This window comes from Streptomyces spongiae (assembly GCF_009377185.1).
GTDB classification, from domain to species: Bacteria; Actinomycetota; Actinomycetes; order Streptomycetales; family Streptomycetaceae; genus Streptomyces; species Streptomyces spongiae.
This window is the reverse complement of record NZ_VJZC01000019.1, coordinates 1-49,032: the sequence shown is the minus strand read 5'-3', so window position 1 is coordinate 49,032 and position 49,032 is coordinate 1. Positions and strand designations below refer to the sequence as shown.

Annotated in this window: 40 protein-coding genes; 19 read left to right on the top strand and 21 right to left on the bottom strand. The window is 71.5% G+C overall.

All coding sequences use genetic code 11. The annotated features are described in order from the left end of the window. Nucleotides 1–47: 47 nt before the first annotated feature. Nucleotides 48–248: a hypothetical protein gene (locus FNH08_RS05315; RefSeq protein WP_152770064.1), complete on the bottom strand. Its 201-nt coding sequence runs from the start codon at nucleotides 246–248 to the stop codon at nucleotides 48–50. An 867-nt stretch (nucleotides 249–1,115) separates the two neighbouring features. Between FNH08_RS05315 and FNH08_RS05310 the strand changes: the two genes are divergently transcribed. From FNH08_RS05310 to FNH08_RS05280, 7 genes are all read left to right on the top strand, one after another. Beyond that, complete coding sequence (locus tag FNH08_RS05310; protein ID WP_152770063.1) at nucleotides 1,116–2,459, top strand: ABC transporter substrate-binding protein; 1,344 nt, start codon at nucleotides 1,116–1,118, stop codon at nucleotides 2,457–2,459. Between the two features lie 82 nt (nucleotides 2,460–2,541). Then, nucleotides 2,542–3,501, top strand: coding sequence for a carbohydrate ABC transporter permease (locus FNH08_RS05305; RefSeq protein WP_152770062.1), 960 nt, complete (start codon nucleotides 2,542–2,544; stop codon nucleotides 3,499–3,501). Beyond that, complete coding sequence (locus FNH08_RS05300) at nucleotides 3,498–4,379, top strand: carbohydrate ABC transporter permease (protein WP_152770061.1); 882 nt, start codon at nucleotides 3,498–3,500, stop codon at nucleotides 4,377–4,379. Before FNH08_RS05305 ends, FNH08_RS05300 begins: the two co-directional genes overlap by 4 nt. A gap of 79 nt (nucleotides 4,380–4,458) precedes the next feature. Continuing rightward, nucleotides 4,459–5,493 carry a zinc-dependent alcohol dehydrogenase gene (locus tag FNH08_RS05295; protein WP_152770060.1) on the top strand — a complete coding sequence of 345 codons (1,035 nt, stop codon included), beginning with the start codon at nucleotides 4,459–4,461 and terminating at the stop codon, nucleotides 5,491–5,493. Between the two features lie 164 nt (nucleotides 5,494–5,657). Then, nucleotides 5,658–6,464, top strand: coding sequence for a DeoR/GlpR family DNA-binding transcription regulator (locus tag FNH08_RS05290; RefSeq protein WP_322723746.1), 807 nt, complete (start codon nucleotides 5,658–5,660; stop codon nucleotides 6,462–6,464). Continuing rightward, nucleotides 6,461–7,198 (top strand): HAD family hydrolase, encoded by a 738-nt coding sequence (locus tag FNH08_RS05285; protein ID WP_322723745.1) that lies wholly within the window; start codon nucleotides 6,461–6,463, stop codon nucleotides 7,196–7,198. The genes FNH08_RS05290 and FNH08_RS05285 overlap by 4 nt, the downstream gene beginning before the upstream one ends. Nucleotides 7,199–7,285: 87 nt before the next feature. Then, complete coding sequence (locus FNH08_RS05280; protein WP_152770059.1) at nucleotides 7,286–7,672, top strand: luciferase domain-containing protein; 387 nt, start codon at nucleotides 7,286–7,288, stop codon at nucleotides 7,670–7,672. 3 nt (nucleotides 7,673–7,675) lie between these two features. Here FNH08_RS05280 and FNH08_RS52990 read toward each other — a convergent pair whose 3' ends face one another. The 3 genes from FNH08_RS52990 to FNH08_RS05270 form a co-directional block, all read right to left on the bottom strand. Beyond that, on the bottom strand, nucleotides 7,676–7,807 hold the full coding sequence (locus tag FNH08_RS52990; protein ID WP_265579746.1) for a hypothetical protein: 132 nt from the start codon (nucleotides 7,805–7,807) through the stop codon (nucleotides 7,676–7,678). A 98-nt stretch (nucleotides 7,808–7,905) separates the two neighbouring features. Then, complete coding sequence (locus FNH08_RS05275) at nucleotides 7,906–12,387, bottom strand: HAD-IC family P-type ATPase (protein ID WP_322723743.1); 4,482 nt, start codon at nucleotides 12,385–12,387, stop codon at nucleotides 7,906–7,908. A 165-nt stretch (nucleotides 12,388–12,552) separates the two neighbouring features. Then, on the bottom strand, nucleotides 12,553–13,170 hold the full coding sequence (locus FNH08_RS05270) for a TOPRIM nucleotidyl transferase/hydrolase domain-containing protein (RefSeq protein ID WP_152770057.1): 618 nt from the start codon (nucleotides 13,168–13,170) through the stop codon (nucleotides 12,553–12,555). A gap of 184 nt (nucleotides 13,171–13,354) precedes the next feature. Between FNH08_RS05270 and FNH08_RS50605 the strand changes: the two genes are divergently transcribed. Further along, nucleotides 13,355–13,906 (top strand): hypothetical protein, encoded by a 552-nt coding sequence (locus FNH08_RS50605; RefSeq protein WP_194238385.1) that lies wholly within the window; start codon nucleotides 13,355–13,357, stop codon nucleotides 13,904–13,906. Between the two features lie 44 nt (nucleotides 13,907–13,950). Here FNH08_RS50605 and FNH08_RS05260 read toward each other — a convergent pair whose 3' ends face one another. The 3 genes from FNH08_RS05260 to FNH08_RS05250 form a co-directional block, all read right to left on the bottom strand. Next, on the bottom strand, nucleotides 13,951–15,081 hold the full coding sequence (locus FNH08_RS05260; RefSeq protein WP_407704335.1) for an acyltransferase family protein: 1,131 nt from the start codon (nucleotides 15,079–15,081) through the stop codon (nucleotides 13,951–13,953). A 205-nt stretch (nucleotides 15,082–15,286) separates the two neighbouring features. Next, on the bottom strand, nucleotides 15,287–16,309 hold the full coding sequence (locus FNH08_RS05255; RefSeq protein ID WP_152770056.1) for a hemolysin family protein: 1,023 nt from the start codon (nucleotides 16,307–16,309) through the stop codon (nucleotides 15,287–15,289). After that, nucleotides 16,306–17,643, bottom strand: a complete 1,338-nt coding sequence (locus FNH08_RS05250) for a hemolysin family protein (RefSeq protein WP_322723740.1) — start codon at nucleotides 17,641–17,643, stop codon at nucleotides 16,306–16,308. Before FNH08_RS05250 ends, FNH08_RS05255 begins: the two co-directional genes overlap by 4 nt. A gap of 362 nt (nucleotides 17,644–18,005) precedes the next feature. Between FNH08_RS05250 and FNH08_RS05245 the strand changes: the two genes are divergently transcribed. Further along, a complete protein-coding gene (locus tag FNH08_RS05245) occupies nucleotides 18,006–18,998 on the top strand; it encodes a sporulation protein (RefSeq protein ID WP_152770055.1) in 993 nt (330 codons plus the stop codon). A gap of 90 nt (nucleotides 18,999–19,088) precedes the next feature. Continuing rightward, a complete protein-coding gene (locus FNH08_RS05240; protein WP_152770054.1) occupies nucleotides 19,089–19,286 on the top strand; it encodes a twin-arginine translocase TatA/TatE family subunit in 198 nt (65 codons plus the stop codon). Between the two features lie 25 nt (nucleotides 19,287–19,311). Here the strand turns inward: FNH08_RS05240 and FNH08_RS05235 are convergent, their stop codons facing one another. From FNH08_RS05235 to FNH08_RS05220, 4 genes are all read right to left on the bottom strand, one after another. Then, nucleotides 19,312–20,127: a nucleotidyltransferase domain-containing protein gene (locus FNH08_RS05235; protein ID WP_322723737.1), complete on the bottom strand. Its 816-nt coding sequence runs from the start codon at nucleotides 20,125–20,127 to the stop codon at nucleotides 19,312–19,314. A gap of 83 nt (nucleotides 20,128–20,210) precedes the next feature. Then, a complete protein-coding gene (locus FNH08_RS05230; RefSeq protein ID WP_152770052.1) occupies nucleotides 20,211–20,609 on the bottom strand; it encodes a nuclear transport factor 2 family protein in 399 nt (132 codons plus the stop codon). Between the two features lie 73 nt (nucleotides 20,610–20,682). Then, nucleotides 20,683–23,499: an FAD-binding and (Fe-S)-binding domain-containing protein gene (locus FNH08_RS05225; protein WP_322723735.1), complete on the bottom strand. Its 2,817-nt coding sequence runs from the start codon at nucleotides 23,497–23,499 to the stop codon at nucleotides 20,683–20,685. Continuing rightward, on the bottom strand, nucleotides 23,486–25,198 hold the full coding sequence (locus tag FNH08_RS05220; protein WP_322723733.1) for an IlvD/Edd family dehydratase: 1,713 nt from the start codon (nucleotides 25,196–25,198) through the stop codon (nucleotides 23,486–23,488). The genes FNH08_RS05225 and FNH08_RS05220 overlap by 14 nt, the downstream gene beginning before the upstream one ends. 50 nt (nucleotides 25,199–25,248) lie before the next feature. On the opposite strand from FNH08_RS05220, the gene FNH08_RS05215 reads away from it, so the two are divergent. Genes FNH08_RS05215 through FNH08_RS05205 form a run of 3 tightly spaced genes read left to right on the top strand, consistent with a single transcriptional unit; the run spans nucleotide 25,249 to nucleotide 28,008 of the window. Then, nucleotides 25,249–26,073, top strand: a complete 825-nt coding sequence (locus FNH08_RS05215) for an IclR family transcriptional regulator (RefSeq protein WP_152770051.1) — start codon at nucleotides 25,249–25,251, stop codon at nucleotides 26,071–26,073. 44 nt (nucleotides 26,074–26,117) lie between these two features. Then, on the top strand, nucleotides 26,118–26,978 hold the full coding sequence (locus FNH08_RS05210; RefSeq protein WP_322723731.1) for a fumarylacetoacetate hydrolase family protein: 861 nt from the start codon (nucleotides 26,118–26,120) through the stop codon (nucleotides 26,976–26,978). 10 nt (nucleotides 26,979–26,988) lie between these two features. Further along, nucleotides 26,989–28,008, top strand: coding sequence for a zinc-dependent alcohol dehydrogenase (locus tag FNH08_RS05205; protein WP_152770050.1), 1,020 nt, complete (start codon nucleotides 26,989–26,991; stop codon nucleotides 28,006–28,008). Here the strand turns inward: FNH08_RS05205 and FNH08_RS05200 are convergent. Then, on the bottom strand, nucleotides 28,002–29,291 hold the full coding sequence (locus tag FNH08_RS05200; RefSeq protein ID WP_152770049.1) for an MFS transporter: 1,290 nt from the start codon (nucleotides 29,289–29,291) through the stop codon (nucleotides 28,002–28,004). The two genes, FNH08_RS05205 and FNH08_RS05200, sit on opposite strands and share 7 nt — an antisense overlap. Nucleotides 29,292–29,732: 441 nt before the next feature. Between FNH08_RS05200 and FNH08_RS05195 the strand changes: the two genes are divergently transcribed. Continuing rightward, complete coding sequence (locus FNH08_RS05195) at nucleotides 29,733–30,518, top strand: VOC family protein (RefSeq protein WP_322723729.1); 786 nt, start codon at nucleotides 29,733–29,735, stop codon at nucleotides 30,516–30,518. A 4-nt stretch (nucleotides 30,519–30,522) separates the two neighbouring features. Here the strand turns inward: FNH08_RS05195 and FNH08_RS05190 are convergent, their stop codons facing one another. From FNH08_RS05190 to FNH08_RS05180, 3 genes are all read right to left on the bottom strand, one after another. Then, nucleotides 30,523–31,026 (bottom strand): metallophosphoesterase family protein, encoded by a 504-nt coding sequence (locus tag FNH08_RS05190; RefSeq protein WP_322723728.1) that lies wholly within the window; start codon nucleotides 31,024–31,026, stop codon nucleotides 30,523–30,525. 12 nt (nucleotides 31,027–31,038) lie between these two features. After that, nucleotides 31,039–33,474 carry a SpoIIE family protein phosphatase gene (locus tag FNH08_RS05185; protein ID WP_322723727.1) on the bottom strand — a complete coding sequence of 812 codons (2,436 nt, stop codon included), beginning with the start codon at nucleotides 33,472–33,474 and terminating at the stop codon, nucleotides 31,039–31,041. 196 nt (nucleotides 33,475–33,670) lie between these two features. After that, a complete protein-coding gene (locus FNH08_RS05180) occupies nucleotides 33,671–35,074 on the bottom strand; it encodes a S1 family peptidase (protein ID WP_194238384.1) in 1,404 nt (467 codons plus the stop codon). A gap of 918 nt (nucleotides 35,075–35,992) precedes the next feature. Here FNH08_RS05180 and FNH08_RS05175 point away from each other — a divergent pair. The 4 genes from FNH08_RS05175 (at nucleotide 35,993) to FNH08_RS05160 (ending at nucleotide 42,240) form a co-directional block, all read left to right on the top strand. Next, on the top strand, nucleotides 35,993–36,208 hold the full coding sequence (locus FNH08_RS05175; protein ID WP_152770047.1) for a type A2 lantipeptide: 216 nt from the start codon (nucleotides 35,993–35,995) through the stop codon (nucleotides 36,206–36,208). 152 nt (nucleotides 36,209–36,360) lie between these two features. Then, on the top strand, nucleotides 36,361–37,167 hold the full coding sequence (locus FNH08_RS05170) for an HlyD family efflux transporter periplasmic adaptor subunit (RefSeq protein ID WP_322723725.1): 807 nt from the start codon (nucleotides 36,361–36,363) through the stop codon (nucleotides 37,165–37,167). 38 nt (nucleotides 37,168–37,205) lie between these two features. Next, a complete protein-coding gene (locus FNH08_RS05165) occupies nucleotides 37,206–39,413 on the top strand; it encodes an NHLP family bacteriocin export ABC transporter peptidase/permease/ATPase subunit (protein ID WP_322723748.1) in 2,208 nt (735 codons plus the stop codon). 1 nt (nucleotide 39,414) lies between these two features. Next, nucleotides 39,415–42,240: an NHLP bacteriocin export ABC transporter permease/ATPase subunit gene (locus FNH08_RS05160; RefSeq protein WP_152770045.1), complete on the top strand. Its 2,826-nt coding sequence runs from the start codon at nucleotides 39,415–39,417 to the stop codon at nucleotides 42,238–42,240. A 21-nt stretch (nucleotides 42,241–42,261) separates the two neighbouring features. Here the strand turns inward: FNH08_RS05160 and FNH08_RS05155 are convergent, their stop codons facing one another. The 6 genes from FNH08_RS05155 to FNH08_RS05130 form a co-directional block, all read right to left on the bottom strand. Next, the gene (locus FNH08_RS05155; RefSeq protein WP_152770044.1) at nucleotides 42,262–42,789 is read right to left on the bottom strand and encodes an SRPBCC family protein; all 528 of its coding nucleotides are present in this window, start codon (nucleotides 42,787–42,789) and stop codon (nucleotides 42,262–42,264) included. A 6-nt stretch (nucleotides 42,790–42,795) separates the two neighbouring features. After that, nucleotides 42,796–43,137, bottom strand: a complete 342-nt coding sequence (locus tag FNH08_RS05150) for an ArsR/SmtB family transcription factor (protein ID WP_152770043.1) — start codon at nucleotides 43,135–43,137, stop codon at nucleotides 42,796–42,798. Between the two features lie 216 nt (nucleotides 43,138–43,353). Next, nucleotides 43,354–44,586 carry an MDR family MFS transporter gene (locus tag FNH08_RS05145; protein WP_152770042.1) on the bottom strand — a complete coding sequence of 411 codons (1,233 nt, stop codon included), beginning with the start codon at nucleotides 44,584–44,586 and terminating at the stop codon, nucleotides 43,354–43,356. Next, a complete protein-coding gene (locus FNH08_RS05140) occupies nucleotides 44,583–46,058 on the bottom strand; it encodes an ABC transporter permease subunit (protein WP_228033914.1) in 1,476 nt (491 codons plus the stop codon). The genes FNH08_RS05145 and FNH08_RS05140 overlap by 4 nt, the downstream gene beginning before the upstream one ends. A gap of 299 nt (nucleotides 46,059–46,357) precedes the next feature. Further along, nucleotides 46,358–47,857, bottom strand: coding sequence for an ABC transporter substrate-binding protein (locus FNH08_RS05135; protein WP_152770066.1), 1,500 nt, complete (start codon nucleotides 47,855–47,857; stop codon nucleotides 46,358–46,360). A 35-nt stretch (nucleotides 47,858–47,892) separates the two neighbouring features. Further along, nucleotides 47,893–48,486: a GNAT family N-acetyltransferase gene (locus FNH08_RS05130; protein WP_322723724.1), complete on the bottom strand. Its 594-nt coding sequence runs from the start codon at nucleotides 48,484–48,486 to the stop codon at nucleotides 47,893–47,895. A gap of 168 nt (nucleotides 48,487–48,654) precedes the next feature. On the opposite strand from FNH08_RS05130, the gene FNH08_RS05125 reads away from it, so the two are divergent. Next, on the top strand, nucleotides 48,655–49,032 hold a 378-nt coding region (locus tag FNH08_RS05125), incomplete at its 3' end, for a Ppx/GppA phosphatase family protein (protein WP_456114945.1).

Here is a 49,032-nt window from a genome sequence, read left to right as displayed (position 1 = left end):
CCCCTGGATCATCCGATCCAGGGGCCCGCGGGTGGGCAGCCTGTCGCTCAGTGAGCGGCGGTGGCCTGGACGCTCCCGCCCGCCCCAAGACCCTCGGGCGAGGCGACAGCCAGGAGATCGGCGCAGACGTCCGCGAGCGGCGTCTCAAGGAAGAGGCCGCCGGACACGCCGCCCGCGAGTCCGCCGGAGACGGTGTCCAGATCGGCGTCGGACATCTCGGCCGTTGCAACCTGGGGGGTAACGATCATGACGCGCTGTTCCCTTCGAATAAGCACTTTTGGATGACGGAGTTCGCCCGGCCCCACCATCGGGAACCATTCCCGGCGAATTTCGCCATGCGCAGGATCCAAGCACGTCGGCGGTGAGAACGGCCAGCCGCCCGAGGTTCAAACGGGACCCGTGCGCAAGCCGACTTCACCGGTGTGACCGTGCAATGACCGGCGATACCGACTCCTTCACAGGGCCTGCCGTCACGCTGCACCCACGACTGTTGCCACCGATTCCCAAGGGCGGACACTTCCACGCCAAGGCCATGGGACACCGACACGATGGTGAGGGCTGTTCAGGTTCGGTCCGACGGCCGGTGGACAGTGTGCAGGTTCACGGGATTTTCGGCCGACAGCCACGTGCGCGCGCACCCGCGCCCTGACGAGGAGCCACGGTCGGCTTCGGGCTGCTCCTCGAAGAGGAAGTGTCCGGACCCAGCCTGCGGAGCTACGCGAAGATCCGGAGCCGGGTGTCAGGCGCCGAGGCCTCGAGGAGTGCCGCCCGCAGCTCACCGCAGGGCCGCCACCTGGTCATCAGCCACCTCGACGGTGGCCCGATGCGGAGGAGCGAAGCAGTCCCGCACCTCCTTGCGAGACGACGTGACGATAGATTCAGGGAACTTTTCTCGCAAGATGTGTTAACAACGGCGCAGTCTCCTGATAATAATTCCGCCATCGATATCGCGCCCGACACCCCAGGGCGCCGCAACCGCATCCCCTCCCCCAGCCGAGCCTCGGTCGAGGTCCCGACGAACCGCGCTGAGCGGCTGCTCCCGACGAGCGGTGCCGCCGTGGGAGCCCGAGCCCCCCACGCCGTATCCCGAGCCATCCGTACGAGAGGTCCCCGTCATGCGATCGACCAGATACGCCCTCATCGCCGGCGCCGCCGCCACCGCCTTGCTCACCACCGCCTGTTCCGGAGCCGGAGGATCCTCGGGCGGTGGCAAGAGCATCAACGTGCTGATGGTCGGCAACCCGCAGATGGAGGACATCGCGAAGCTGACGAAGGACACGTTCACGAAGGACACCGGTATCAAGGTGAACTTCACGGTCCTTCCCGAGAACGAGCTGCGCGACAAGGTCACCCAGGACATCGCCACACAGGCCGGTCAGTACGACGTCGCCACCATCGGCGCCTACGAGGTGCCCATCTGGACCAAGAACGGCTGGCTGCACGAACTCGGCTCCTACGCCGACAAGGACGCGAGCTTCGACAAGGCCGACCTGCTCAAGCCGATGGTGCAGTCGCTGTCCGGCTCCGACGGCAAGCTCTACGCCCTGCCGTTCTACGGCGAGTCGTCCTTCCTCATGTACAACAAGGACGTCATGAAGGCGAAGGGCATCACGGTGCCCGAGCGCCCGACCTGGCAGCAGATCGCCGACATCGCGGCCAAGGTCGACGGCGCCGAGCCCGGAATGCGGGGCATCTGCCTGCGGGGACTTGCCGGTTGGGGCGAGCTGGGCGCACCGCTGACGTCCGTGGTCAACACCTTCGGTGGCACCTGGTTCACCAAGGACTGGAAGGCCCAGGTCAACAGCCCGGCGTTCAAGAAGGCGACGAACTTCTACGTCGACCTGGTCAGGAAGCACGGCGAGGCGGGAGCGCCACAGGCCGGCTTCACCGAGTGCCTGAACGCCATGAGCCAGAAGAAGGTCGCGATGTGGTACGACGCCACCAGCGCCGCCGGTTCGCTGGAGGACCCCAAGTCCAGCAAGATCGCGGGGCACGTCGGCTACGCCTACGCACCGACCGTCGAGACCAAGAGCAGCGGCTGGCTGTGGGCCTGGGCGTGGGCCATGCCCAAGACCACCAAGAACGCCGACGCCGCCTCGAAGTTCATGCTGTGGGCCTCCAGCAAGAAGTACGAGAAGCTGGTCGGCGACAAGCTCGGCTGGTCACGCGTCCCGGCCGGCAAGCGGGCCAGCACGTACGAGATCCCGCAGTACCAGAAGGCCGCCGCGTCCTTTGGTGACATCACCCTGAAGTCCATCGAGGGAGCCGACCCGGCCAACCCGGGCATCCAGCCCAGGCCGACCGTGGGCATCCAGTACGTGGCCATCCCCGAGTTCCAGGACCTGGGAACCAAGGTCACCCAGGAGATCTCCGCCGCCATCGCCGGCAGAACCAGCGTGGACAAGGCACTGAACGACGGCCAGAAGCTCGCCGAGAACGTCGCCAAGAACTACCGGTGACCCCCACGAACCGCCCGGCCGGCCCTCCCCCGGCCGGGCACCGTTCCACTCCTACCCGGCCGTCACTGGCGGAGGAACTTCCATGACCACGCTCACCGCTCCCCCCAAGACAGCACCACCAGCCGCCCGTCCCCGGACCCGCTCGGGCACGGCCAAGTGGAAGCGCCGCATCCCGCTGCTGCCGGCACTGGTCTTCACGATCGTCGTCACGCAACTGCCCTTCGTGGCCACACTCGTCATCTCCACCTTCCAGTGGAACATCCTCAGGCCGGGCCAGCGGCACTTCGTCGCTCTGTCCAACTTCGCGTTCGTCTTCACCGACGAGCGGCTGCGCACAGCGGTGCTCAACACCGTCGTGCTCACCGCGTCGGTGGTGCTCGTCAGTGTGGTCCTCGGCCTCGGTCTGGCGATCCTGCTCGACCGCCGGTTCGTCGGCCGCGGTCTGGCGCGCACCCTGCTCATCGCCCCGTTCCTCGTCATGCCGGTCGCGTCGGCGCTGCTGTGGAAGCACGCCATCTACAACCCCGACTACGGCCTGCTCAACGGCACTCTCAACGCCGTGTACCGGCTGTTCGGGGCCTCCAACGGCCCCACGGTCGACTGGGTTTCCTCGTACCCGATGCCCGCCGTCGTGATCTCGCTGGTCTGGCAGTGGACGCCGTTCATGATGCTGATCCTGCTGGCCGGTCTGCAGGCGCAGCCAGGTGACGTCCTGGAGGCGGCGAAGGTCGACGGGGCGTCGGCCATGGCGACCTTCCGGCACATCACGCTTCCGCACCTGCGCCAGTACCTCGAGTTGAGCATCCTGCTCGGCACGATCTACGTCGTGCAGACCTTCGACGCGGTGTACACCATCACCCAGGGCGGCCCAGGCTCCCGGACGACCAACCTGCCCTACGAGATCTACCTGACCATGTTCCGCAAGTACGAGTACGGCCAGGCGGCCGCCGCCGGTGTCGTCGTCGTGCTCGGCTCGATCGTGATCGCGACCTTCGCGCTGCGCACCATCGCGTCGCTGTTCCGCGAGGAGGTATCCCGATGACGCACGCAGCAGTCGGCGCACCCGGCGCGCGGCTCAGGAAGCTGTTCCGCCGTCACGACCACGGCGGTGCGCCGCGGCTGTCTCCCCTGTGGACCTTCGTCGCCTGGCTGGCCACGCTGGCGTTCTTCGCGCCGGTGGCGTGGATGGTGCTCACCTCCTTCCACCAGGAGGCGGACGCGGCGACCAACCCGCCGACCCCCTTCGCCTCCCTCACCCTTGACCAGTACTCACTGCTGTTCAGCCGGGACATCACTCCGTTCCTCCTCAACTCGGCGATGGCCAGCGTGTTCTCGACGCTGCTGGTGCTCGCCCTGGCGGTGCCGGCGGCCTACGCGCTGTCCATCAAGCCGGTCCAGAAGTGGACCGACGTGATGTTCTTCTTCCTGTCCACCAAGTTCCTGCCGGCCATCGCGGCCCTGCTGCCGGTGTACCTGCTCGTCAAGGACGCCGGGATGCTGGACAACGTGTGGACGCTGATCGTCCTCTACACCGCCATGAACCTGCCGATCGCCGTGTGGATGATGCGCTCCTTCCTCGCCGAGGTCCCCAAGGAGATCCTGGAGGCGGCCGAGGTCGACGGCGCGGGCCTGCTCACCGTGCTGTGGCGGGTCGTCGCGCCGGTCGCCATGCCCGGACTCGCCGCCACCGCGCTGATCTGCTTCATCTTCAGCTGGAACGAGTTCATGTTCGCCGTGAACCTCACCGCGACGCAGGCGTCCACCGCGCCGGTCTTCCTGGTCGGCTTCATCACCAACGAGGGCCTGTTCCTGGCCCGGTTGTGCGCGGCCGCCACGCTGGTGTCGCTGCCGGTCCTGATCGCCGGATTCGCCGCTCAGGACAAGCTCGTACGCGGCCTGTCCCTGGGAGCCGTCAAGTGAGGGCCGCCGCGTCGTCGATCCCGGTCCAGCCTCGTCCCGCCACGGCGTGAACGCCCCAACCGAACGGAACTCCGCCACCATGACCCAGCAGATCCGCCGCGTGCTCGTCAGCTCCCTCGACGACATCACCATCGAGCACGTGCCCGCTCCCGTACCCGGGGACGACGAACTCCTGGTGCGTACCACGGTCGTCGGCGTGTGCGGCTCCGACACCCATGCGGCGGCCGGCCACCATCCCTTCATCGACCTGCCCTACCGCCCCGGTCACGAGGCCGTGGGCGTCGTCGCCGTGGCAGGGAAGGGAGCCGAGGACTTCGCCTCGGGCGACCGGGTGCTCATCGAACCCAACCTGTACTGCGGCCGGTGCCCCCAGTGCCGCTCAGGCCGCTACAACATCTGCCAGGAACTGAAGGTCTTCGGCTGCCAGACGCCCGGCGCCATGACCGACCTGTTCACCATCCCGGCCGACCGAGTCCACCGCGTCCCCGACGGCATGACCGACACAGAGGCCGCCCTCGTCGAGCCCCTGGCCACCCCGGTGCACGCCGTGGCGAAGGCCGGTGACCTCACCGGCCGCACGGTCGCCGTGCTCGGCGCGGGCCCCATCGGCCTGCTCACCCTCCTCGCCGCCCGGCACGCGGGCGCCGCCCGGATCGCCGTCACCGACCTGCTCGACGGCAAGCGGGAGAGGGCGCTGCGCCTGGGCGCCGACACAGCCCTGCCTGCCGACGCCCCCGACCTGGTCGAGCGGGCTCACGCGGCGCTCGGCGGTCCGGTCGACGTCCTCTTCGACTGTGTGGCCCGGCAGCAGTCCATGGCCCAGGCCACCGAGTTGGTGGCCAAGGGCGGGCACATCGTCGTGGTGGGCGTGGGAGCCGCAGGCCCGACTCCGGTGCGTCTGGACCTGGTGCAGGACCGGGAGATCCGCATCGAGGGGACCCTGATGTACACCGGCGAGGACTACCGCACCGCGATGTCCCTGATCGCCTCGGGCGCCGTGGACACCGCCGAGATCGTCACCGCCACCTACCCGCTGGAGGATGCCGCCAAGGCCTTCGCCGCGTCCGTCGACCCCGAGCAGGTCAAGGTGCTGGTCACGGTGGACGGGCCGTAGGGGCACGGTCACGCACGTATGTACGGAGGTGTGTGCGCACGTACGTCGTACGCCGCAGCCGTCGCCGTACGGCCGCTCCGGAGGCCGGAAGCCGGACGGGCCCCGGCCTCCCAGAGGCTGTGTGGGAAACTACGAGACCGGAACGACCGGGAAGGAGGGGCGCTGTGACCGCCCGTACGCGACTGTCACAGTCGGCCGTCGAGGAGCGGCGCCAAGCCGTGCTGCGGCACGTCGCCGATCACGGCGAGACCCGTATCGACGACCTCGCCCGGCACTTCGACGTCAGTCTGATGACGATGCACCGGGACCTGGACGACCTCGCCGGGCGCCATCTGCTGCGCAAGGAGCGCGGGAGGGCCGTCGCCTTCCCCGCCCTCACCATGGAGACGGCCACCCGCTTCCGTGAGAACAGCGCCCTCGCGGCCAAGAACGCGCTGTGCGCGGCCGCCGCCGACCGGATCAGGCCGGGCAGCACGGTGCTCATGGACGACTCGACCACCCTGTTCCCCCTCGCCCCCGCGCTGGCCCGGCTGGACCAGCTCCACGTCGTCACCAACTCCGTCGGCCTCGCGGAGCGTCTCGGGTCCGCACCCGGCGTGAGTGTGACCCTGCTGGGCGGCCACTACCGCGGCGACTTCAACTCCTGTACCGGTCCCACCGTCACCCGCGCACTGTCCCGGATCCGGGCCGACCTCGCCCTGATGTCCGCCACCGCCGTTCTGGAAGGCCGGCTCTTCCACCCGCTCAACGACTACGTCGAGGTGAAGCTGGCCATGCTCGCCTCCGCGGAACAGGCGCTGCTCCTGGCGGACCACTCGAAGTTCGGCAAGACCGCCACGTACGCGTACGGCACCGTGGCCGACTACCACGCCGTCATCACCGACACCGGCACCCCCGAGGCGGAACTCACGGCCATACGCGACCTCGGAGTCCCCGTCGAGACGATCGAACCCGAAGAGCCCTCCCTGTGATCCGTACCCTGTTCGAGACACCGAGCGCCTACCGCCCCACCGACGCCGAGATGGCCGCGCCCGTCCCTCCGGTCCAGGCGGTGCTGCTCGACTTCAGCAACACCATCTTCCAGATGATCGACCTGGAGACATGGCTGCGCCGGGTCGGCGCCGCCTGCGACCGACTCGCCGTGCTGGACGAACCCGGTGCGGTGACCGAGATCTCCGACCAGTTGCGCGCCGCCTTCCGGCTGCCCTCCGTCGTCGCCCTCCAGGAAGGCCGCGATCTCTCTTCCGAGCAGCACCGCCGCGCCATGCGGGGATGGTGGGGGCAGGTGGACTTCCTGCGCGGCGCGGAGGAGGCGGCCTACCGGGAACTCACCGCCCCGGACGCCTGGGTCCCCTATCCCGACACCGAACCGGTCCTGCGTACCCTGCGCGAGCGCGGACTGCGCGTCGGCGTCGTCAGCGACTTCGCCTGGGACCTGCGCACCCACCTCGCGCACCACGGGCTGGACGCCCTCGTCGACACCTGCGTCATCTCATACGAGCAGGGCTGCGAGAAGCCCGACCCGCAGCTGTTCGTCAAGGCATGTGCCGACCTCGGCGCCGATCCCCGCGCCTCCCTCATGGTCGGCGACAACCCGGTTCGCGACGGTGGCGCGGCCGCCTGCGGTCTGCGCACCTACATCCTGCCGGCGGAACACCGCACCGGTGAGCGCGGCCTGGGGGACGTGCTGCGGCTCGTGACCTGACATGAGTGGTGGGCGGGAGACCTCACGATGAGATGACGATCCGGCCGCGCACTGGTGGCTGATCGGTGACCGGGCGAGCATGGGCTCATGAACGCGGCACGTCGCGCCATGCAGCAACTGCAGACCTGGCCCGACCTCACGCCCGCCCCGGCCCGTTGCGGCAGGGGGCTGGCTCTGCGTACCGACTTGTGCGAGATCGTGCACTTCCACGACGAACGAAGCGCGGACCTTCACCTCACCGCCCTGACCATCGGGCACCTGGCCGCCGAGCTGGGGCGGTCGACGGCGATACGGGTGCTGCCCGCGTCACCGTGGGTGACCGTCCGCCTGGACTGCGTGACGGACGCCGACGTCCTGCTGAGTCTGACCAGCGTCGCGCTTCAGGCGCACAGCACGACGTCGTACACCGGCTCCGCGCCACAGCCGCCGTGCAACCTCAACCGGGTCACGATCGGGAAGGGTCAGGGGGACTAGCCCTCAGGCGGCGGTCGCTGCCGGGCGCCGCCCGGCTGTGTAGGTCTTCCAGAGCTGGATGAGCAGACGCATGACGATCGCCTCGAGCACGGCGACCGCCACTTTGGTCAGGAAGGGGGCGAGCAGGTGCGTCACAGCGGACGGCCTTTCTTGTGCGTGCGTGTCCGTACCGCTCCTTTGTCCGGCCTCCGGGCTTCGTGCGGCCGGTGTTCGGATGGCCGCAGGGTTAACTGTCAGTGACGTCGGGGTGTGATGCGCTCCAGCGCGGCCGGCAGCAGGACGGAAGCCGCTGCCGCTGTGAGGCCGATGGTCCAGCCCGCGGGGCCGAGGGGCCGGCTGCCGAAGAAGTGGCTGAGTCCGGGGACCGCCACCACGAGGACGAGCGCCACCAGGGACCCCACGGCGGCGAGGGCGACCACGGGGTCGCGGCCCGCGTCCGTGAGTGTCTGCAGGAGCTGCGAGGCCACGAGGGCGACAAGGGCGACCGTGCCGGCCCGGGCCCGCGTGCCGGTCATCCGGGCGGCGATCCACGCGCTGCCCGCCGCAGCCGTGGTGAGGGTGGCGCGCAGACGGAGGTGCCGGGTGAGGGCCGCACCCAGGGATGCCTCGGGTCCTTCCGCGAGCAGCTTCTCGGAGCTGCCCGCCGGGGGCCGGGCGGCGATGGCCATGGCAGGGAGCATGTCGGTGAGGACGTTGACGAGGAGCAGCTGGCGGGCGTTCAGCGCGCTGCGTCCGGTGAACACCGTGGTCGCCAGAACGAAGGCGATCTCCCCCAGGTTGCCGCCGAGAAGGATGCCCAGCGCCTTGCGGACGGAGGCCCACATGGCCCGGCCCTCCACGATGGCGTCGACGATGGTCTCGATGCGGTCGTCGGTGACCACGACGTCGGCGGCGGTACGTGCCGCGGGGGTCGCCCGGGAGCCGATGGCGATGCCGACGTCGGAGATCCTGATGGCCGGGGCGTCGTTGGCCCCGTCTCCGGTGACGGCGACGACCCGCCCGGCCGCGCGCAGCGCCGTGACGATCCGGACCTTGTGTGCGGGGGTGACTCTGGCGAAGACCGAGATCCCGGGCAGCGTCGTGGCGAGCTCGGCGTCGTCCAGGGCGTCCAGTTCGGGTCCGGTCATCATGCTCAGTTCCTCGTCCGGCTGCAGTTCGCCGGCGATCGCGGCAGCGGTGCTGGGGTGGTCTCCGGTGAGCATGACGATCCGTACTCCGGCCGCCGACAGCCGCCTGACGCTCTCGGCCGCGGTGGGCCGTACGGGGTCCGCGAGGCCGAGCAGGCCCAGCAGGCACAGGCCGTCGACGTCGGCGTCGTCGAGGGAGCCGGGGGCCTCGGTGCCGGGATCGGGCAGGGTGCGTTCGGCGACCACGAGGACCCGCAGGGCCTGCCGGGCGTGCCGCTCGATCTCCCGGTCGGTCCTCTCCCGCAGCCGTGCGTCGAACGGCATGGTGGTGTCGTTCTGCCGTACGCGGTCGCAGCGGGCCAGGACGACCTCCGGTGCGCCCTTGACGACCAGCAGCACCTTGCCTCGCGCGTTCGGGGGCTCCTTCGCGCCGGTCCTGCCCAGCACGGCGTGGTACCCGCGCGCCGGCTCGAACGGCAGCTCGGCCAGCCGTTGCCAGCCGTCCGGCGCTACGAGGTCCGGGGTGGCGGCGGCCTGTTCCGCCCCGTTCGCGATGGCGCGGTCCGTGGGGTGGGTGAGCGCCGAGGCCGGGCCGTCGGGAGCCGCGAGGGCCGCCGCGGCGACGACCCGGCGCAGCCGCGGTGTGAGTGCGTCGAGCGGGCGCCGTTCACCGCCGTCGGAGATCTGCTGGAGGCTGATCCGTCCCTCGGTGAGGGTGCCGGTCTTGTCGAAGCACAGCACGTCGGTGCGGCCGAGCGCCTCGATGGTCGGGGCGCTGCGCACGAGGGTGCTGCGGGTCGACAGCCGTCGGGCGGCGGCGAGTTCCGCGACGGTCGCGATGAAGGGCAGCCCTTCGGGCACTGCGGCGACGCAGAGGCTGACCGCGGACCCCAGGGCGACGCCCAGGGGCTGCCGTCGGGCCAGGCCGACGACGAACAGGACGACGCCGGCCGCGATGGACAGAGGCAGGAACCAGTGGCCGAGGGCGTTCAGGCGCCGTTCCACGCCGCTGGCCGGGAGGCCGTCCGACGGTGCCGTCTCCGCGGCGCTGCCGGCCTCGGTGGCGGCTCCGGTGGCGACGACCGCGGCGAGCGCGCTGCCCGCCGCCACCGTCGTGCCCTGGTACAGCATGGAGTGGCGGTCCGCGACCGCCTGCGCGGCCGTCGGCGCGGGTTCCTTCAGGACGAGCTGCGACTCTCCGGTGAGGCTCGACTCGTCGACCTCCAGGCCCGTGGCCTCCACCACGCGGCAGTCGGCCGGGACCGCGTCACCGGCCCGCAACTCGATCATGTCGCCGCGCACCAGGCGGTCGGCGGCCGTTTCCGTGGCTCCGGTCCGGTCCGCCCTGCGCAGCCGTACCCGGGCGGACGTCGCTGCCACGAGCCGCTCCGCCGCACGGTCGGCGCCGAGCCGCTGGGCGCCGCCGACGAACGCGTCGACCCCGAGTACGCCGCCGATGAGCACCGCGTCCAGGACGGAACCGAGCGCCGCGGAGATACCGCCGCCGATCGCCAGGATCGGGGTGAGCGGGTTGGCCAGTTCCTCCGCCACCCTGCCGATCAGGGTGACGGGAGCGGTCCGTCGTTCGAGTCCGTCGAACCGGTGGCGCCGCGCGGCTTCGACGTCTTCGAGTCCCTTGGACGACGTCCCGAGCCGGGCCATGACCTGACGGACCGTCATGGCGTGCCAGGGAGTCCGCTCCACGGCGACGGGGGCCGGGCGGCTTCCCAGTGTCCACCCCTCCCAGGTGCCCATCCCGATCGCGGCGATGGTCACGGCGTCGGTCACCAGACGGGCGCGCGCCCAGGCCTGGGGCCTGGGAACGGCCAGAGCCAGTGCGGTACCCACGAAGGCCCCGACCGCCTCCATGCGCACACACCGCCCGGTCAGCCGCAGGGCCTGCGGTACGGCGGTCAGCAGCAGATGCGCCACGCCGGGCGGACCTGCGACGTCGGCGTCCCAGGGCACGCGGCGGGCGCCGGTGGTCACCCCGATGCCCAGGTCGGCACGGACGAGGGCGCGGCCGGCCCGGGAGGCGACGACGGCGACACCGTGGCCCTCCGCCTGGAGGGAGCGGACCAGTGCGGACGTACGTGTTCCGCCTACGGGGACGGCCTCGTCCAGCTCGAACCGGCGGTGCAGCCCGGGCGGGCCACCCGCGAGCACCACTCGCCCGCATCCTCGCGCCGCCTCCACCAAATGCTCGGCGAGCGGGTGCAGTTGAGGCACCAGGCCGACGACGGCGACGGGTTCGCCGCCATGGAGCACGAGCAGGGCTCTGCCTCCCCGCTCGGCCCAATCCGCGACCACGGCGGCCGTCTCCCCCGGCAACGCTGCTTCCGCCGCGTGGCCGTCGGCGAGCGGGCGGAGTGCCCAGCCCGCGCGTTCCTGTGGCTGTGACGGGTCGGCGCCGTCGCTCAACTCATGGATCCTGGCGTGGATTTCATCGATGTCCGGGGCCGCGTCCGCGTCCGCGGTCGGGTGCGTGTCGGAGGATGTGCCGGCCGCCGCCAGAGGCACCACGGTGCCGACCGTCCAGGTACCGGTGGCCAACAGGCGGGCGTCGAGGACGACCGTGTCGATGCGGTCGAGGCGGCGCAGGGCCGCCGGCCGGAGCACGAGGGCTCCTCTGCCGGAGGCGGCCTGTCCCACCGCGCAGGCGAAGGCCTCGCGGCCGAGCCAGGAACCTCTCGGTGTCCCCCCGATCATCATGGCCAGGGCACGGTCGTGGCTGCTTGTGAGCGCCGCCAGGAGCCCGTACCCCGCGAGCCCCGAGGGAATGGCCGCGTGGGCGTACCGCTCCGCCGGTCCCGGCCGCAGCGGGGCCGGCCGCTCGAAGGCCGGCGCCGCGTCGTGGCGGTACGCTCCCTCCCGTTCGGCGAGCCGGAGTGCCCAGTCCTGCCAGGACCGGCGCCCGGCCCTGGCCTCCGTGTACCGGACACGGGACATGAAGGCGGTCACGAGGGGGCCGAGCGGCCGGAACGTCAGCGTGGTGGCCAGCAGGTTCGCCATCGCCCAGCCGGTCTGGGCGGCGGCCTCGCCGAGTCGCCGGTCGGCGGCGCCGCGCAGCCACGGCGTGGCCTCCGCGACCTGGATGAGCGCCGGCAGGACCGGCGGCAGACCAGGGATTCTGGCGGCTCGGCCCACCGCCGCCACGCTGACGGCGGCAAGGCTCACCCCCAGCTGGGCCGCCGCACCGAGTTGCGCCTCGGGGCCGCCGGGGAAGCCCACGGCGCGCGGCGCCCGTCCGGTGCCCGCACCGACGCCGCCCCGGCTCTCCTCGCCGGCCGCCTCGCCGGCGGCCACCGCGGCCTCGGCGTCCGCGACGAGACGGACCACGTGCTCCAGATCGGTTTCGGCGGGTTCGCAGCCGACGTACACACAGCCGAGGGTCCCGTTCACTTCGGCCCGGGCCACCCCCGGCACACCCGTCAGCCGCGTCTCCAGATCACGGGCGGCCCCTGTCACCCCCGGTCGCCCCAGGTGGTGGACCTCGATCTGCATCCCACCGGGGACCTGCCAGGTCCGCCGCGTTCGCGGTGCCAGCAGGCGTCCGAGCTCCGACAACGCCACGGGCACTGCGCTCACCGCCTCCGCGGCGGTGCGCACGGTCCTGGAAAGCAGTGCCCCTATCACATGGCCTCCGCCATGGTTTCGAGGTGGTGCGCGGTGGCGCCTCCCGGAACGAACCGGGCAAAGGCGCCTCATCCGAGTATGGCCATACCTTTACGGTGCTGTCCTGTCCGCCGTACGTCACAGGCTCGTGAGGAGGTCGTCGAGCGGGGGCGGTACCTCTTCGGGGGCGAGAGCCTCGACGAGGAGGCGGCCGTAGCGGATCTTGCGGCCCTTCTTCGTGCCGAGGAAGCGCCGCAACTGCTGCTGGCGGGGCCGTCCGTGGTGTGCGGGCTGGTGCAGGAAGGTCTGCCAGGCACGCAGGTCCCCCTCGGCCCGGACGATTTCCTCGACCCTTGCCGTGCCCAACGCTCGGATGAGCTCGTCCTCCAGGTCCGTCACGCACACGAAGAAGCCCCGGTGCGGCGCCCGTGCCCGCTCCAGGCCGCGGTCGTAGAAGCGCTGCTCGTCCTCGTCGCACAATCCTGCCAGGCGCAGGCCGAGGCCGGGCGGCCCGAGGAGACCGGCGTAGCGGCCGACGTTCATCGCCCCGCCCATCGGCACGACGCCCACACCCTCGGCGGCCAGGTCGCGGCCGTGCCGGGCGGCCAGCGCCTCAACGGCCGCGAGGTCACTCAGCCCTTCCAGTAACACCGCCGTCCGCAGCCCCAGTCGCACCGCCAGATCATTCGCCGGCTCACGGGGACCGCCGGCCGCCCAACCACTCACCGCGTCCCGGAACGCCCGCATCTCCGCCATGGAGCGAGTCTGCACGTCCAGCGCATGCGGGGCACCGGATTATTCGACGGCCCGCTCGGCATGCGGCCGGAGGAGTCCGTCGATCTGACGGACGGGGCTGGTGCTCCTCTGATAGACGTGCGGCCAGAGAAACGATTCTGGTCGCACGGAGAGTTGTGTCGGCATCAGAAAACGGGGGGATCTTGTGGAGCGTGCTGGTGCGGTATTCCTGACCGTCTTCGGCCTGGTGTGGTGGCTGATGGGCGCGAGCGCCGTCGGTTCGCCGTTATGGCCGGTGGCTGCCCTCGTCGGCTGTGCCATCGCCGCGGGGGTGTGGCGGGCGGGGCGCAGACCGGGGAAGTCCCGTTCCGAACCCCCTCCTCCGGCCGTGCGCCGTCGCTTCGCCTGGATCAACGCCCTTCAGTGGCTCGCCATCGTGCTCGTCGCCATGGGCGCGAGAGCCGGTGGTGTGCCCGAACTGATCCCCGGCCTCGTCTCCGTCATCGTCGGAACTCACTTCCTGCCGCTGGCCGCGCTCTTCCGGCAACCGCGGTTCCATCTGACCGGGGCCTTGCTCATCGCGGCGGGCGCGGCGGGCTGCGCCATCGGGCTCACCGGCGGTCCGGTGAGCACCGTCCAGTTGACCGTGGGCCTCGCGGCGGCGCTGATCCTTTGGGGCACCGCTTCCCTCGGCCGACCGAAGGAGACCGACGACGCACCTCACTCGTCAGGGACCGAGCACACCAGCACGCCATGAGCCGCGGGCCGGCCCGGTTCCTCGCCTCGACCGCGCCGGCCCGGTCACCGGGAGCGTGCCAGGTCGGTGGCGTCCCGTTTGAAGGCCCATTTCATCCTGGGCTCCATCGCGAACCGGAAGACGCGCTGCACGGGCGGGGTGCACAGCACGGTGATCACGGTGACGGCGACGAGGGTGACGGCGATCTCGCCCAGCGGCTGGTGGATCCAGTCGTGGTCGTACCAGTTCCAGAAGCGGGAGCCCTTGGCGAGGAAGCCGTGCAGCAGGTAGCCGTACAGCGTGCCCGCCCCCAGCGCCGTGAACCACATCGTGCGCCGGGGCACCCAGGCGAAGAAACACGCCACCAGGACCACCGAGCAGCCGAACAGGGCCAGGGTCATCACCGCGCCGGTCCAGCCGGGGGCGGCGAGTTCCTGGGCGCTGTCGCGGCGGTAGAACCAGGCCGCGTTCATCTGCGGCGCCACCCAGTACGCGACCGCCAGCGCCCCGGCGAAGACCGGGACGGAGAGGAGGCGCACCTCCCGGCGCCGTACCAGCTGGAAGTGCTCCGGCTTCAGGCACAGCCCGAGCACGAAGAAGGGCAGGAACTGCAGGACACGCTGCAGGTCGAGATCGTCACCGATGTCCGGCGAGACGGAGGCCAGGGCCGCGATGGCGAGGGCCAGCGGCAGTGGCCGGCGGACGGCCTTCCACAGCGGTGTGCTCAGCCGCCAGATGAACAGCGCGCCCAGGAACCAGGTCAGGTACCAGGGATCCAGCAGGCTGATCGGGTGGCCGGGGTCGTCGTCGGCCCACCTCTTGAACAGCGAGTACGCGACCTCGAAGATCACGTACGGGACGGCGATGCCGGTGACCAGACGCCGGATCCGGCCCGGGCTCGCGTCGAAACTCCGCGAGAAGTAACCCGAGATGACGATGAACGCCGGCATGTGGAAGGTGTAGACGGCGATGTACAGGGCGGCCGCGGCCCGGCTGTCACCGCGCAGCGGCTCCCAGGCGTGCCCCATGGCCACGAAGACGATCGCCAGGTACTTCGCGTTGTCGAAGAAGGCGTCCCGCCGCTTGTCCACCGGCCCCGCCCCTGGCGCCGGGACGGCGGCCTCCCCCGCCGGGGGCCGCGGGTGGTGCGACGGGGTCCGGGCCGACGGGTCGGACGCCTGGTTCACCGAGCGCACGCTGTCACTCACAGGACCTCCCGAGTGAACCCAGAACCACGATGTGGCGTCTTACCTCGAATGGGGACGGTGTGCCGGCGCAGAACATCCTCAGCACCCTAGCCATACACACTGGTCACAGCACAACCCCGCAGGGTACGCGCCCGTGCGTCCCGCGCGTCCGGGCCGTCCCGCCCCGCCGGAGCGCGCGGGACGGCCGAGGTGCTCACGTGGTGGCGGGTGCCGGGCCGACGAGTTCGGTCAGGACGTCCTCCATCGTGACGAAGCCGATGACCGCCCCGGTCTGGCCGGTGACCGCGGCGAGGTGGCTGCCGTCGGCGCGCAGAGCGGTCAGGGTGTCGTCCAGCGGGGTATCGATGCGGACGCGGATGACCGGGTGGAACGCGCCGCGCGGGAAGGGCTTGTCGCGTTCGGTGACGCCGAGGGTGTCCTTGATGTGCAGGTAGCCCATGAGGGTCGCGTCGGGGCCGGTGACAGGGAAGCGGGAGTAGCCCGCCTCGGCCGCTGTCCGTTCCAGTTCGGCCGGGGTGACCTCGTGCCCGACGGTGCGCATCCTGTGGGTGGGGACGAGGATCTCACCGACCGGGCGCGTGCCCAGTTCCAGCGCGTCGCGCAGCCGTTCGCCGTCGGCGGGCGACAACAGGCCGGCCTCGCTGGAGTCGACGACCATGCGCGCGAGCTGGTCGTCGGTGAAGACCGCCTCGACCTCGTCCTTCGGCTCCACCCTGAGCAGCCTCAGCAACGCGTTGGCGAAGGCGTTGATACCGAAGACGAACGGCCTGAGGGCCTGGGTGAGGGCGACCAGGGGCGGGCCGAGCAGCAGCGCGGTGGGTACGGGAGCGGCCAGCGCGATGTTCTTCGGGATCATCTCGCCGATCAGCATGTGCAGATACGTCGCCACGGTGAGCGCGATGACGAACGCGATCGGGTGGACCAGGGCGTCCGGGATACGGGCCGCCTCGAAGGCGGGCTCCAGCAGGTGCGCGATGGCCGGTTCGGCGACCGCCCCGAGCACCAGCGAGGAGACGGTGATGCCGAGTTGCGCGGTGGCCATGACCGCCGAGAGGTGCTCCAGGCCCCACAGGGTCATCCGGGCCCGCTTGTCGCCCTCCTTCGCGCGCGGCTCGACCTGGCTGCGCCGCACGGAGATCAGGGCGAACTCACCGCCCACGAAGAACGCGTTGGTCAGCAGGGTCAGGGCACCGATGGCAAGTTGCAGAACCGTCATCGGGCCACCTCCGGCCGCTCCTGGCTCGGCAGGGACGCGGGTTCGGTGATCCGGACGCGGTCGGCGCGGCGGTGGTCGACGTCGAGGACCTCCAGCCGCCAGCCGTCGACATCGAGTACGTCGCCCTTGGCCGGAATGCGCGCCAGACGGGTGGCGATCAGGCCGGCCACGGTCTCGTAAGGACCTTCCGGCGCCATCAGCCCTATCCCGGTGAGCCGGTCGATACGGACGGAGCCGTCGGCCTCCCACGCCGCGCGCCCCTCCCCCGTCCTCGGGGCGGGCAACAGGTCGGGGGCCTCGACGGGGTCGTGCTCGTCACGTACCTCGCCGACGACCTCCTCGACGATGTCCTCGACCGTGGCGACACCTGCCGTGCCGCCGTACTCGTCGATGACGACGGCCATGGTGCGCATCGCCCGCAGCCGTTCCAGCAGCCGGTCCGCGGTCAGGCTGTCCGGGACCAGGAGCGGCTCCGTGGCCAGCTCGGTCACGGGCGTGAGCTGCCGCTTCTCCGGCTCCAGGGCGAGCACGTCGCGGATGTGGACGGTGCCGACGACCTCGTCGAGGCTGTCGCGGTAGACGGGGAAGCGGGACAGGCCGGTGGCGTACGTCAGGTTCGCCGCGTCGGCCGCCGTCGCATGGGCCTCCAGTGCCCGGACGTCGACCCGCGGGGTCATCACGTTCTCGGCGGTGAGCTCGCTCAGGTGCAGGGTGCGCACGAACAGCTCGGCGGAGTCGGCTTCCAGCGCGCCCTCGGCGGCCGAGTGCCGGGCCAGCGCGACGAGTTCCTCGGGGTCGCGGGCGGAGGCCAGTTCCTCGGCGGGTTCCAGGCCGAAGCGGCGCAGGCAGCGGTTCGCCGTGTTGTTGAGATGCCGGATGAACGGCCCGAACGCGGCGGTGAAGCCGCGCTGCGGGGCCGCGACCACCTTGGCGACGGCCAGCGGCCGGGAGATCGCCCAGTTCTTCGGTACCAGCTCACCGACCACCATCAGCACGACGGTGGAGACGGCCACGCCCAGCACGGTCGCCACCGACGAGGCGGCACCGCCCAGGCCGACCGCCTCCAGCGGGCCGCGCAACAGCGCCGCGAGCGACGGCTCGGCGAGCATGCCGATCACCAACGAGGTGACGGTGATGCCGAGCTGAGCGCCGGACAGCTGGAACGTCAGACGGCGTACGGCCTTCAGCGCGCCCTCGGCACCGCGCTCACCGGCCTCGGCGGCGCGCTCCAGCTCACCGCGTTCGACGGTGGTCAGGGAGAACTCGGCGGCGACGAACACGGCGCAGGCCAGGGTGAGGAGGAGGGCCGCCAGGAGCAGCAGGACCTCGGTCACCGAGCCACCCCCGATCCCTCACAGACGGGCGACACAGGCGGTGGGCCGGGGATGGCTGTGCTGGTACTGGGAGGCTCATCCATGGTGGGACCGTGGCTCCTTCGTGGTTCGGCGGGTCGGGTGGACCCGTGGTGGCGGGGAGAGCGATGACGCCCTCCCTCATGGTAAAGGGAGAGTAAAGCACCCCGGTCGAGGCCGTGACAGCCAAAAGGTTGCGGCAGTTTTCGGACTTTCCCGGACGGAGAGCCGAGACTGCCCCTCCGGCGGGCTCATCACCCCTATGCTTCTACTCGCTTGTAGAGAACGGCCGGGTGGTCCCGGTTGTTCCCCGGACAGACGCACGTAAAGGAGTGGACGCCGCAATGGTGTTCAAACGACTGCTCGGCTCGCTCGGCGTGGGCGGCCCCACGGTCGACACGGTCCTCGACCCGGGCGCGGCCCGACCGGGCGGCAGCCTGACCGGCCAGGTCCACCTCAAGGGCGGTGGCTCCGACTTCGACATCGAGCACGTCACGCTGGAGCTGGTGGCACGGGTCGAGGCCGAGCAGGCCGAAGGCGAGAGCGAGGGCACCGTCGCCTTCGGCCGGTTCACCGTCGGAGGCGGTTTCCGGCTCGCGGCGGGCGAGCAGCGCGATGTGCCGTTCAGCGTGACGCTGCCCTGGGAGACCCCGATCACCGAGTTGCACGGCCAGCCGCTGGGCATCGTCCTCGGCGTGCGCACCGAGCTGGCGGTGGCCGGCGCGAAGGACAAGGGCGACCTCGACCAGCTGACGGTCGCTCCGCTGCCCGCCCAGGAGGCGATCCTGGAGGCTCTCGGCCGGCTCGACTTCGGCTTCAGGTCTGCCGACCTGGAGTACGGCCGCATCGGCGGCACCGGTCAGCAACTGCCCTTCTACCAGGAGATCGAGCTCACCCCGGCGCCCTCGTACGCGCACCAGGTCAACGAGATCGAGTTGACCTTCCTCGCATCACCGGGCGGCATGGAGGTCGTCCTGGAGGCCGACAAGCGCGGCGGCCTCTTCTCCTCCGGCCACGACGCGCTCACCCGCTTCACCGTCTCCCACGACGGGGCCGAGCACCAGGACTGGAACACCCTGGTCGACGGCTGGATCCGCCGGCTCGTCGAGCACCGCGCGGCGTACGGCCCCCAGGCCGCGTACGGACATGAGGGCCACCACGGCCACGCGCACGACGAGCACCACCACGACGGCCACCGCTCCGGCCCCGGCATGGGTACAGCCGTCGCGGCCGGTGCGGCCGGACTCGCGGTCGGTGTCGTCGGCGGCATGGTCGCGGCCGAAGTCGTCGACGAGGTCGGGGACTTCTTCGAAGACGAGGAAGAGGAAGAGGGCTGACGCTCGCCCGGCCGGCGTGGCCCCGGCCAGGAACCCTCCCGGAACTCACATGACCCCGCCCGCCCGGGCCCACCACAGGACAGGATCCGCATGTTCGGACTGAGCGAACTCGCCGTCATCCTCATCGTCGTCATAGCGGTCCTCGCCGCCAAGAAGCTCCCCGACCTCGCCCGCTCCGCCGGCAAGTCGGCCCGCGTCTTCAAAACCGAGGCCCGCGCCATGAAGAACGAGGAGATCGAACCCTCCGGCCGCGCGACCGGCACAGCGGGCGGCGGCAACCGGCCGTAGGACGACGACGGCACCGTGGATCCCCTCAGGGTGCGAGCTGTCCGCACACCTCGGCGGTCAGTGCGTCAGCGGCATCGAGCGCGGCGCGGAGTCCGTCCGGTGCGGTGCCGAGGGCGGCGAACAAGGCGTGGGCCCGCTCGGTGAAGTCCGCGGGCGCGGCCGGGAGTTCTCCCGCGACCTGAACCGCGCCCTTTTCGTTCAGCACCCAGCAACCGGCGTGAGCATGCAGTGCCTGCACCAGGAGCCCCACCGCGCGGAAGAGGCAGCCGGCGACATAGAAGGTGTCGCCGCGCACCGCACCCTTGCGGGCGTTGGCCAGGATGAACGGAGCCTCCCACCGCGCGTTGGCGATCAGTGCCTCGCGCAACGGCTCCGGATAGCGGCGGGTCTCCTGCTGCAAGGCATGCAGCTCACCCCCGGGGTCGGTGAGAACGCGCCCGAGGGCCAGCTCACCGGCGTACGCGTGGGAGTACACCCCCAGAGGGTGGCCGGCCTGAAGGCCCACCTCGAAGTGACCCTTCAGGCACTGTTGCCAGATCCGGTGCACCCGGTCCAGATCGCGGTAGATCCAGTCGACGCGGTGACCGTCAACGGTCAGCCACGCCCCGCCGTCCACCCAGGGCCCCCAGCCGCCCGGCTCGGTCACCTCGACCGGCTCGCCGGTCAGCTCGGACGCGAGGAGGCGCAGGGCAGCCGTGTCCAGCGGTGGGCGGTAGTACAGGCCCAGGTCGTAGTCGGAGTCAGGGTGATGTCGTCCCCGCGCCCGGCTCCCGCCCAGACACACCCCGACGACGCCGCTGACCTCGGTCAGCCTGTCCGCGATCTCCGTCAACCGATCCACGGCCCGGAGTCTGCCGAACCACCTCACCTTCGGCGAGCGGATTTCCGAGCGCCTTCGGCATTCCGCCTGCATGGCCACGGTGGTCAGGGCTGGTCGTACCAGGAGACTGCCGTGATGCGCCAGCCCTCCGCGGTACGGACGAACTGGATGCTCTTGGTCCCGCTGCCCTCGAACGGCTCACCGTCCAAGGTCCCGGACTTGCGGTACGCGGAGAAGCGCGACGCGATGTCGCCGGCGATCTCGGTCCGTTCGGAGGTCTCCCACTCGGAGAACTCCACGAGCCGGCCGTCCCTCAGCAGTCGCCGGCGAGGTTCGATGAACTCGTCCACGGTGTAGACCGTGAACTCCGGGCCGGTCTTGACCATCACGCCCTCGGGAAGAACCAGCCTTCGAATGCGTGCCACATCGGCAGTCCTGCCGCCCCGGTTGTCGAAGGCCCCGAAGAACTCGGCCGTCACCAAGTCAATCTCGATCTTGGACATCGCGCGACCGTACCATGCCCCAACAGCCCTGGCACCAAGGCCAGTTGCCGCCGCGTCCCACAGCGGCACCCCCTCAGTGCCGGGTCACCTCGTCGAGGAGTTCGAGCAGGTGCCGGTAGGGGTGACCGGTGGCGCGGGTCATGCCGAGTTCGCAGGTGCGGTTGACCGATGCGTAGGCCGTCGCGTTCACGGCTCGAAGAGCTCGCGACTCCGCGGCGGTGGCGGCGGCCGTCAACTCCGGGTGAAGCAGCCCGCGGTCACCCGCGAAGGCACAGCAGCTCCAGTCCTCCGGCTGTACGACGTCCTCGGCGATCGCCGCGGCCACGCGCAGGACCGCGGGGTTGAGGCCGAGTTGGGTGGAGGCACAGGTGGGGTGCACGACGAGGGAGGGGATGCGGCGGGCCGCGGGGAGCCCCGGCAGGACCGTCGAGTCGACGAACGCCACCGCGTCCACCACCCGGATGTCCTCCTCGTCAAGCATGCGCGCCAGGCCCTCGGTGCACGACGCCGCGTCGACCACGACCGGCAACGTCCCGTCCTCGGTCGCCGAGCGCAGGACGGGCGCGACCCGCTCGCGCATGACCGCGTGGCCGGCGGTGAGCCCCTTGGACTTCCATGGTGTGCCGCAGCACAGGGCGGCGATCTCCTCCGGCACCCGAACCTCGACTCCGGCCCGTTCGCACAGGGCGAGGAAGGCGTCGCGGACTCCGGGGCCCGCCTCCGGTTCGGCGGGCCCGAACATCGTCGACACGCAGGCGGGGAAGTAGACCGCCCGCGGGGTCCGGGCGGCGCGCGGCTCTCTTCTCGTCCCGCCGCGAGGAAGCTCCGGGGACCAGGCGGGGACCACGTCCGGGCCGAGCAGTCTCCGCCCGGTGGCGGTGGCGGCGGAGGGCAGGGCGTCGGGGGTGGCGCGGGCGAGGGTGAGTGCTCCGGACGCCGCTCTGGTGAAGCCGTCCCAGTGTCGGGCGGCCGAGGCCCACGCCCTCTGTTCGGTCCGGCCTCGTCGTCCGGCGCGCAGACGTCGGGTGAGGTCGCCGGTGTCGATGAGGACAGGACAGGCCGTTCGGCACATGCCGTCGACCGCGCAGGTGTCGACGGCGTCGTACTGGTACTCACGCTCCAGCCGGTCGAGCAGACCCGCGTCACCGGCTGTCCGGGCGCGGGCGATCTCCCGGCGCAGCACGATCCGTCGGCGTGGGGTGGTGGTCAGGTCCTGGCTGGGGCAGACCGGTTCGCAGTAGCCGCACTCCACACACCGGTCCACCTCTTCCTCGACGGTCGGGGTGGATTTGAGATGGCGGATGTGGACGGTGGGGTCGTCGCTGAGCAGGACCCCGGGGTTGAGGAGTCCGTGCGGGTCGAGGAGGTGTTTGACCTCGCGCATGACGTCGTGCAGCTCGTCGCCGTACTGGCGGCGGACGTACGGCGCCATGATGCGCCCGGTGCCGTGCTCGGCCTTGAGGGTGCCACCGTGGCCGAGGACGAGGTCGACCATGTCCTCGGTGAACGCCAGGTAGCGCTCGACCAGTTGAGGGTCGTCGAAGTCCTCGTTGAGCAGGAAGTGGACGTTGCCGTCCTTGGCGTGGCCGAAGATGACGCTGCCGGTGTAGCCGTGGCGGTCGAACAGCTCGGTGAGGTCAGTGCAGGTGCGCAGCAGCCGGTCGACGGGGACGGCGATGTCCTCCAGCAGGGCGGTCGTGCCGGAGGGGCGCGCCCCGGCCACGGCTGCGTAGAGGCCCTTGCGGATGTGCCAGAGGGCGGCGCGGGTGCTCGGCTCGGAGCTCAGCGCGCCGTGGGCGGTCAGCGGAAGGGCGCCGAGGACGGGAGCCGCCTGGGTGATACGCGCCTGGAGCGCCTCGGCGGTCGGCTCCTGGTGTTCGACGAGCAGCGCCGTGTGGTCACGGACCTCCAGTTCACGCAGCACCCTGGTGGCCTCGGGATCGCGCTGGGCGACCCGCAGGCTGGTCGCGTCGAGGAGTTCCACGGTCGCGAACCCGGCGGCCACGAGCTCGGGCAGGGCGCCGGTCGCCGCCGCGAGGTCCGGGAAGAGGAGCAGTCCGGTGGCCGCGTGCGGGTGCGCCGGGACGGTGCGGAAGGTCGCCTCGGCGACGAAGGCGAGGGTGCCTTCGCTGCCGATGACCAGGTGGGTGAGGATGTCGGCCGGGCGCGTGTGGTCGACGAAGGAGTTCACGCCGTAGCCCATGGTGTTCTTGATGGCGTACAGACGGCGGATCGTCTCCAGCGACGCGGAGTTGCCGCGTACACGGTCGCGCAGGCGGACGAGTCCCTCGTGGACGCGTGGTTCGAGCGTGCGCAGGCGCTCGTCGGCGTCCGCGGCGCTGGTGTCGAGGACCGTGCCGCTCGGCAGCACGAGGACGGCTGACTCCAGCGTGCGGTAGGTGTTGAGTTCGGTGCCGCAGGCCATGCCGCTGGAGTTGTTGGCGACGACACCGCCGATCGTGCAGGCGCTCTCGCTGGCCGGGTCGGGGCCGAGCTTGCGGCCGTACCGGGCCAGACGGGTGTTCACCGCCCGTACGGTGGCGCCCGGTTGGACGCGTACCCGGGCGCCGTCGTCGAGGACTTCGATGCCCCGGAAGTCGCGGCGGGTGTCGACCAGGATCCCGTCGTTGGTCGCCTGGCCGGAGAGGCTGGTGCCGCCGGAGCGGAACGTCAGGGACAGCCCGTGGGCGGCACTCGTGCGCAACAGCTCGGCCACCTGGGCCGCGTCCTTCGGGGTGACCACGGCCTCGGGCACCAGCAGGTAGTGCGAGGCGTCATGGGCGAAGGAGAGCCGGTCGGAGGCGCGGGCGGCGACCAGGCCCGGTGCCGCCGCCTCCAGCCGCGCGAGCAGCGTGGCGTCGGCGGCGAGGAGATCGTCAGTGCGACTCACGGCTCACCTCGGAGCCGCTGGAGCCGACGAGGAAGTCCAGGTCGGCGCCGGTGTCGGCCTGTAGGACGTGGTCGACGTAGAGCCGCTCCCAGCCTCGGCGGGGCGCGGCGAAGCCGTCGACCGTGGCCTGATCGGGCTTGCGGGCGGCGAGTTCGTCGGCGGGTACGTCGACGTCGATACGGCGGGCTTGGACGTCGAGGACGATGACGTCCCCCGTTCGCACCAGCGCGAGGGGACCGCCCGCCGCGGCCTCCGGAGCCACGTGCAGGACGACGGTGCCGTACGCCGTGCCGCTCATCCGGCCGTCGCAGACACGGACCATGTCGCGCACGCCCTGTTCCAGGAGCTTCTTCGGCAGCGGCATGTTGGAGACCTCGGGCATACCCGGATATCCCTTGGGGCCGCAGCCGCGCAGGACGAGGACGGAGTCGGCGTCGACGTCCAGGTCCGGGTCGTCGACGCGGGCGTGGAAGTCCTCGATCGAGTCGAAGACGACGGCCCGGCCACGGTGTTGGAGAAGGTGCGGCGAGGCGGCGGCCGGTTTGACGAGCGCGCCGTCGGGGGCGAGGTTGCCGCGCAGGACGGCGATCCCGCCCTCGGCGACCAGCGGCTCGGCGCGGGTGCGGATGACCTCGCCGTCCCAGATCGGGGCGTCGTCGAGCGAGTCGACCAACGGCCTGCCGGTGACGGTCAGCGCGTCGGGGTCGAGCAGGTCGCGTACCTCGCGCAGGACGGCGAGCAGACCTCCGGCGCGGTGGAAGTCCTCCATGAGGAAGCGGCCGGCCGGCTGGAGGTCCACCAGGACCGGCACGTGGGAGCCGATGCGGTCGAAGTCGTCGAGCGACAGGTCGATGCCCAACCGGCCCGCGATCGCCAGGAGGTGGACGACCGCGTTGGTCGAACCGCCGATCGCGGCCAGCGCGACGATCGCGTTGTGGAAGGACGCCTTGGTCAGGAACGTCGCCGGTCGCCGGTCGGCGGCGATCATGTCCACCGCGAGCCGGCCGGTGTGGTGCGCGGCTTCCAGGAGACGGCTGTCGGGGGCGGGCGTGCCGGCCACGCCGGGGAGCACCGTGCCCAGCGCCTCGGCCACCAGCGCCATCGTCGAGGCCGTACCCATGGTGTTGCAGTGGCCGCGGCTGCGGATCATCGCCGACTCGGAGCGCGTGAACTGCTCCTGGGTGAGCGTGCCCGCGCGTACCTCCTCCGACAGCTGCCACACGCCGGTGCCGCAGCCCAGCAGGCCGCCGCGGAAGGTGCCGTTGAGCATCGGGCCGCCGGGGACCACGACCGCGGGCAGGTCCACGGACGCGGCGGCCATGAGCAGCGACGGGATCGTCTTGTCGCAGCCGCCTAGCAGGACGACGCCGTCGATGGGGTTGGCCCGCAGCATCTCCTCCGTGGCCATCGCGGCCATGTTCCGCCAGAGCATGGCCGTGGGGCGCACGTTCGTCTCGCCGAGCGACACCACGGGCAGGTCCAGCGGGATACCGCCCGCCTCGTACACGCCGTTGCGCACCGAGGCCGCGACCTCGTTCAGATGCGCGTTGCAAGGGGTCAGGTCCGAGGCCGTGTTGGCGATGGCGATCTGCGGCCGGCCGGTGAAGGCGTCGCCCGGCACGCCCCGCCGCATCCACGCCCGGTGGATGTAGGCGTTGCGGTCCTGACCCGCGTACCACTGTGCGCTGCGGAGCGTCACCTTTGAGCCCCTTCCAATAGTCGGTACGGCGGTCTACTGTTCGGAACGTCATGAAGCGTACGCAGACCTCCGACGGATCGACAGACCCCGGCGAGGACGGCGCGCCAGGAGCCGGCGGCAGCCGTCTCGTGGGCTCGGACCGGGTGCTCGCCGTTCTCAAGGAGCTCGCCCGGTATCCCGACGGTGCGGGCCTGGAGGAGCTGACCCGTGCGATCGGCAGCCCCAAGCCGACCGTCCACCGGGCGCTCGGTGCGCTGCGCCGGGCCGGCCTGGCCGACCAGGACGCCCGCGGCCGCTACGGGCTCGGCGACGAGTTCCTGCGGATGGCGTTCGCCCACCACGAGGCCCGCCCCGACCACGTCCGGATTCGTCCGGTACTGGAGGCGCTGGCCCATCGCTTCGGCGAGACGGTGCACTACGCCGTGCTCGACGGCCGCGAGGTCGTCTACCGCGCCAAGGTCGACCCTCCCACCGGTGCCGTCCGGCTGACGTCGACGATCGGCGGCCGCAACCCCGCCCACACCACCGCCGTCGGCAAGCTGCTGCTCACCCGGCGGCTGGGCTCCCTGGAGGAGGTCGAGGCGTGGATCGGCGGCTCCCTCCTGGAGCGCCGCACGCCACGGACCCTGTGCGGGGCCGCGGACCTGCACAGGGAACTGTCCGCCACCCGCGCACGGGGCTACGGCGTCGACGACCAGGAGAACGAGACCGGCGTCAACTGCCTCGCCCTGCCCGCGTACCTGACCTCGCCGACGACCCCTTCCGGAGCCGTGAGCATCAGCGCACTGGCCTACCGGACGCCCCTCGCGGCCCTGGTCGACGCGCTCGACGAGATCCGCGCCCTGCTCGGCCCTCTCGGCGAGCCACCTTCCTGAAACCCCTGTCACTCCCCCATCGACCCGACCCTGGAGTCAGACCCGTGTACCTCATGCGTATCGGCGCCCGCAGCGCCGAGAAGCCCGTGGCCCGCATCGACGACGAGACGTACGTCGACCTCTCCGACGTCGTCACGGACTTCGACGAGGCGTTCTTCGGATCGGGCGGCCTCGACCGCGTCCGCCCCGTCGTGACCGAGCGGGCGCAGGCGGGTCAGGTGTCCCGCTTCGCGGGGGAACGTGTCGGCGCCCCCATCGCGCGCCCGCACCAGATCCTCTGCATCGGGCTCAACTACCGCGACCACGCCGCCGAGAGCGGCATGCCCGTCCCCGACGAGCCGATCCTGTTCACCAAGTCGCCCAACACCCTCGTCGGCCCCCACGACGACGTGCGCATCCCCCGCGGCTCCACGAAGACCGACTGGGAGGTGGAACTCGGCATCGTGATCGGCCGCCGCACCAGCTACCTGGACTCGGTGGAGGAGGCGCGCGACGCCATCGCCGGCTACGTCGTCGTCAACGACGTCAGCGAGCGCTCCTTCCAACTGGAACGGGGCGGGCAGTGGGCCAAGGGCAAGTCCGCCGAGACCTTCAACCCCGCCGGTCCCTGGCTGGCCACGACCGACGAGATCGACGACGTCCTCGCCCTGGACATGTGGCTGGACGTCAACGGGGTGCGCCGACAGACCGGCAGCACCAAGACGATGGTCTTCGACCCGTACTTCATCGTCCACTACCTGAGCCAGTTCCTCGTTCTCGAACCCGGCGACCTGATCAACACCGGCACCCCGCCCGGTGTCGGCATGGGCCTCACCCCGCCCGTGTACCTCCAGCCGGGAGACGTGATGGAACTGGGCATCAAGCACCTCGGCACGCAGCGCCAGCACGTGCTCGGGCCCCGGTGAGCAGCCCTCCATGCGCGCGTTCGTGCTGACCGCCCCCGGCGCGTACGAGGTTCAGGACCTCCCTGCGCCGGTCGCCGGCCCCGGCGAGGTCGTCGTGGACGTCGAGCGGGTCGGTGTGTGCGGCACCGACGTGGAGTTCTTCACGGGCACGATGGCCTACCTCCACCAGGGACACTCCGCCTACCCGATGCGGCCGGGCCACGAGTGGGCGGGCCGCGTGGCGGCGGTCGGCGACGGTGTCGACCCCGGCTGGCTCGGCCGCCGCGTCATGGGCGACACGATGCTCGGCTGCGGCACCTGCCGCCGCTGCCTGCGCGGCCACCAGCACGTGTGCCGGAAGCGGCAGGAGGTCGGCATCCGCGGCGCCCGGGCCGGGGCTCTCGCGGAGCAACTCGCCGTACCGGCCTCCTCGTTGCACGCCCTGCCGGACTCCGTCGATGCCGTGCTCGGCGCGCTCGTGGAGCCGGGCGGCAACGCCCTGCGCGCCGTGCGGGCCGCCGCACCGCAGCCCGGGGACCGCGTGCTGGTCCTGGGCCCGGGAACCATCGGGCTGCTCGTCGCGATGTTCCTCCGCGCCGCCGGTGCGGAGGTCCACCTCATGGGCGTGACCGAAAGCTCCCTCGCCTTCGCCCGCGGTCTCGGATTCGAGCACGTGTGGGCGGAGGACGCCGTGCCGGACCTGCCGTTCGACGCTGTCGTCGACGCCTCGAACGCCGCCCATCTACCCGGCCTCGCCCTGGAGTTGGTCGAACCCGCCGGCCGCCTCGTGTACATCGGACTGGCCGGCGAACCGAGCAGGATCGACACGCGCAGTCTCGCCCTCAAGGACGTGACGGCCGTGGGTGTCCTGTCCGCCTCCCCGGGTCTCGACGCCACCATTCGCGCGTACGCCGCCGGATCGGTCGACCCGAGGCCGCTCGTCGCGGCCACGGTGGGTCTCGACGAGGTGGGCCCAGTGCTCGCCGGGGAGCGCCCGGCCGGCGCCGGTCCCGGCCCCAAGATCCATGTGGACCCTCGGCCCGGTCACTGAGGCGCGGACGTCCGTCGCTGCCGGTCGGCCTCCCGCGTGTCCGGTTCGCGCGGCCCTCGTCCGTGCCGCCGCCTTTCCACGGCCACGGCGACGAGGCCGGCGGCCAGTGAGGCGAGACCTCCCACCCAGAGCCCCGAGCGCGCACCCGCCTCTTCGGCGAGCGCGCCGACGAACAGGGCACCGAGGGGCGTGGAGCCCTGGAGGATCAGCGTGTACAGGGCCATGACGCGACCGCGGTACTGCGGATCGGTGCCGAGTTGGACCCGGTGGTTGATCGCCTGGGCGAACCAGACGGTCGCGAAGCCGGTGGGCACGAGGAGGACCACCGCCGCGGTGAACGTGGGCGCGCACCCCGCCGCGGCCTCCAGCGCCCCGAAGGCGAGTGCGGCCACCAGGACCGTACGGGCCGAGGGGCGCCCACGGCGTGCCGTGGTGGCGAACGCGGCGCAGAGCGAGCCGACGGCGAGCGCGACCGTCAGCAGCCCGAAGGCCCCCGCGCCTGCGTGGAACTCGGTCTTCGCGATCAGGGGCAGCGTCAGCTGGAAGTTGAACCCGAACGTTCCGATGATCACCAGGAGGGCCAACGGCATGACCAGGTCCCGACGGGTCGACACGTAGCGCAGCCCGTCGACCACCCGAGTGCGTTCCGGCGTCCTCTCGGCACGGTGGAGCTCCTCCGGCCGTATGCGTGCCAGCGCCGCCACGGTCGCCAGATAGCTCACCGCGTTGAGCAGCATCACCACACCGGTGTCGAACACGCTGAGGAGGAGTCCCGCGAGTGCCGGCCCGACGATCCGGGCCGTGTTGAAGTACGCGGCGCTCAGAGCGGACGCGTTCGGCAGGAGTTCCGCGCCGACCATCTCGCTCACGAAGGAGATGCGTGTCGGCGCCTCGACGGCGTTGACCATGCCGAGCCCCAGCGCGCACAGGCACACATGCCACAGCTGCGCCCGGCCCGCCAGGATCAGCGCGCCGAGCAGGAGCGCCAGCAGGGCCGAGCCGAGGTTCGCGGCGGCCAGCAGGCGACGTTTGTCGAAGCGGTCCGCGAGCCGCCCGCCGTGCAGGGTCAGCAGGAGCACCGGCGTGAACTGCAGCGCTGTGACGAGCCCCAGCGCGCTGCCGGAGTCCCCGGTCAGGGACAGGACGAGCCAGTCCTGGGCCACCACCATCATCCAGGTACCGGAGGCGGACACCACCTGTCCCACCGTGAAGAGCCTGAAGTTCCGCACCCGCAGGGACAGGAAGGCGGTGGCGAGGGCGCGTCGGGTGAAGTCGGATCGCATCTCACGTCTCGTATGGCGAGGCCCAGCCGAGGCTGACATTGTGTCCGCCGTAAGGAACCCGTCGACGAGGACACGCGGTGCGGCTAGGGCCCTTCTGATGGATCTCCGTGGAGGAAGGAGCGGCGTCCGGTGCGTGCGCTGGGGGTCCCCCCGGCCGAAGGCTGGGGGAGTGCGGTGTGAAGGGTCATGTGGCGGAGCCACCTGTCCCTTCGCGCCGTGCGGCGAGGGTGCGTGCCGGGCGTCGTGACGCCGCGGAGATCCATCAGAAGGGCCCTAGGGTGCGCGGCCGCTGATTCACCTGGATGAGGAGCGTCACCCCGGAGTGTGATTCCGGCGGCCCGTCGCGTCGTGCGCCGGGAGGGAACAGGTGGGCGCGGGCATCGTTGCGGGGTTCGTACGGGGCTGCGGAGCGGTGGTCCCACCAAGCCCCAGGAGGCGCGCGTGCTCGGCACAGACTTCACCCATGGATCACCCTGCTGGATCGACCTCGGCAGCCCGGACACCAAGGAGGCGACCGCCTTCTACGGTGGCGTCTTCGGCTGGCAGTTCGTCTCCGCCGGCCCCGAGGCCGGCGGGTACGGGTTCTTCCAGAAGGACGGCAGCACCGTCGCCGCCCTGGGCCCGCTCACCGAGGAGGGTGCGAGCCCCGCCTGGACGGTGTACTTCCGGACCGATGACGCCCGGGCCACGGCCGGGGCCGTCGAGCAGGGCGGCGGTACGGTGCGGGTGGCGCCCACGGACGTCATGGGAGAGGGGTGGATGGCCCAGCTCACCGACCAGCAGGGGGCCCGGTTCGCGGTGTTGCAGCCGGGCAGGACGGCGGGCGGACTGGAGAAGACGTCCGAGGACAACGCCCTGCTGTGGGTGGAGCTCCACGTGTCCGACCCGGTGGCCGGGATCGACTTCTACCGCGGCCTCTTCGGCTGGCGCTCGGAGGAGATGCGGGCGCCCGGGATGACGTACCGGGTGCTCAGCCTCAAGGAGGGCGACCAGCAGGACACGTCCTTCGGAGGGGTGGTCCCGCTCCAGGAGGGCGGCCACGGGGCGAGCTGGGTTCCGTACTTCGCCGTGGCGGACGCCGACGACATCGTACGGAAGACGCAGGAGAACGGTGGCTCGGTGCTGATGCCCGCGGACGACGTGCCGGACGTCGGCAGGATCGCATGGCTGGCGGACACCTCGGGCGCGGTCTTCGCCGTGCTCAAGCCGAACCCACGGCAGGCGTGAGCGGTCAGGTCCGGGGCGGCAAAGCGTGCAGTCGTACGTCCTCGAGCCGGCCGTCCGTCACCGCGGCCGTCATGTAGGTGCAGTGGGGCTGACGGCGGCGGTCGGTCGGTGAGCCCGGGTTGAGCAGGCGCAGACCGGTGTCCGTGGTGGTGTCCCACGGGATGTGGCTGTGACCGAAGACGAGGACGTCGAGGTCGGGGAAGCGCTCGGCGCAGCGGCGTTCGCGGCCCTGGGCGGGGCCCGTCTCGTGGATGACGCCGAGGCGCAGACCGTCCAGGTCGGCGTACGCCACCTCGGGGAGCCGGGCGCGCAGGGGCGGGCCGTCGTTGTTGCCGTACACGCCGATCAGACGGCAGGCATGGCTCTCCAGCAGGTCGAGTGTGGCGGTGTCCACCCAGTCGCCGGCGTGGACGACCACGTCGGCGTACGGGAGTTCGTCGAGGAGCGGCGCGGGCAGGGCCTTGGCCCGCTTGGGGAGGTGGGTGTCGGCCATCAGGAGCAGACGCACGCCTCCAGGATGTCACCCGGGGCGCGGGGTTTCACCGATGGGGATCTCGGCCCACACCTGCTTGCCGCCGCCCGCCGGTACGGTCCCCCAGGCCGACGACATGGCCTCGACGAGCAGGATGCCTCGGCCGCCGGTCGCCTCCCAGGCCATGCTGGTCGGTCTGACCGGGGTGCGCGGGGAGGCATCGGCGACCGCGATGCGCAGGCGGTCGTCGACGAGTGTGAGGTCGAGCCGGACTTGGCCGTCGGTGTGCACGAGCGCGTTGGTGACGAGTTCGGAGACGGCGAGGAGGATGGCGTCCACCTCGAAGCGCACGCCCCACGCGCGCAGGGTGCGCCGGGTGAAGCGGCGGGCGTGCCCGACCGCCTGGGGGAGCCGCCACACGGTCCAGCTCTCCCGCAGGGGGCGCAGGTCCATGCCGTCGTAGCGTATGAGGAGCAGCGCCACGTCGTCGTCGCGGTTGGCGCCGCCGAGCAGCGCGTCGGCCATGAGGCCGAGGTTGTCGGGGTCGGCGGCGGCCAGGTCCTCGGCCAGCCGGTCGAGTCCGTCCTCCATGTCGGTGTCGGCCGACTCGACGAGGCCGTCCGTGGTCAGGGCGAGCACGGTGCCGGGCGGCAGGCTCAGCGGGGTCAGGGGGAAGTCGGCCTGGGTGAGGACGCCGAGGGGCGGGCCGCCTTCGGACTCGACGATCTCGGTGGTGCCGTCCGGGTGGCGCAGGACCGGGGGCAGGTGTCCGGCGCGGACGCACCAGGCGGAGCCCTCCTCCATGTCGATGTCCACGTAGCAGCAGGTGGTGAAGAGGTCGGTCTCCATGCCCATCAGGAGCCGGTTGGCGTGGGAGACGACGACGTCCGGCGGGTGTCCCTCCACGGCGTAGGCGCGCAGGGCGGTGCGCATCTGGCCCATGAGGGTGGCGGCTTTGGCGTTGTGGCCCTGGACGTCGCCGATGACGAGGGCGACGTGGTGGTCGGGCAGCGGTATCACGTCGTACCAGTCGCCGCCGACCTCCAGGCCCGCCGTGGTGGGCAGGTAGCGGGCGACGGCCACCGCGCCGGGCAACCGGGGCAGCCTTCGGGGGAGCAGGCTCCGCTGGAGCATGCCGACCAGTTCGTGCTCGGCGTCTAGGGCGTGGGCGCGCATCAGGGCCTGCCCGGCGAGGCCCGCGGAGGCGGTCAGCAGGGCGCGCTCGTCGGGGTCGAAGTCGTGCGGGCTGTCCCAGCCGATGAGGCAGGCCCCGGCCATCCGGCCGCCGGCGGGCAGCGGGAGGACGGCGAGGCCGCCGGGGCCGACGTCGGCGAGCGCGGGTTCCAGGGCGGTCCCGGCGGGCCAGATCGCGGCGCGTCCCTCGCGGAGGGCCGCGGCGAGGGTCGGCATGGCGCGTACGGGCGCGTCGGGCCACTCGGAGCGCCACTCCAGGCGCCACAGCTCGGGCCATGCCTCGGGGTCGGGCGGGTCGAGGACGGTGACGACGAGGCGGTCGCCCTCCAGTTCGGCCAGGGCTATCCGGTCGGCCTGGAGCGGTTTGCGGAGGGCGGCGACCACGGCCTTGCTGACGTCACGGACGGTGCCCGCGGTGGCGAGTGCGGAGGCCAGGCGCTGGACGCGGGCCACGTCGGTGACTCGGGAACGCAAGGTCGCGGCGTCGGCGAGAGTGCCCACGAGGCGGGCCGCGTGGTCCTCGGTCGCGGGCAGCAGCCGGGCGCGCAGCCGCAGCCACGTGGGCTCGCCCGACGGCTGCAGGACACGGAACTCCAGTTCACGTTCGCCGAGGGACACCGGGTCCGACTCGACCATGGACATCAGGGAGGGCAGGTCCTCCGGCACGGCCCTGGCCAGCAGGGTCTCGACCCGGCCGTCGAAGTCCTCGGGCAGCAGCCCGAACAGCACCGGTACGTCGTCGTCGACATCGACGCGCCCGGTGCCCATGTCGAGGCGGAACGAGGCGCCCGGTGCGGGACGCGGTCCGGCGGTGGCGCCCGAGGCCGCCTCGGCGAGCGGAGCGAGGCACTCCCGGTCCTCTGTGTCGAAGCCGTCCGCGCTCTCGCTGACGGCGAGCAGACAGCCGCCGTCCCTCAGCGGCAGCACCCCGAGCGAGAAGTCCCCGGCCTGTGAGCGCCGTACGTCGGCGTCCCGCGCGAGCTCGGCGAACGGCAGCCACAGGGCTCGCCGCGCACGGCATGCCTCGGCCACCGGGGACGTACCGGATGCGGGGTAGCTGTCGCGCAGCCCGTACAGCTTTCGGGACACGCCGACCGACTCGACCAGGCGCAGCAGGTCGCCGTCGTCGTCCGGGGTGTACACGGCGGCGGCGGTCGCGCTCGTATAGGCGAGCGCCAGTTCGAGGACGGAGCGCAGCCGTCGGTGGGGGTCGCCCCTGCTCGGGGCTTGGAGAGCGAGTTCGGCGCGCGACGTTCTCGATCCGCGCCTCACCGTGTCCTCACTCACCACGTCCGCAATTACAGCGCTTCCCGGACGGCCGCGCAGCCCTTGTGACAGTTCCGGGGCGGGCATCAGTGCTCAGTGCCCATGTGCCCGGAGGCGCAGAACGGTCCGGCCCTCCCGCCGGAGGGCCGGACCGTTGCGCTGCCCGGTCCGGAACCGCTGGATACGGCCGGGTCAGCGGCTCATGGGGCCGGGAGGTGGATCAGGGGTTGGTGACGCTGATGCCGCCGCCGTCCTCGACTTCCACTTCCTGACCGGCACCGGCTTCCTCACCGGCTCCGGCCTCTTCGCCCGCACCGGCTTCCTCACCGGCACCGGCCTCTCCACCCGCGCCGGCTTCCTCGCCGGCACCGGCCTCTCCACCCGCACCGGCTTCCTCGCCCGCACCGGCCTCTTCGCCGGCACCGGCAGCGCCACCGGCGCCCGCTTCCTCACCGGCGCCCGCTTCCTCACCGGCACCGGCCTCGCCGCCGCCGGCCGCGCCGCCCTCACCGAGGGTCGCGCCGGTCGCCTCCAGGGCGGTGCTGACGGGCTGGAAGAACGTCTCGCCGCCGGCGGTGCAGTCGCCGCTGCCGCCGGAGGTCAGACCGATGGCGGCGCCGTCCTCGGTGAACAGGGAGCCGCCGCTGTCGCCCGGCTCGGCGCAGACGTTGGTCTGGATGAGCCCGGTGACCGTGCCCTCCGGGTAGTTGACCGTGGCGTTGAGGCCCGTGACCTCGCCGTCGTTGAGGCCGGTGGTGGAGCCCATACGGATGACCGGCTGGCCGACCGTGGCCTCGCCGACCTCGGTTATCTCCACCTGGTTGCCGTCGCCGGTGTCCACGGTGCTGGCCGCCTCGGTGGCCGGGTCGTCGTAGTTGACCAGCGCGAAGTCGCCCTCACCGGGGAAGGTGGCCGTCTGCGCGTCGACGGTGCCGATCGGCGCGCCGTTCTCCTCCTCCGACCACTCGGCGGCCGCGACACCGCAGTGACCCGCGGTCAGGAACGCCGGGTTGCCCTCGGCGTTGGTGACGTTGAAGCCGAGCGAGCAGCGTGCACCGCCGCCGAAGATGGCGTCGCCGCCCTCGGCGAACGTCTTGAAGGTGCCCGCGGACTTCTTGACGGTCGCGACGCCGTCGCCGAGCGACTTGACCGTCGACTGCACCTTGTCCCACGTGGCGCCGGTGACGGTGGAGTCGGCGGTGACACGGATCTCGTTGGTCTTCGGGTCGACGGCCCAGGCGGTGCCCGGGATCGACGCGTCCGCCTTCAGCGTCGCCTCGGCGGCCTTGATCGCCTCGGTGCTGTTCTCGACCTCGTTCGGAACGGCGCCCGCGGACTCGATCTGCTGGATCACCTGGCTGTTGTCGCCGACCACGTTGATGATGATCTGCTGCTGGTCGCCGTCGTAGTAGGAGCCCGCGAACGCGTCACCGAGCAGTTCTTCGAGCTGACCGGCCACGTCCGGGACGTCGGCCGCCGTGAACGTCTTGGGGGCGGCAGCCTTGGTGTTGTCGTCCGACTGCCCCGCCATGGCGTTGGGGATGATAAGTGCCGCCGCTCCGAGCGCCACCACGCTTCCTGCCGCGATGACAGCCTTGCGCTTGGGTGTGCGTTTGTGACTCAACTCTGAACCTCCTGGGGACGGGGGCCAGGGCCACCCGTCCGACAGTGACTGGGGCGCCTGGATGCCTGTTGATACGCACGTGTCGGGTGGGGTGTTCAACGGACGTAAGAATCAGTTGAGAACGCTGAATCGTGTCAGGACAGAGAAGATCATTTCCGACAACGTCGCCCCATGCCCCCTTGAACACTGGCTTTCCGCACGGGAGTTGAGTGAACGTCTGACGGTGTGACGGCGGACGGTCCTGCGGGGTTGCATCCCGTCGGACCCGGCATCACCGGCCGCCGACGCGGGGCGACCGAGGGCGCGACGCGCTTCGCCCACTCCCCCATGACGGCCACCCCGGAGCCCACCAACTCGCGGCACCCCGTCGCGGAAGCGAACGCGACGACAGATGCGGGCACGCCGCAGGAACGCCTCACTCCGGTCACGACAGCACCTTGAGCGCACTCCAGGCGCACCCCACACGATCCGCTACCGATCAGTAGCGATCCGTTCACGACACGGTGCCGAATCCTGGCTTCAGCGAATCTCCACACCGATTGCGCAACCAAGGCACGGCACACGACGAATCCGCACAGCTCCCGAGAGCGTGCCGCGTCATTGCGACCGGAGTGTCCCCTTCGTTGTGCGGGTGGCAACGACGGGGATGCGACGATGCCGCGCCCTGTGTGAAGAAGTCGCCACCCAGTCGTGTGCGGTTCTGCACCGTTGCACCCATCGCGGTCTCAAGTTGCCTGGTGAGACGTGTCGTTGATTGGAAGCGCGGAGCGCGGGCGTGCTTTGATCCATCGCACCGCGGGAGGCGCCCGAAGGTTCCCCGGGGAACCGGCGGACGAAGCCTGCGGGGCGGCCGACCGTCTGTTCCAGAAGGGGGCCGCTCTCCCCCTTATGAATATCCATACGAAGGGAAGTTCCAACATGAACTCCACCCCCCAGGTTGAGACCGTCGAGATCTCGGACGCCGACCTCGACAACGTCTCCGGCGGTCTGTCCGTGAACGCGGTCAACACCCTCACCGGCGCGCTGGACGGCGTTGTGCCGCTGTCCTCCACCGTGGACACGGTTGTCGGCACCGTCGAGGGCACCACCGGCCTGAACACGGCCCCGGTCACGGGCCTGGTCGCCGGTCTCTGAGCCGCACCTCATCGACCCTGAGTCCCGGAACCGTCTCCCGGTTCCGGGGCTCTCGGTTGCCGTAAAACCCGCCCGCCGCACGGGACCCGGTAACGTCCCCTCCTTCGCGCGCGGGCGCTTCGCACTCCTTCCGAGCAGGTGAGGGAAGTCCCGTGCAGTTCCGCCAACAGGCCCTCGCCAAGCTGCAGTCGCCCGAGGAACTCGATCTCCCGGTGCGCTTCGCCCGCCCCCAGGGCTGGCTGGTGCTGTCGGTGACGGTGGTCGTGATGGCCGCCGCGTCCGTGTGGGCCGCGACCGGTTCGGTGGCGTCCACCGTCAGCGCGCCCGCCATCCTGACGCACGGGCAGGGCAGTTACGTCCTCCAGAGCCCCGTCGCCGGACAGGTCACCGCCGTACTCGCCCAGCAGGGCCAGCGGCTCCCCGCGAAGGCCCCCGTCCTCAAGGTCCGTACCGAGCAGGGCGAGACGGTCGTACGCACCGTCGCCGCGGGCCGGATCACCGCGCTCGCCGCCCAGATGGGCCAGATCATCTCCCCCGGCGCCGACGTCGCGGCCGTCGAGAAGGTCGCCAAGGCCGACGACCCGCTGTACGCGACCGTGTACGTGCCCGCCGAGAACGCCGCCACGATCCCCGAGGACGCCTCGGTGGACCTCACCGTGCAGTCGGTGCCGACCCAGGAGTACGGCGTGCTGCGCGGCCATGTGAAGTCCGTGGACCGGGCCGCCCAGACCCCGCAGTCGATCACCGCGTTCCTCGGCGACAGCCAGTTGGGCGAGCAGTTCACGAAGAGGGGCCGTCCCGTGGCCGTGCTGGTGCGGCTGGACCGCAGGGCCGCCACCAAGTCCGGCTACAAGTGGTCCTCGCAGGACGGGCCGCCGTACAAGCTCACCTCCATGACCATGGCCACAGGTGCGATCCGCATGGCCGATCAGCGTCCGATCGATTGGCTGCTGCCGTGAGTGCGTCCGGCGCGTCCCAGGAGACCGCTCCACCACCCGTGCGCGGCCGGCGCAAGGCGGCGCCGAAGCGCCCCGCGCCCAGGCCCAAGCGGAAGCAGAAGACCGTCCGGACCCCGACCGTCCTCCAGATGGAGGCCGTGGAGTGCGGTGCCGCGTCCCTCGCCATGGTGCTCGGGTACTACGGACGTCACATCCCACTGGAGGAACTGCGCATCGCCTGCGGTGTCTCCCGCGACGGCTCGCGTGCGAGCAACCTCCTCAAGGCGGCCCGGAGTTACGGGCTGACCGCCAAGGGCATGCAGATGGACCTGGCCGCGCTCGCCGAGGTCAAGGCGCCGGCCATCCTGTTCTGGGAGTTCAACCACTACGTCGTCTACGACGGCATGGGGCGCCGCTTCGGCCGCCGTGGCGTGCACATCAACGACCCCGGCAAGGGCCGCCGGTTCGTGCCCATGGAGGACTTCGACGCCAGCTTCACCGGGGTCGTCCTCGTCATGGAGCCCGGCGAGGACTTCGCGCGCGGCGGGCGCAGGCCGGGCGTGCTCGGCGCCATGCCGGCCCGGCTGCGCGGCACCTCGGGCACCATGCCCGCCGCCGTACTGGCGAGCCTGCTGCTGGTGGCGGTGGGCGCGGCCGTGCCCGCGCTGAGCCGTACGTACATCGACATGTTCCTGATCGGCGGCCAGACCTCGCTCCTGGGAGTGCTGTTCGCTTCGATGGGCACGACGGTGGCGCTGACCGTCGTGCTGACCTGGCTCCAGCAGACCAACCTGCTGCGCGGCCGCATCATCTCCTCGACACTCTCCAGCGCCCGCTTCCTGCGCCATCTGCTGCGCCTGCCGGTCACCTTCTTCTCCCAGCGCAGCCCCGCCGACCTCGTACAGCGACTCCAGTCGAACGACGCGGTGGCCGAGACCCTGGCCCGTGACCTCGCGGCGGCGGGCGTGGACGCGGTCGTGGTCGTGCTCTACGCGGTGCTGCTCTACACCTACGACCCGCAGCTCACCTTCGTCGGCATCGGCGTGGCCCTGCTCAACGTGGTGGCGATGCGGGTGGTCGTCAAGCTGCGCGCGACCCGTACGGCGAAACTGCGCGCCGACAGCGCACGGCTCACCAACACCTCGTACACCGGCCTGCAGTTGATCGAGACGATGAAGGCCACCGGCGGCGAGGACGGCTACTTCCGCAAGTGGGCCGGTCAGCACGCCACCACCCTGGAGGAGCAGCAGCGCCTCGGGGTGCCGAGCGCCTGGCTGGGTGTGGTCGCGCCGACGCTGGCCACGCTGAACAGCGCGCTCATCCTGTGGATCGGCGGCATGCGGGCGGTCGAGGGCCATATCTCGGTCGGTCTGCTGGTCGCGTTCCAGGCGCTGGTGACCCGCTTCACCGCGCCGATCACCCGGCTGAACGGCGTCGCGGGCCGCATCCAGGACTTCGCGGCCGACGTGGCCCGCCTGAAGGACGTGGAGAACTTCCAGGCGGACCCGCTGTACGCCCGCCGGGAGGGGGCCCAGTCCACGCGCCGGCTGCACGGGCACGTCGAGCTGCAGAACATCTCGTTCGGCTACAGCCCGCTCGACAAGCCGCTGCTGACCGGCTTCGACCTGACGGTGGGCCCGGGACAGCAGGTGGCGCTGGTGGGCGGCTCGGGCAGCGGCAAGTCCACCGTCTCCCGGCTGATCTCCGGCCTCTACACACCGTGGGAGGGTGTGATCCGCATCGACGGTCAGCGGCTGGACGACATCCCGCGCGGCGCGCTGGCCGCCTCGGTCTCCTTCGTCGACCAGGACGTGTTCCTCTTCGAGGGCACGGTCCGGGACAACGTGGCGCTGTGGGACCCGTCGATCCCGGACGACGCGGTCGTGTCCGCGCTGGAGGACGCGGCGCTGTACGACGTGGTGATGCGCCGGCCGGGCGGCATCCACAGCCGGGTGGAGCAGGACGGCCGGAACTTCTCCGGTGGCCAGCGCCAGCGCCTGGAGATCGCCCGCGCGCTGGTGCGCAGGCCCAGCATCCTGGTCCTGGACGAGGTGACGAGCGCGCTGGACGCGGAGACCGAACTGGTCGTCATGGACAACCTGCGCAAGCGGGGCTGCGCCTGCGTGGTGATCGCGCACCGGCTCAGCACGGTCCGCGACAGCGACGAGATCGTCGTCCTCGACCACGGGACGATCGTGGAGCGCGGACGGCACGACGAGCTGGTGGCGCACGGCGGCGCGTACGCCCAGCTGGTCAGGGAGCGGTGAGATGACGACCGTTCACGAAGGGCACGAGGGGGATGTCGTCCTCGGCGCACTCGGCGCCATGGGCACCTACATCGACTGCACCGGCCAGAGCCGCCTCGACCTGGAGGGCCCCCAGGTCCTCTGGCTCGTCGCCTCGGGCGCGCTCGACCTGTTCGCGGTCGACGCCGTGCAGCAGGGCCACTGGCACCATCTGGGCCGCCTGGAGGCTGGCTCCCTGCTGCTCGGCCCGGTCCCCGGGCCCCAGCACACCCTGGTGGCCCGCCCGTTGCGCGACTGCGTCGTCCGCCGTATCGGCCTGCGCGAGCTGTACCAGCAGCCCGACACCGCCAGCTGGTCCTACGACGAGTACGGCAACCCGCAGTACGTACCGCCCACGACCAGCCCGCTGGAGTACGCCCTCGCCCTGGGCGTCGGCCGCAGCCTGTCGATCCTCTTCCAGGCACCGATGGCCACCGAGAACGCGGCCGCGCTCACCGACGACGACGTCTTCTGGATGCAGGTGCCTCCGGGCAGCGTCCAGTACGGCTCCCTGTACGGCACCGAGGCGGCGGCCGACCTGCTGATGGACCCCGGGGTCTGGCAGGGCATGGTCGACCAGCAGTACCGCCTGCTGGCCACCCTGGACCGGTGGATCGAGCAGCTGGAGCGCACCCACGAGGACCGTACGGCCGCCGGGATCAAGGCGGGCGAGGCGGTGCGTGCCCAGGCCGACCGGACGCTGCTGGCCTCCATGGGCAAGCCGTCGGCGCGGCGCACTACGTCGGCGGACGACGACGCCACGTACGCGGCCTGCCAACTCGTCGCCGGCGCGGCGGGCATCAAGCTCTCCGAGCCCGCGCAGAGCGGCACGGAGAGCGACCGGATCGACCCGGTCGAGCGCATCGCGGTCGCCTCGCGCGTCCGTACCCGTGCCGTACGCCTCACCGGGCGCTGGTGGCGGGAGAACACCGGCCCGCTGGTGGGCCACCGGGCCCTGTCGGGCGCGCCGGTCGCGCTGCTGTGGCGGCGCGGCGGATACGTGGCCGTGCAGCCGTCCTCCGGCCGGGAGACGCCGATCGAGAAGGCGAACGCGGCGGAGTTCGAGGAACGTGCGGTGATGTTCTACCGCCCGTTGCCCGAACGGATGTTGAGCCCTCTGCGCCTCCTGCGCTTCAGTCTCGGTGGAACGCGCGGCGACCTCGGCAACCTGCTGGTCAGCGGGCTGGTCACGGTCGCCCTGGGCGCACTCGTGCCGGTCGCGACGGGCAAGGTCCTCGGCGAGTACGTGCCGAAGGCGCAGGAGAACCTGATCGTGCAGGTCTGCCTGGCCATCATCATCGCGAGTGTGGTGTCGGCGGCGTTCATGCTGCTGCAGAACCTCACGATCCTCCGGCTGGAGGGCCGGATCGAGGCCACGCTGCAACCGGCCGTCTGGGACCGGCTGCTGAGACTGCCCACGAAGTTCTTCACCTCCCGCTCCACGGGCGAACTCGCCAGTGCCGCGATGGGCATCAGCTCGATCCGCCGGCTGCTCGCGGGCGTCGGCCCGGTGGTCGCCCAGTCGGTCACGGTCGGCGTGATGAACCTGTCGCTGCTGCTCTGGTACAGCGTGCCCATGGCTCTTGCGGCGATCGGCATGCTCGTCGTCATCGCCGCCGTGTTCCTCGGGCTGGGCCTGTGGCAGGTCCGCTGGCAGCGTCGCCTGGTGGTCCTCAGCAACAAGCTCAACAACCAGGCGTTCCAGACCCTGCGGGGCCTGCCGAAGCTGCGGGTCGCGGCGGCCGAGAACTACGCGTACGCGGCCTGGGCGGGTGAGTTCGCGCGCAGCAGGGAGCTCCAGCAGCGGGTGGGCCGCATCAAGAACCTCACCACGGTGCTCGGCGCGGTCTACCTGCCGCTGTGCACGCTGCTGATGTTCATGCTGCTGGCGGGTCCGGCACGCGGCTCGATGTCGGCGGCCTCCTTCCTCACCTTCAACACCTCGGTGACCATGCTGCTGACCTCGGTCACCCAGCTCACCGGCGCGTTCGTGTCGGGGGTGTCCGCGCTGCCGTTGTTCGAGGAGATCAAGCCGGTCCTGGAGGCCGAGCCCGAGGTGCGCACGGCGAGCACCCGGCCTGGCGTGCTGTCCGGGGCGATGGAGGCCCGACGGCTGTCCTTCCGGTACGCCGACGATGGCCCCCTGGTCCTGGACGACGTGTCGTTCAAGATCTCACCGGGTGAGTTCGTGGCGATCGTCGGCCCGAGCGGCTGTGGCAAGTCCACGCTGCTGCGGCTGCTCATCGGCTTCGACAAGCCGGTCTCGGGCAGCGTCCTGTACGACGGCCAGGACCTCGGGGCCCTGGACCAGTCGGCGGTGCGCCGCCAGTGCGGAGTGGTGCTCCAGCACGCGCAGCCGTTCAGCGGCTCGATCCTGGACGTCATCTGCGGCACCGAGCCGTACACGCCCGAGGAGGCGATGGCGGCGGCCGAGATGGCGGGGCTCGCCGAGGACATCAAGCGGATGCCGATGGGGCTGCACACCATCGTCCAGGGCAGCGGCGCCGTCTCGGGCGGTCAGCGGCAGCGGTTGATGATCGCCCAGGCGTTGATCCGGCGTCCGCGCATCCTGTTCTTCGACGAGGCGACCAGTGCCCTCGACAACGAGACGCAGCGCAAGGTCATCGAGAGCACGCGGGCCCTCAACGCCACCCGTGTCGTCATCGCGCACCGCCTGTCCACGGTGCTGGACGCCGACCGCGTCATCGTGATGGAGGACGGGAAGGTGGCCCAGCAGGGCCCGCCGGCGCAGTTGCTCGCGGACACGGGTGGTCGGCTGCATGAGCTGGTACGGCGGCAGATGGCGTGACCGATCACGTGAGGTGAGCGGTCACTCCAGCCCTGGAACGGGGGCACCGGACGGCACCCCGGCGTCGACGTAACCGCGGTAGGTCTCCTGCCAGGGCGCGGTGGCCCCGGCGTGCGGTCCCCCGATGTCCTCGCCGCGGGCCCACGCGTCCAGGGCGGCCAGGCACGCCTCCCAGCCGGCGCTGTTGCGTGCGGCCGTGTTCGTGGCCTCCAGGACGTTGGTCAGCGTGAAGCGGGTGCGCTTGTCGTCCAGCGCCTCCAGATCGAAGTGCAGTTCGTCCCCGCCCCAGTTGAAGGAGAGGTGGCGGGGCGGGTCGACGGCGAGGACCGTGCCCGTGGAGTCCTCCATGTGGGGGTCGCCGCTGAACGTGACGGTGCCGCCGGGGCGCAGTTCGATCTCGGCGCGGGAGGGGAACCAGTGGGCGAGTTCGTCGGGATCGGTGACGAACTGCCACACGCGGTCGACGGGGTGGTCGTAGGTACGGCTGAAGCGGACGGCGGGGCGGCCGTCGTCGAGGGTGAGGTAGGTGCCGGTGAGTTCTGCGGCCATGGTGGATCAGTCCTTCGGTGTGTCGCTATCGGTCGCGTCCGATGTCGCGTCGAGGCGCCGGCCGAGCGCGTCGAGGCGCTCGTTCCACAGCTGGCGGTAGGGGGCCAGCCAGGCGTCTAGTTCGGCGATGGGGGCGGAGTCGAGGGCGTAGACGCGGCGCTGGGCTTGCTGGTGTACGCGGACGAGGCCCGCCTCCCGGAGCACCTTGAGGTGCTTCGACGTACTCGGCTGGCTGAGGCCGCACGCCTCCACGATCTCGCCGACGGGGCGGGGGCGCTCCAGCAGCAGCGCGATGATGTTGCGCCGGTGGGGGTCCGCCAGGGCGGTCCAGAGTGAGCCGTCGGGCATGGGTTCAGTATGCCTCTGTGGTTATATTCCGGTCAAGGAATGTACAGGGTTTCGTCTGCCGGGTTGGGGTGCGGCGACCGACTGCGGGTTCGTCGTGGCTGGTCGCGCAGTTCCCCGCGCCCCTTAAAAGCACGGCCGCGCACCCGGCACCACAACGCACCCCTTACTGCCCCCGCCTGAACACGCCGCGGGCGACGCGTACCGCCACCGGCCCCGCTACCCGCGACGCGGCAGGAGCGCCACGGACGCGACCGGGATCGCGGCGAGGATGAGCCACGGCACAGCGGGCGGGAGGGTGGTGTCGAGCAGGGAGCCTGTGGCCGAGCTGCCGACCAGGACGATCAGTCCCGACACCGACGACATCGCGCCCGTGTACAGCCCCAGGCGTCCGTCCTCCGCCAGGTCCGGTACCCAGGCGCGGGCCGCGGGTGCGACCAGCATCTGGCCGAGGGTGAGCAGCACGACGAACCCCGCCGCGGGCAGCAGGCCCGCCGTCCCCGTCCAGGAGGCCGGGCGCGCCACCGCGACGACCGCGAAGCCGGCCGCGATCAGCAGCAGCCCCGCCCCCATGGAGCGCCGCAGGTCGAGGCGGTTCCCGGCCCAGCGGGTGACCGGCAGCTGGGCGGTCACCACGAGCAGTGACGACAGCGCGAACAGCCACGACAGAGGCGCCTGCGAACCCGTCGCGCGCTCCACCTCGTCGGGGAGGATCAGATACAGCTGGTTGTATGCCAGCAGATAGGCCCCGTACGCGCAGCACAGCGCCAGGAAGCGGCCGTTGCGGGTGAGCGAGCGCAGGCCGCCCTTCGCCCGCACGCGCACCCGGCCAGGTATGTGCTGCGGGAGGAGCCAGAAGTGTCCGGCGAGGACGAGGACGAAGACCCCGGCGCCCGCGAGGCACACCGTGCGGAAGTCCACCTCCAGCAGCAGTGCGCCGAGGAGGGGCCCGACGAAGGCCCCGGCCTGGCCCGCCACCGTGAACAGGGCCAGCACGTTCGTCCGGGAGCCGCCGCCCTCCTCCTCCCAGGCCACCGCCTGCCGGGCCACCTCGGACTCGACGGCCGGGGAGAACAACGCGGCTGCGAAGCCGATCAGCAGGACCGCGCCGATGACCGCCCAGGACTCCCCCGCGTACCCGAGCCACGCGAACCCGGCGATCCGCAGCACACAGCCCGCGAGCACGACGGGCCGTACGCCGTACCGGTCGGCCAGCGCGCCGCCCACGACGAACAGTCCCTGCTGGCTGAAGGTACGCAGACCTAGGACGAAGCCGACCATCCAGCCCGCCAGGCCGATCGCGGTGCCGAGGTGCTCGGCCAGGAAGGGCAGCACGGCGTAGAAGCCGACGTTGAAGGCGAGTTGGGTGAGGATCAGCAGTCGTAGCAGGGGGTTCAGCCGCGTCCAGGTGCGGGGGCGGCGCCCGGTGGCCTTCGTGAGTTGCTCGGTCATCCGGGTTTCCCGACGGTGGTCGCTCCGGCTGTGGCGTGCTTCTGCTGTCGTACCGTCACGGCGGCGAGCCGGTGCGGCAGACGTACTCCGCCCGCCGACTTGACGGCCAGGACACCGAGAAGGGCGAGGGCGGCCGCGGGCGCGAGGACCGCCCAGGGGGCGCGCTCGACGTACGGCTGGTTCTCGGCGAGGAGGAGGCCCCACTCGGGGTCGGGCGGCTGGGTGCCGATGCCGAGGAAGCCGAGGGCCGTGAGGGCGAGGGCCACGGCGGGCAGGCGGAGCAGGGCGTGGCGGGTGACCGGGGGAAGGACGGCGGGCAGCAACTCGTGGCGGAGCAGATACCACCGGTCCGCGCCGAGTCCCTTCGTGGCCGCCACATGCGTGGTGGCCCGCTCCTGTTCCAGCAGGGCGGTGGTGTGCGCGGCGAGCGGGGCCCAGGCGACCACGGCGACCGCGAGGGCGGGTGTCGCCGCGCCGCTTCCGGCGACTCCGGCTGTCAACAGGCCCGCGAGGACGGGCGGTACGGCGTTGACGGTGTCCACGAGCGGACCCGACAGCCGGGGCAGCAGACCGAGGGCAACACCGGTGAGCAGGGCGGCCGCGCTGATCGCCACCGCGAGGGTGAGCGTGCCGAACGCTCCGTGGCCGATGCGGGCGAGGACGTCGCGGCCGAGCGCGTCGGTGCCGAACGGGTGTGTCCAGGAAGGGGATTGGAGCTTGGCACCGGTGTCCAGGGCCAGCGGGTCACGGGTCAGGCCCGTCGCGATGCCGCCGAGGAGGACGGCTCCGTACAGCAGTGGGGTGGCCCTCGGAGCGGGCGGTGTGGGCCGGTGCAGGGACTGGAGGGCGCCGTCGCGCAGGGCGGGGCCGATGAGGAGGCGGGCCGCGAGCCGGGCGAGGGCTCCGGCGGCCGCGGCCAGCAGGACCAGGGCCAGCGTTCCGGCCTGGAGGACGGGCAGGTCCTGGGCGATCGCGGCCTGGAGCGTGGTGCGGCCGAGTCCGGGGATGTCGAAGATCTGCTCCACGGCGACCGCACCGCCGGTGAGACCGACGACGAACAGGCCGATGTTCGGCAGGAGTCCGGGCACACAGCGGCGCAGCGCCTGCCGGGCGATCGAGCGGGCGGGTACACCGCGTGCGGCGGAGGCCAGCGCCCAGGGCTCGGCGAAGGCGCCGGGCAGCATGTCGTCGAGCATCCGGCCGAGCAACGCGCCCGCGGGCAGACCGAGAGCGAGAGCGGGCAGCACCGTCCATTGCGGCCCGTACCAGCCGAGGGCGGGCAGCCAGCCGAGTTGCACACCGACCACGGCGGCCAGTACGGACGCCGTCAGGAACTCGGGCAGCGCCGCCAGCACCGCCGACGCGCCGCCCCCTCCCCCGCGCTCGTCGAGACGGCGGCGCGAGCCCAGCCACAGGGTGCGCGATGTGATCGCCGCCGCCGTGACTGCCGCGACCATGAGCGCGACGGCCATCAGCAGGAGCGAGATGCCCAGACCCTGGAGGATTCCGGGGCCCACCTCGTCCCCGGAGATCCACGACCGTCCCGCGTCACCGCGCGCCAGCCCGGCGAGCCACCGGCCGAGCAGTGTCAACGGGCCCGCGTCCAGACCCAGTTGCTCCCGAACGGCGGCGAGTACCTCAGGGCTCGGGGTGCGTTCGGCCGAGCGGGCCTTGAGGACGGTGAGCGCCGGGTCGGTGCGTGACAGCCACGGCAGCAGGCCGATGCAGCACAGGAGCGCGGCGGCGAGCAGGGCTCGCCAGAGTATCCGGCTCAGCGTCGCGTCCCCGTGCCGACGAGCGTGCGCTCGTACGGGTCGAAGATCACTCCCTGCACGGAGGTGCCGACGCCGGTGATGATCTGCTGGTGAACCAGAGGCACCACGGCGTCCGTGCCGAGGATCGCTGCCTCCGCGTCCATCGCCGCCTGCTGCCGCTTGGCGCTGTCGGACAGCGCCTCGGCCTCCGTGACGGCCTTGTCGACCTTCTTGTCGCAGAGCAGCGCGAGGTTGTAGGAGCCGTCGCAGGAGTAGTCGCTCGCGAGGATGGACACCGGGTCACCCGTGTCGAGGAGGCTGTTGCGGGCGCCGACGAACGCGTCGAACTTCCCTGACAGGGCGTCGCTTTCGAGCCGCGAGTACTCGCGCACCTCAAGCTTCACCTTGAACCCGGCCTTCTCCAGCTGCTGTTGGAGCACCTGGGCGACCTCGGGCAGTTCGGGCCGGTTGTTGTACGTGGCCACGGTCACCGAAGTGCCGTCCGCGTCGGCGGCCTTGGCACGCCCGGCGGGCTTGACGCGCTTGTCGGCGGCCCAGGTGACGGCGGGACCGAAGACGCCGACGCCGGGGTCGGCGTACCCCTCGTACACGTCCTTCGCGAACACGGAGGTGTCGACGGCCTCGCGGGCGGCGGACCGGAGCGCCGGGTCCTTGAAGGCGCCCTTGTCGGTGTTGAGGAGGAGGCTGGTGGTGCGGGTGGTGGCCGTCTCGTGGCGGGTGCCCTTCTCCAGCGCGGCCGCCTGGGAGACGGGGACCGCCTCGGCGATGTCGACCTGGCCGGTGCGCAGGGCGTTGGTGCGGGCCGTGCCGTCGGATATGAACCGGGCGTCGACGCCGGAGGCCTGGGCGCGGCCACCCCAGTAGTCGTCGTTCCGGTCGAGGGTGGCGGAGGTGGTGCCGGAGACCTTGGTGATCTCGAAGGGGCCGGTGGCGGTGCCGACGGGGTTGGGCTTGTTGCGCTCCTTGCCGTAGGCCTTGGGCGAGAGGACCGCCAGGCCCGGGCTGGACAGGCGCAGGGGCAGGGCGGGGTCGGCGTCCTCGGTGGTGACGCGCACCCGGTTGCCGTCCGCCTTGGCCGCCTTGAGGGCGACGCCGGAGAGCGCCGCTGTCACGGGCTTCGCCTCGGTCGCGTGGGTGAGGGCTGCGGCGACGGCGGCCGGGGTTACGGCCGTGCCGTCCTGGAAGGTGGCCTCGCGCAGGGTGAACAGCCAGGTCCGGTCGTTCTCGCGGGTCCACGACTCGGCGAGCGCGGGGGCCGCCGATCCGTTGGCGTCCAGCGCGGTGAGTCCCTCGGTGACACCGAGCCGGCTGAGGAGGGTGGCGTCGGCGCCGTACGGGGAGAGGTTCTCGGCGGGCGGGAAGGCGAGGGCGACGCGGAGGCGGGAGCCGTCCGCGGAGTCCTCTCCGGACGTGTCTCCGCCGGACGCGAAGCAGCTGGTCAGTACGGGCGTGAGTAGCAGGCCGGCCAGCAGCCGGCGCCGGGGGACGGAGCGCATGGTCCTCGTGGGGATGGGTGTCATGGGGAGGGTCGTCACAGCGAGCGCAGGAGCTCGGCCGGAAGGCCGTGGGGGGCGGCTTCGCGATGCGGCGCGGTGGACCGGAAGGAGGAGATCTCGAAGTGCACGACCTGCTGTCCGGACTCCTGCCGTTCGTCGCACACCACCTCGCCCATCGACCGCCAGAACGCCTCGGCGCCGGTCACGCCCGGGTCGGTGTGCAGATAGACGGAGCGGTAACCGCCGTCCGCCGCCGCGAAATCCAGCAGGGCGGCGACCAGTCGGCGGGCCAGGCCGCGCCGCCGGTGCTCGGGGCGTACGTAGACGCGCCGCAGTTGTGCGGTCTCACCCGACGGGTACCGCTCCGCCACCCGGCGGGGGTTGGGCGGATGGGCCGGCCCCCTGGAGTCGAGTGCGGCGGTGGCCACGACCTCTCCGTCCCGCCCGTCGGCGGCGACCAGCAGGGTGTGGCGCGCGGGAGCGACGTACGCGCCGTGGAGGTCGATGATGTCGCCGTGCCACCGGGGCACGTAGCCGGTGCCGAAGTCCCGGTAGACGGTGTCGAGCATCACCGCGCGGGCGGTGTCGAGGTCGTCGGGTGTCGCTTCCTTGATGGTGTAGTCCTGCACCTGCACATCATATGCATCAAGGGTTGCGCTTCATGATCGGGGGTGTGCGCCGTCTGATCGGGGGCGTGCGTCCTGTGCTCGGGGAGTGCGTGGCTCGTATGCGCTGTTGTGCTGCGTGTCCGTGCGCAGAACACGCGTGCCGTGACCGCTGTCGGGTACTTCGCAGCCATGCGTATCAGCGTGGTGGATGTGGGATCGAACACCGTCCGGCTCGTGGTGGCGGACGCCGAGGGAGGTGTCCCGCTGCCGGTGCACACGGCGAAGTGGCGGCTGAGACTCTCCGAGCACGTGGCGCACGGGGGCCGCATCCCCGACGAGTCCGTGCAGCGGCTGTGCGAGGCGGTCGCGGCGGCGGGCCGGACGGCCGAACGGTGGGGGGCGGCGGACCCGTTGGCGTTCGCCACAGCCGTGGTGAGCAGTGCGCCGAACCGTCCGGAGGTGCTGCGGGCCGTGCGGCAGGAGACCGGGATACGGCTGTGCACGCTGCCGGGCGAGGTGGAGGCGGAGCTCACGTTCCTCGGGGCGCGGCGGTGGATGGGGTGGCGG

Coding starts and splice junctions, on each gene's coding strand:
- FNH08_RS05315 (WP_152770064.1), bottom strand. CDS start 248: ATGATCGTTACCCCCCAGGTTGCAACGGCCGAGATGTCCGACGCCGAT.
- FNH08_RS05310 (WP_152770063.1), top strand. CDS start 1,116: ATGCGATCGACCAGATACGCCCTCATCGCCGGCGCCGCCGCCACCGCC.
- FNH08_RS05305 (WP_152770062.1), top strand. CDS start 2,542: ATGACCACGCTCACCGCTCCCCCCAAGACAGCACCACCAGCCGCCCGT.
- FNH08_RS05300 (WP_152770061.1), top strand. CDS start 3,498: ATGACGCACGCAGCAGTCGGCGCACCCGGCGCGCGGCTCAGGAAGCTG.
- FNH08_RS05295 (WP_152770060.1), top strand. CDS start 4,459: ATGACCCAGCAGATCCGCCGCGTGCTCGTCAGCTCCCTCGACGACATC.
- FNH08_RS05280 (WP_152770059.1), top strand. CDS start 7,286: ATGAACGCGGCACGTCGCGCCATGCAGCAACTGCAGACCTGGCCCGAC.
- FNH08_RS05270 (WP_152770057.1), bottom strand. CDS start 13,170: ATGGCGGAGATGCGGGCGTTCCGGGACGCGGTGAGTGGTTGGGCGGCC.
- FNH08_RS05255 (WP_152770056.1), bottom strand. CDS start 16,309: ATGACGGTTCTGCAACTTGCCATCGGTGCCCTGACCCTGCTGACCAAC.
- FNH08_RS05245 (WP_152770055.1), top strand. CDS start 18,006: ATGGTGTTCAAACGACTGCTCGGCTCGCTCGGCGTGGGCGGCCCCACG.
- FNH08_RS05240 (WP_152770054.1), top strand. CDS start 19,089: ATGTTCGGACTGAGCGAACTCGCCGTCATCCTCATCGTCGTCATAGCG.
- FNH08_RS05230 (WP_152770052.1), bottom strand. CDS start 20,609: ATGTCCAAGATCGAGATTGACTTGGTGACGGCCGAGTTCTTCGGGGCC.
- FNH08_RS05215 (WP_152770051.1), top strand. CDS start 25,249: ATGAAGCGTACGCAGACCTCCGACGGATCGACAGACCCCGGCGAGGAC.
- FNH08_RS05205 (WP_152770050.1), top strand. CDS start 26,989: ATGCGCGCGTTCGTGCTGACCGCCCCCGGCGCGTACGAGGTTCAGGAC.
- FNH08_RS05200 (WP_152770049.1), bottom strand. CDS start 29,291: ATGCGATCCGACTTCACCCGACGCGCCCTCGCCACCGCCTTCCTGTCC.
- FNH08_RS05175 (WP_152770047.1), top strand. CDS start 35,993: ATGAACTCCACCCCCCAGGTTGAGACCGTCGAGATCTCGGACGCCGAC.
- FNH08_RS05160 (WP_152770045.1), top strand. CDS start 39,415: ATGACGACCGTTCACGAAGGGCACGAGGGGGATGTCGTCCTCGGCGCA.
- FNH08_RS05155 (WP_152770044.1), bottom strand. CDS start 42,789: ATGGCCGCAGAACTCACCGGCACCTACCTCACCCTCGACGACGGCCGC.
- FNH08_RS05150 (WP_152770043.1), bottom strand. CDS start 43,137: ATGCCCGACGGCTCACTCTGGACCGCCCTGGCGGACCCCCACCGGCGC.
- FNH08_RS05145 (WP_152770042.1), bottom strand. CDS start 44,586: ATGACCGAGCAACTCACGAAGGCCACCGGGCGCCGCCCCCGCACCTGG.
- FNH08_RS05140 (WP_228033914.1), bottom strand. CDS start 46,058: ATGGCCGTCGCGCTCATGGTCGCGGCAGTCACGGCGGCGGCGATCACA.
- FNH08_RS05135 (WP_152770066.1), bottom strand. CDS start 47,857: ATGCGCTCCGTCCCCCGGCGCCGGCTGCTGGCCGGCCTGCTACTCACG.